The sequence below is a fragment of the Mycobacterium sp. DL99 genome (assembly GCF_004762045.1).
Classification (GTDB): Bacteria; Actinomycetota; Actinomycetes; order Mycobacteriales; family Mycobacteriaceae; genus Mycobacterium.
The window spans coordinates 2,468,998-2,525,942 of sequence record NZ_SJOM01000007.1 but is presented as its reverse complement, the minus strand read 5'-3'; the positions used below and the strand labels follow the sequence as shown (position 1 = coordinate 2,525,942).

Sequence of the window (56,945 nt, the reverse complement as noted above, 5' to 3'; positions counted from 1 at the left end):
GAACTCGAGGTCTTCCTCGTCACCCTCGTCCTCGCCGTAGGTGAGATCGAAGGACTGCAGGAGTTCGCGGTCCTCGTCCTCGGGCGAGACGACCTGCACCTTGAAGTTCATCTCGCTGCCGAGCAGCTCCAGGGTGTCGTCACCGACCGACTGGGTCGCCGTGACCATCTCACCGAGGTTGAACAGCGCCTGGACCAGTGCGGCCGGGTTGGCGTCGATCTTCTCGGCGAAGTCGCTCAGCGATGCGCCGCGGGCCAGCCGGATGGTCTCGCCGTTGCCCTTGGGCAACCGCACGCCACCGACGACCGGCGCCTGCATGTTCTCGTATTCGGCGCGTTTCGCCCGCTTCGACTTACGGCCGCGCTTGGGGGCACCGCCGGGACGACCGAACGCACCGGCCGCGCCACCGCGCTGGCCGGGACGGCCACCGCCGCCACCACCACCGGGGCGACCGCGGAAACCACCGGCAGCCGCACCGCCTGCGCCGGCACCGCCGCCGGCGCCACCGCCGCGGTAGTTACCGCCGCCACCAGCACCACCGGGACGAGCACCCTGACCGGCACCGCCGGGACGGGGGCCACCGCCGGGACGCGGGCCGGGGCGTGGGCCACCACGACCCGGAGCACCGGCGCCTGCCGGTCGCGGCGGCATGTTGCCGGGCGACGGACGCGGGCCGCCGCCGGGACGCGGGGCACCGGGCCGCGGCTGCGGACGCGGGATGGGCCGCTCGACAGGCTGCTGCGAGGAGAACGGGTTGTTGCCGACGCGCGGAGCGCGCGGGGCAGGCTTCGGGGCGCCTGAAGCCGGGCCCGGACGCGGTCCGGGTGTGGCTCCGGGAGTGGGCCGCGGACCGGGCGTAGCACCCGGAGCCGGTGCTGCCGGGGCGCTGGGCGCCGCGGCGGCAGGTGCACTCGGTGCAGCCGGGGGCTGCGGAGCGGCGGGCTTGGGTGCTGCGGGCCGGGCCGGGGTGACCGGCGCGGCCTCAGCGGCCGGAGCCTGGGGTTCGACCGCCGGAGCCGCGGGCGCGGCGGGCTTGGCCGGAGCCGGCTTGGCCGCCGTCGCCGGGCTGGGAGCACCGGGCTTGGGTGCCGCGGGCGCGGCTCCGCCCTGCGGACGGGGCTTGTCTTCGGGCTTCTTACCGCCGGCCTTTGCGCCGAACGATTCGCGCAGCCGACGCGCGACCGGCGCCTCCACGGTGGAGGACGCCGACTTGACGAACTCGCCTTGCTCCTTGAGCTTGGCTAAGAGGTCCTTACTGGTGACACCGAGTTCCTTTGCCAACTCGTGTACACGGGCCTTACCTGCTGCCACTACATCTCCTCGTCTGGAGGCAACAGCGGTGGTAGGCGCCGCGCCTCGGGTTTAGCTATGACGCATGGTCATCGGGACTTCACGGTGTGCTCATGTTCTTCGCTACCTGTTCTGTTGCCGGGGCGTCGAGCCTGTCGAGATCTCCTCGACGTACTCGATCACCGCGGATGTATCCGGTGAACCGGTGAGTCGCAACGCTCGGACGAAGGCTCGCCGCTTCACTGCTACCTGCAGGCACTGCTGGTCGGGATGCAGCCACGCACCACGTCCTGGCAGGCTTGCCGCGGTATCAACGGTTACGGAACGCGTCCCATTCCCGTCGGTTACCGCGACCACTCGGAGCAACTCGGCGGCCAACTCTCGCTTCCGGCATCCGATGCAGGTCCGCACTGGTCCGACAGAGGTGTCGGAGGTGCTTCGATGCGTCAGAGCCGGAGTCTCGCGCTGGATCACGGCTGAGTCTACCGCCCCGAGGGCTGTGGTCCGAAACGCCGGTCACTACTGTCAATCGTGTACCGCCCCGGGCCGGACGTCATGGTCTGGCTGCGGCGCCGCATCGCTGCGGATATCGATCCGCCAACCGGTGAGGCGGGCCGCCAACCTGGCGTTTTGCCCTTCCTTGCCGATCGCCAGGGAAAGCTGGAAGTCCGGGACGATCACCCGCGCCGCCCTCGCGGCCTCGTCGATCACCGACACGGACACCACCTTGGCAGGCGACAGGGCGTTGGCGACGAAACGCGCGGGGTCCTCGTCGTAGTCGATGATGTCGATCTTCTCGCCCGACAATTCGCTCATCACATTGCGCACCCGCTGGCCCATCGGGCCGATACACGCCCCCTTGGCGTTCAGCCCGGGCACCCGCGAGGCCACCGCGATCTTGGACCGGTGCCCGGCCTCGCGGGCCACCGCGACAATCTCCACGGACCCGTCGGCGATCTCGGGCACTTCCAGGGAGAACAGTTTGCGAACCAGGTTCGGATGAGTGCGGGACAGCGTGATCAACGGCTCACGCGCCCCCCGGGTGACGCCGACGACGTAGCAACGCAGCCGGTCGCCATGTTCGTAGCGCTCCCCCGGCACCTGCTCGGCGCTGGGGATCACCCCTTCGGACCCCTTGGTCTCGCTGCCCATCCGTACGACGACCAGTCCGCGGGCATTGGCCCGGGCATCGCGCTGGATCACCCCGGCGACGATGTCGCCCTCGTGCGCCGCGAACTCCCCGTAGGTCTTCTCGTTCTCCGCATCGCGCAACCGCTGCAAGATCACCTGCCGGGCGGTGGTCGCCGCGATCCTGCCGAATCCCTCTGGCGTGTCATCCCATTCATGCAGGACGTTGCCGTCGGCATCGGTCTGACGGGCGATCACCTTGACCACACCGGTCTTGCGATCGATGTCGATGCGCGCGTCGGGCTCATGCCCTTCGGTGTGTCGATACGCGGTGAGCAATGCCGATTTGATGGTCTCGACGACCACGTCGACGGTGATGCCCTTGTCCGCTTCGATGGCATGCAGCGCCGCCATGTCGATGTTCATTCCCCGGCCCCCTTTCCGGTTTCTCCCGACAGTTCCAGTTCACGTCGGTTTGGAGGTGAAAACTCCACTTGCACAACAGCTTTGGCGATATCAGTAAGAGCGAGCTCGCGGACGGTCAGATCCCGCCCTTCTGGCACCACGACTTTCAGCACTGTGCCGTCGGTTTCCCCGAGCCTGCCGGTGAATACCGTGCCATCGGCCAGAGTCAACTCAGCCTTGCGCCCACGGGCGCGCCGGAAATGCTTGGCCTGCGTCAGCGGCCGGTCCACACCCGGCGAGGTGACGTCGAGCACATACGGCGTGTCGCCCTGCGCGAGCTGGTCGAGCAGCTCCGCGGCCGTCCGCGACAGCGCAGCCAGGGAATCGAGATCGAGGCCATCGTCGCCGTCGGCGATCACGGTGATGCGGGCTGGACGAGCCGATGCGTCGACCACGACATCGTCGATTTCGTAACCGGCGCGCGCGAACTCGCCACCTAGTAGCTCGATCACCTGCGTCTGCGACGGCAAATCCGCAGACCGCAACTTTGGATCCGGTGCCACGGCGAGCTCCTCATCTTGAATTGTCTCCGACACAAATCCCAGGGCCAGCCACCTGGATCGGCCCTGGAATCGCCTATTCACGATACGCCAGGCGCGCCGCAGCAACCGCCAATCGAAATCTGGTGCGTGGCGAATGTGGTCGCACCGGCGCCGGCCGACCGCTCGGCGCCGCGTCAGGCCGGTTCCCGAGCAATGGCAGGATGTTCACGTGCCGAGCGCCCATGCAGACATCAGCCGGCGGCGCGTACTGCTCTCGGCCGCGGCCCTTGCCCTGCTGGGCGCCACCGCCGCCGCCTGCGGTACGACGACGCCTCAGCCCGAAGTGGACGACCTGACCGAGCAGTGGGACCGCGCGCGCGCCGACAGTGCACTGGCTGCCGATGTGGCAGCCGCCCAGTCTCCGCAGGCAGCGGTGACCCGGGCCCTGAACGCCGTGGCGAATGACCGCACCGCGCATGCCAAGGCGTTGTCCGACGAGTTGATCAGGATGACGGGCGTCGCCCCCACGAGCACCGCTGCCGGCACCACCGGCAGCACGGCCAAGGCCAGCCCGAGTACCAGAGGCGATACGTCCGCACCCGGGGTCGACGACGTCCTCAACGCGCTCAAGGAGTCCGCGGACAGCGCCGCGGGCCTGGCTCGCACGCTCTCCGGTTACCGCGCCGGCCTACTCGGATCCATCGCCGCCTCGTGTACGGCCGCCTACACCGTCGCGCTGGGAGGTGCACAGTGACCTCACCCGGACCACGATCGACCACCTCGCCCAGCCGTCCGACCACCGCCGCCGATGCCGCCCTCTTCGATGCCGTCGCCGTCGAGCACGGGGCCATCTACGGCTACGGGCTGGTATCGGCCCATTCGACGGCCGAGGACAACGCCCTGGTGGCCACGGCGATGGCTGAACACCGGGCACGTCGCGAATCGGCCATGGTCATGCTCGAAGCCCGCTCGGTCACCCCGCCGCTACCCGCGGCCGGCTATCAGTTGCCCGCACCGGTGAACGATCCGACCGATGCCGCCAACCTCGCGATACGCATGGAGGAGGACTCCTCGGTGGCCTGGCGGGCGCTGCTCGAACAGGCCACCAGCGCCGAGGACCGCACTTTCGCGCTGACAGCGCTGTCGCAGACGGCCGTCACCGCCGCCAGGTGGCGCGCGATCGTGAACGCCTGGCCGGTGACGGTCGCCTTCCCCGGCGGGGGCGAATAGCCCTCGCAGGCGATCTCCGGATCCCCTTTGATTGCACCCGGTAATTGATCCCGCGGTGCCCATTGCAACGTCCGCTCGCCGAGCGAAAGGTAGAGGTCGGACCGGTGGCGCCACCGGGGCGCCGCCCCGAATAAAGGGGGTGGATCGTGTACGCACGCTCTACCACTGTCCAGGCGCAACCCGAGTCGATCGATGCCGGTATCGCGCATGTTCGCGACGAGGTCATGCCCGCGCTGCAGGCGATGGACGGCTGCGTCGGAATCTCGTTGTTGGTCGATCGCGAATCCGGCCGGTGCATTGCCACCAGCGCGTGGGAGACCGAAGATGCGATGCACGCGAGCGCCGAGCGGGCAGCACCGCTGCGGGAAGGGGCGGTGGAAGCATTCGGGGGCACCGCAACCGTCGAAGAGTGGGAGATCGCCGTCCTGCACCGCGACCATCGCACCCACGAGGGCGCGTGTGTCCGGGCGACATGGGCCAAGCTGGAGCCGGGCCAGATCGACGGAGGCATCGAGCACTACAAGGCGTCCGTGCTGCCCGCGATGGAGGACCTCGACGGGTTCTGCAGCGCCAGCCTGATGGTCGACCGCGCATCCGGGCGGGGCGTGTCGTCGGCGTCGTTCGACAGCCGCGAAGCGATGGAACGGAGCAAGGAGCAGGCCAGCGCGCTGAAGACTTCGTCGATCCGCGAAGTCGGCGCCGAGGAACTGAACGAATGCGAGTTCGAGTTGGCCCTCGCCCACCTGCGGGTGCCCGAGTTGGCGTGAGCCCGAGCGTTCCGGTGCGCTGACCGGCTGTCAGCGCACCGGCATCGTCATTACCTCCGAGCCGTCACGCTCAGCCGGCGGTGAGTACCGCCGAGATCTCGGCTGCCGCATCATCCACGGCGATCTCGCGGTTCTCGCCGGTGAACCGGTTACGCAGCTCCACCACACCATCGGAGAAACCGCGGCCGACCACCACGATCCACGGCATGCCCAGCAGCTCGGCATCTTTGAACTTCACGCCGGGTGAGGCCTTGCGATCGTCGAACAACACCTCGTGGCCGAGCCGGTCCAGGGCGGCGACGAGCTCGGTCGCTCCGCTCCGGGCGACGTCGTCCTTGTTCGCCACGACCACGTGCACGTCGAACGGCGCGACGGCGCTCGGCCAGCGCAGGCCCAGATCGTCGTGCTGCTGCTCGGCGATCACCGCGACCATGCGGGACACGCCGATGCCGTACGAACCCATCGTGAGCCGCACCGGCTTGCCGTCTTCGCCGAGCACGTCGGCGGTGAAGGCATCGGCGTACTTGCGGCCCAGCTGGAAGATGTGACCGATCTCGATGCCGCGCGCCGAACTCAGCACGCCGGCACCATCGGGTGACGGGTCGCCGTCGCGGACCTCGGCGGCCTCGATCGTGCCGTCGGGAGTGAAGTCACGACCGGCGACCAGGCCGACCACGTGCCTGTTGGGCGCATCGGCACCGGTGATCCACGCCGTGCCGTCCACCACGCGCGGATCGACAAGGTAGCGAACCTCGTTGTCCAACAACGCCTTCGGTCCGACGTAACCCTTGACCAGGAACGGGTTCCTGGCGAAGTCGGCGTCATCGAGCAGAGCGAACTCGGCCGGTTCCAGCGCAGCGCCCAAGCGCTTCTCGTCGACCTCACGGTCGCCGGGCACGCCGACCGCCAGCAGCTCCCAATCGCCGCCGGGCTCGCGGGTCTTGAGCAGGACGTTCTTCAGGGTGTCGGCGGCGGTGACCTCGCGACCCGAGAACTGGGCCAGGTCAGCCGAATTGGCCCAGTCGACCAGCGTCGCGATGGTCGGGGTGTCCGGGGTGTCGTGCACCTGCGCCGCGGGCTGCCCGTCGATGGGCAGTGGCGCCGGCGCCCGGGTGATCACCGCTTCGACGTTGGCGGCGTACCCGGAGTCCAGGCAGCGCACAAAGGTGTCCTCGCCGACCTCGCTCTCGGCCAGGAACTCCTCCGAGGCGCTGCCGCCCATCGCACCCGAGACCGCCGACACGATCACGTAGCGCACGCCCAGGCGTCCGAAGATCTTCTGGTACGCCTCGCGGTGGGCGTGGTAGGCGTTCTTGAGGCCGTCGTCGTCCACGTCGAACGAGTACGAGTCCTTCATCACGAACTCGCGGCCCCGCAGGATGCCTGCGCGCGGTCGCGCCTCGTCGCGGTATTTGGTCTGGACCTGGTACAGGATCGCCGGGAAGTCCTTGTAGGAGGAGTACTCCCCCTTGACGGTCAGCGTGAAGATCTCCTCGTGCGTCGGCCCGAGCAGATAGTCGTTGCCCCGCCGGTCCTGCAGCCGGAACAGGGTGTCGCCGTATTCGGTCCACCTGTTGGTGGTCTCGTACGGGCCACGCGGCAGCAGTGCGGGCAGCAGGATCTCCTGGCCGCCGATCGCGTTCATCTCTTCCCGCACGATGTTCTCGATCCGGCGCAGGACCCGCAGGCCCAGCGGCAGCCAGCTGTAGATGCCGGGGCCGACCGGACGGACATAGCCGGCCCGGATCAGCAGCTTGTGGCTGGGGACTTCGGCATCAGCGGGGTCGTCACGCAGGGTTCGCAGGAACAGCTCGGACATGCGGGTGATCACAGGCGACAACCTTAAGGCGTGTCGTCAGTCACGGCCCTGCCAGGTACAGATGCAGACCTCATTGCCCTCCGCGTCGGCCAGTACCCAGAAGGCTGGTGCGCGGCGGTCGCTGAGCAAGCGGCCGCCGGCCGCCAGGGCCGCGGCGACGCGAGCCTGCGCCGCCTCGTGCGTGACGTCGATGTCGAGGTGGATCCGATTTCTCTGCGGCCGAGGCGCATCCATCTGCTGAAACCAGATCGCCGGGCCGCGGCCGAAGGGATCGACGAGCCCGGCGTTCAGATCGGAGGAGCCTGGCTCGGCCGAGGGTTCATCGATATAGCCCGTGACCGCCTTCCAGAACGGGCGAACCGCACCGATGTCGAGGGCGTCGATGGCGACCTCGACCGCCTGGATCGCTCCGGTTCCGGCGGTCAGCTCGAAACCGTGTACGGCGAGGGTCTGGGACACCGCGCGAGCCAGTTCCAGGTCCCGCTCGGTCACCGCACCTGCATCACGCGTTCGCAGGCGCAGCACTGCCCGATCGGATCGGATGTCGATCGAAAGGTGTCGTGGCGCGTCGGCGCCGGCCGCGTGCACCGCGCGAGTGGCCGCGGCCGCCGCGTCGGCCATCGACGGCACCAGCACCTCGGTGTAGATGGCTCCCAGCACCAGACGCCAGCCCAGCGGGCCGACGGCCTCGGAGATCTCCCGGCGGTTCATCGGCATCGACCTGGCAAGCCGTCAGTCGAGCTCGAGCTCTCCGGAATCGATGGCGTCCTTCACCTCTTGGGCTTGGGCCACCTGTTCGGAGGTGTAGCCGATGAACAACGCCGCAATGCCGACCAGAACCGCGACCGCGGCCACCCACAGCAGCCCGTACGTGTAACCCGCGTCCAGTGCGGCCAGTTGCGGGCCGTCCATGTTCTTGACCGGTCCGGTGATCCCACCCAGATAAAGGGTGCGCGAGGTGATGACGGCCTGGATGATGGCCAGCACCAGCGGGCCGCCCAGGCTCTGCAGCATCAGCGCGATGGCCGAGGCCGGGCCGATCTGATCGAAGCCGACACCGGCGATGGCCGACAGAGTCAGCGGCACCACGATCATCCCGATGCCGATACCGCCGATGGTGATGGGCAGCACCAGGTTCGGGAAGTACGGGATGCCGGCATGCAACGTCGACCCGTAGAGCATGGCGCCGAGCACCAGGATGCCGCCGGCGATGACCACGATGCGCGGCTGGAAGAACCGCACGATCTGCGAGGACGCCCCGAGGCCGATTCCCATACCGATCACGAACGGGATGAAGCCGATACCGGCGCGCAGGGCGCTGTAGCCCAGGATGTCCTGCACGTACAGGCCGATCAGCACGGTGAGGGTGAACAGCACACCGCCGGCCAGGAAGACGGCCGCGAACGTGGCGACCCGGTTGCGCTCGTGGAACAGGTCGAACGGCACCACCGGGTTCTCGGCGCTGCGTTCGGCGATCAGAAACGCGATACCGAAGACCGCCGCGGCTCCCCCGGAGGCCAGGGTGATCGGCGCCAACCAGCCACTCTCGGGTCCCTGGGTGAAGGCGAACACCGCGGCCGTGCAGGCCAGGGTCGCCAGCAGGGCGCCGGCGGCGTCGAGCTTCATCCGCTCACGGTTGGTCTCGCGCAGTGCGGTGCGGGCCAGATAGAGCATCATCAGCCCGATCGGGACGTTGACCAGGAAGGCCCACCGCCACGACACCTCGGTCAGGGCACCGCCGACGACCAGACCCATCACAGAACCGATCGCGGTCATGGCGCCGAACACGGCGGTGGCCGCGTTGCGGGCCGGCCCCTTCGGGAACGTGGTGGCGATGAGCGCGAGCCCCGTGGGCGAGGCGATCGCCGCGCCGACACCCTGCAGCAGTCGCGCGATCACCAGCGTCGCTTCGTTCCAGGCGATACCGCACAGGATCGAGGCGATGGTGAACAACGCGACACCGACGATGAAGGTGCGCTTGCGGCCGATGGTGTCGCCGAGCCGTCCACCGAGCAGCATCAGCCCGCCGAAGGTCAGCACATAGGCCGTGATGACCCAGCTACGTCCAGCGTCGGACAGGCCGAGCTCGTCCTGGATCTTGGGCAGCGCGACGATCGCGACCGTGCTGTCCATCGTGGCCAGCAGCTGCATGCCGCCGATCGCGATGACCGCGGAAAGGAAGCCCCAGGACGGGAACCAGGACGGGAGCCGGGCCGCAAGACCCTCGCGCTCGGCGTCGTTGAGAGCCGTCATAACGGGTCACCTTACCGGAATCTTAAGAATCCTTTAACCGCCGAAGGCAGCCACAGGTCCGATCACGATGATCGCCGGAGGTCGAATGCCGTCCGCACGAATCCTCTCGGGCGCGTCGCCGAGCGTGGCCCGCAGGGTGCGCTGGGCGACAGTGGTGCCGTGCTGCACCACCAGGACCGGCGTATCCGCAGGTCGGCCGCCATCCAGGAGCGCCTTGGTGAACAGCTCGATGCGTTCGACGGCCATCAGCAGCACGATCGTGCCGGTCATCGCCGCCAGCGCATCCCAATTCACTAACGATTCGGGGTGGCCGGGCGCAACATGACCGCTTACGACCACGAACTCGTGGGTCATGCCTCGGTGGGTGACCGGAACCCCGGCCAATGCGGGTACCGATATGGCACTTGTCACACCCGGAACCACGGTGACCGGGATGCCGGCCTCGGTGCACGCGAGGACCTCTTCGTAGCCGCGGGCGAAGACGAACGGATCGCCTCCCTTGAGACGGACGACGAACTTTCCGGCACGGGCCCGGTCCACCAGAACCTGGTTGATCGCCTCCTGCGCCATCGCCCGCCCGTAGGGGATCTTGGCCGCGTCGATCACCTCGACATGGGGCCCGAGTTCGGCCAGCAACTCCTGGGGGGCCAACCGGTCGGCGACCACGACGTCTGCGCGGGCCAGCAGGCGCCGTCCCCGCACGGTGATCAGCTCTGGATCACCCGGACCGCCGCCGACGAGGGCCACCCCCGTGGGCGCCTCCCCCGGCTCCCCACCGGAGTCCGCGGCGAGTAGGCCACGCTGCAGGGCTTCGTGGATGGCGGTGCGGATGGCTGCCGAACGGCGGTGCTCGCCGCCGGCGAGGACGCCCACCGAGAGGCCGTCGGAGTCGAATGTCGCCGGGGTCACCGCGGATCCGTCGCGGGCGACATCGGCGCGAACGCAGAAGATGCGCCGCTCATCGGCTTCGGCGGCGATGGCGGCGTTGACCTCGGAGTCGTCGGTGGCCGCGAGCACATACCAGGCACCGTCGAGATCCCCGGCGCGGAAGTCGCGCAGCTGCAGGGTGATCCCCGGTTCGTCGTGCGACAGCGCCTCCACCGCGGGGCTGGCCGCCCGCGCGATCACGTGTACGTCGGCGCCGTGGGCGATCAGCAGGGGCAGCCGACGTTGCGCGACGGTTCCGCCGCCGACAACGACGACCTTCTTGCCCGACAGGCGCAGGCCGACGAGGTAGGCATTCTCTGAAGTCACATTCCTCCTCGCGTGCGGATCACCCGCCGAGCTTAGAGGTTGCTGCTGTGGTCACGAAGCGGGTGATGGCCTCGGGGTGTGCCGCGGGGTGGGTATGCAGGTACCCCGCGTGCACGCCGCGCTGCACCGCGCCGTCCCGCCGAGCCGCCTGCCCGGGGCCGGCAAAGGCCCAGGCCGGTGGCAGATCGTCGCCGAATTCCACTGCGGTCCGGTGGAATTCATGACCGGTGACGCGATCGCCTGCCGCATGCATGCAGGAATCGGCTACCGCGACCGCGTCGCGGTAGCCCAGCGTGAGGCGCTCGGTGAACCGTGCCGAACCGGCCAGCACACCGCACATCGGTGCCCCGTCGAGATCATCGACCAGATAGGTCAGGCCGGCGCACTCGGCGTGCACGGGGGCACCGCGGGTGGCCAGGTCCCTGATCTGCTGGCGGACAAGATCGTTGGCCGACAGTTCGGTGGTGAACTGTTCGGGGAACCCGCCGGGCAGCACCAGCGCGTCGGCGCCGGCGGGCAGGGGTTCGGACAGCGGGTCGAACTCGGCGACGTGTGCGCCCGCCCCGCGCAAAAGCTCGGCGTGCTCGGCATAGCTGAAGCTGAACGCCTTACCCGCGGCCAGCGCCACCGTGACATTGGTCACCGATTCAGCCACCGGACTCCACGGCTCGGCGGTCACGTGGGCAGCCGAGGCGGCGACGATGGTCGCCAGGTCGACGTGGCGGCCCACCAGGGCGGTCATCGCAGCCACCGCGTCGCGCGCCTGCCGGCCGTGCTCGACGGCGGTGATGAGACCGAGATGCCTTGACGGGACGGATAGTTCATCGGCTCGCGGAATGGCACCGAGCACCGTCACGCCGGCATGTTCACAGGCCTGGCGCAACACCGCCTCGTGCCGGTCGGAGCCCACCCGGTTGAGGATCACCCCGGCGATCCGCACGGCCGGGTCGAAGGTGACGAAGCCGTGCAGCAGCGCGGCGATGCTGTGGCTCTGCCCGCGGGCGTCGACCACCAGCACCACCGGGGCCCCCAACAGACCTGCGACCTGGGCCGCCGAACCCCGCGGGATGCCGGTCATCTGCCCCTCGATACGACCGTCGAACAGGCCCATGACGCCCTCGACGACCGCGATGTCGGCACCGGCACACCCATGCCGGTAGAGCGGGCCGATCAATCCCTCGCCGACGAGCACCGGGTCCAGGTTGCGACCCGGACGGCCGGCGGCCAGGGCGTGGTAGCCGGGGTCGATGAAGTCCGGGCCGACCTTGAACGGCGCCACCGAGTGACCCGCCTGGCGCAGCGCACCGACCAAACCCGTTGCCACCGTGGTCTTCCCACTGCCCGATGCCGGTGCGGCGATCACCACCGCCGGGGTGGTCACCAGCGCACCGCGCTCACCACTCGATGCCCTTCTGGCCCTTACGGCCGGCATCCATCGGATGCTTGATCTTGGTCATCTCCGTCACCAGATCCGCGGCATCGATCAGCGCCTGCGGGGCGTCTCGACCGGTGATCACCACGTGCTGGGTGCCCGGACGCGTGCGGAGCACCTCGACTACTTCTTCCACGGCAACCCAGCCCCACTTGAGCGGATAGGTGAACTCGTCGAGTACGTAGAAGTCGTGGCGCTCTTCGGCCAGGCGGCGTTTGATCTCGTCCCAGCCGTCGGCGGCCGCCGCCGCGTGGTCGACGTCGCTGCCGTGCTTGCGCGTCCAGGACCAACCCGAGCCCATCTTGTGCCACTCCACCGGCCCGCCGGCACCGTGCTCATCGTGCAGCCGGCCGAGTTGACCGAATACGGCCTCCTCCCCGACCTTCCACTTCGCGCTCTTGACGAACTGGAACACCGCCACCGAGAAGCCCTGGTTCCACGCCCGCAGCGCCATCCCGAAGGCCGCGGTCGACTTTCCCTTCCCCGGCCCGGTGTGCACCGCGAGCAGCGGCGCATTGCGGCGGGCCTTGGTGGTCAGGCCGTCGTCGGGAACGGTCAGCGGCTGTCCCTGTGGCATGGTCGGGTCCTTCCTGCTCAGAGTCTCGGGCCGGCTAGGCGGCGGTCTGGTGCTGCACGAGCCGGGTCAGTTCGGCCGCACGCAACTGCTCGAGCCGTACCGCAGGTGATCCCAGCTGTTCGGCCAGTTGCCCGGCCAATCCGAGTCGCACGAACGATGTTTCACAATCGACCACCACGGCGGCGGCACCCTCGGCCACCAACGCGGCCGCCGCTTGTCTGGTACGGCCCAACGGATCGGGGCCCCCGGTGGCGCGGCCGTCGGTGAGCACCACCACCAGGCTGCGCCGGGCGCGGTCACGGGCTTTCTCCCGGACGACGAGATCGCGGGCGGCCAGCAGGCCCTGTGCCAGCGGGGTCTTGCCCCCGGTGTCGAACCGGGCCAGCCGGCGGCTCGCGATGTGCACCGACGTCGTGGGCGGGAGCAGCACGCGGGCATCCTGCTGCCGGAACGTGATCACCGCGACCTTGTCCCGACGCTGGTAGGCATCACGCAGCAGCGACATCGTTGCTCCGGTGACGGCTGACATCCGATCGCGGGCGGCCATGGACCCGGAGGCATCGACGACGAAGATCACCAGATTGCCTTCGCGGCCTTCACGTACCGCGCGCCGGATGTCTTCGGGGCGGGGTCGCGGCAGGCCCGCCCCCTGTTGGCGGCCCGCGGTGGCGAGCAGGGTGGCGAACATGTGCAACCCGTGCCCACTGCCGGGTTCGGCGGTGGCCGCGATCGGCGTGCCGGTGCGGTTGCGGGCCCGCGAACGGCGACCGGGGGCACCTTCGCCGACCCCGGGCACCACCAGCGCCCTGGTCCGGAACACCGCCGACGGCGGGGCACTCGGACGGGTGGCTGATTTCGAATTACCCTGCGGCGCGGCACTTTCGGAACCCGCATCGGCCCCACCCCGGGGCGGGTCGAAGTCGGGGTCGAAGTCCGGATCAGACGGCTCGGCGTCGTGACCCGACTGCTCGGCGGACTCCCCCGCCCGCTGCATGGCTTCTTCGAGTCGCTCGGGATCCAGGCCCGGATCGTCGAACGGATCGCGGCGGCGCCGGTGCGGCAGTGCCAGCTCGGCAGCCACCCGGATGTCCTCTTCGGCAACCGTGGTGGCGCCGCGCCAGGCGGCATGGGCGACGGCGGTGCGCGCGACCACCAGATCGGCGCGCATCCCGTCGACGTCGAATGCCGCGCACAGGGCGGCGATACGGCGCAGTTCGGCGTCGGGCAGTACCACCGAGCCAATCGCGGCCCGGGCCGCGATAATCCGATCGGCCAACTCGGCGTCGGCAGCCGCATGACGATCGACGAACGCCCGCGGGTCGGCCTCGAACGCCATCCTGGCCCGGATCACCTCGACACGTACGTCGACGTCACGCGAGGCGGCCACGTCCACGGTGAGCCCGAATCGGTCCAGCAACTGCGGACGCAACTCGCCTTCCTCGGGATTCATGGTGCCGATCAGAACGAAGCGGGACTCGTGCGAGTGCGAAATCCCTTCGCGCTCAACATGTACGCGACCCATCGCAGCGGCATCGAGCAGCACGTCGACCAGATGGTCGTGCAGCAGGTTGACCTCGTCGACGTAGAGCACGCCGCCGTGGGCGCGGGCCAGCAGGCCGGGCGAGAAGGCATGCTCGCCGTCACGGAGCACCTTCTGCAGGTCCAGTGAACCGACCACCCGGTCCTCGGTGGCACCGATCGGCAGTTCGACCAGGCGGGCGTCGTCGTCGACCGCGGACAGCACCGCGGCCAGGCCGCGTACCGCCGTGGATTTCGCCGTCCCCTTCTCGCCGCGGATCAGCACCCCGCCGATCTCCGGATGGACTGCGCACAGCAGCAAGGCCAGGCGTAGCCGGTCCTGCCCGACCAGAGCGCTGAACGGATACGTGTGGGTCTCCACCGTCATCTCAGGGCCGCCATCGGGAAGATTCGCTCTCTCGTCACATCGGCTCCTCGCGCAAGCGCTCGTCGGGTCGGGCCCCGGGACGCACCATCGGCACATGCGGGATTCCGTCATCAAGGAATTCGTCGCCGTCGCGGACGAATCCGTGCCGACCGTACATGTCGACCAGGTAGGTCTGGGCATTGATGTGGCACGGGTAGTCGCCGACCTCGGCCAGTGCCGCCTGCATGAGCCGGGTGGTGTGCCCACTGCCCCGAGCACTGCGTTTGGTGCACACCCGGCCGATCCGGAACGCCTTCTCCCCGCCGGGATGCTCTTCCATCAGCCGCAACGTCGAAATGACTTCTCCGGCGGGGCTTTCCAACCAGAAGTGACGGGTCTCGGCAAGCAGATCCCGGCCGTCGAGCTCAGGGTAGGGAGTCGCCTGCTCCACCACGAACACCTCGACACGGAGCTTGAGCAGCTCGTAAAGCGTTGGCACGTCGAGGTCTTTGGCCCAACTGCGGCGTAATGCGACCGTCATCCGCCCGCTCCGGTCACGCGGTCACAGGATCGTCCAGCTTGAGCGCCTTGGTACCCCACGCCCAGACTTCGTCGAACAGGCCAGGTTCGTTCGACAGCTTGGTACCGAGTGACGGGACCATCTCCTTGAGCTTGGGCAACCAGCTCTGGTAGCGATCGGTGAAGCAGCGCTCCAGCACGTCGAGCATGGCCGGCACCGCGGTGGACGCGCCGGGCGAGGCGCCCAGCAGACCGGCGATGCTGCCGTCGGCCGCCGTGAGCACGGTGGTGCCGAATTCCAGCACACCGCCCGCGCCGTTGCGCCGGATGACCTGCACACGCTGCCCGGCAATGTCCAGCTCCCAGTCGGAATCGACTGCGCTGGGCGCGAATTCACGCAGGGTGTCAACTCGCGCGGCCTCACTCAGCAGCAGCTGGCCGACCAGGTAGTTGACCAGCCCCATCTCCGTGAGTCCGACACCGAGCATGGACATGATGTTGTTGGGCTTGACCGACAACGGCAGGTCGGTGAACTTGCCCTGCTTGAGGAACTTCGGCGTCCAGCCGGCGAACGGACCGAACAGCAGCCACGACTTGCCGTTGATCACGCGGGTGTCCAGGTGCGGCACCGACATCGGCGGGGCCCCCAGCGGCGGCAGTCCGTACACCTTGGCCTGGTGGCCCGCGGTCAGCACCTGGTTGTTGGTCCGCAGGAACGCGCCGCCGACCGGGAAACCGCCGAAGCCCTTGGCCTCCGGGATGCCCGACTTCTGCAGCAACGGCAGTGCACCGCCGCCGGCGCCGACGAACACGAACTTGGCATTGAACTTGCGCTTGAGGCCGGTGCGCCGGTTGGTCACCTTGAGCGTCCAGGTTCCGTCCGACTCCTTGTGCAGGTTGCGCACCTCGTGGCCGAACAGGGTGTCCATTCCGCGCTGCGCGGTGAAACCGATCAGCTGGCGCGACAACGCACCGAAGTCGACGTCGGTGCCGTTCTGCGACCAGTTCAGACCGACCGGATCGGAGAAATCACGCTTGGCGGCCATGAAGGGCAGCCGGCGGGCGAATTCGTCCTTGTCGTCGATGAATTCCATCGTGGCGAACAGCGGATTGCCGACGAGTGCCTCGTGACGGCGCTTGAGGTAATCGACGTTGCCCGCGCCGTGCACGAAACTGACGTGCGGGATCGGGTTGAGGAAGCCGCGTACGTCGGGCAGCACGCCGTTCTCGGCGGCGTAGGCCCAGAACTGCCGTGACACCTGGAACTGCTCGTTGACGTTGATGGCCTTGGTGGTGTCGATGGAGCCATCGGAGCGCTCGGGGGTGTAGTTCAGCTCACACAGCGCCGAGTGCCCGGTGCCTGCGTTATTCCACGGATCGCTGCTCTCCGCAGCGGCACCGTCGAGCCGCTCGATCATGGTGATGGACCAGTCCGGCTCCAGCAGCCGGATCAGCGCGCCAAGGGTTGCGCTCATGATGCCGGCCCCAACCAGCACGACGTCTGTCTTCACGGTCGTACCCACGTTTGCCTCAGACACCCTGATCGCTCGTCCTTTGTATTGCGCGGCCCGTCGACGTCGACGGCTTTCTGTGATTCCAAGGTTATCGCGCGACGAATCCCGGTTGGCCAGGCATGGTAGTGCTATCCGTCACCCGCTGCCCGTCGATGAGCAGCCGAACCAGTCGGATGCGCTGGTTCTCGCCTCCGATCTGGTTGCTGGCCGACCCAGGCGATCCAGGCTGCCAACCACCCAAGCCGCGCCCGGGCCACCTCGTCGACCAAGATCGAGACACCGTCCCGGGCGAACGGCAGCGGTGAGAAGTGGCTGGTGGTCGCGGGGCGGCATCGACCCGTAACCGTCGCGGACCGGCGTTGGACACCGGCCTGCTCATCGATCCTCTCGGCCCACCCCGACAACCGGAGACTGCGTCCACTTATTTACCGGAGGATATTTACCGGAGGCAGTCTCCGGCTTCTGTCCGCAGCATTTGCACTCCCGGCCTCGTCACGGCGCTGATTTTCGGGGCGCGGTTAGGGTGGAACCGTGACGTCACGGGAGCCCGCCTGGGAGCCGGATGTATTGCCGGGGTTCTGGCAACAGACCATCGATGCAGGACCTGATCCCGACGGCGAAGGCGACCTGGTCGCCACGCTGGTACGCCGGGGTCCGGGCGCGGCGGCACCAGACGGGCAGGGCGGGTCTGGCCACGCCGTACTGGCATTGCACGGCTACACCGACTACTTCTTCCACACCGAACTCGCCGATCGATTCGCCGATCGTGGCTTCTCGTTCTACGCGTTGGACCTGCCCAAGTGCGGACGCTCCCGCCACGGCGGCCAGACCCCGCACTTCACCACGGATCTGGCGCGCTACGACACCGAACTCGAGCGGGCCCTGGCGGTCATCGCCGCCGACACCGGCAACGCCACGGTGTGCCTGTACGGGCATTCGGCGGGCGGGCTGATCCTGACGTTGTTCGCCGACCGGCTGCGCCGAAGCGGCCGATTGGCCACTCATCACGTCGGTGGACTGGTCCTCAACAGCCCGTTCTTCGATCTGCACGGACCGGCGATCCTGCGCACCGCGCCCACGTCGGCCGCCCTGATCGCCCTGGCCCGGCTACGCAAGCTGTCGGTGATCCGAAAACCCACCGAAGGCGGTTACGGCACCACACTGCACCGCGAGTACGGCGGCGAGTTCGACTACAACCTGGACTGGAAACCGTTGGGGGGCTTCCCTGTCACCCTCGGGTGGATCAACGCGATCCGCCGCGGACAGGCCCGCCTGCACCGCGGCCTGGACGTCGGCGTCCCGAATCTGATCCTGCGTTCGGACCGCAGCGTCACTGAATCCTCCGATCCGGCGGCGATGCAGCGCGGCGACGCCGTGCTCGACGTCCGTCAGATCGCGCGGTGGTCGGGTTGCGTGGGTAACCACACCACAGTGGCTCCGATCACCGACGCCAAGCACGACGTCTTCCTGTCAGTGGCCGACGCCCGCGCGGATGCCTACCGCGAGCTCGACCGTTGGCTGGACTACTACCTGAGCCTGCAAACCCGGCCGAGCACAACACCTTCCGGATAGGGAGCGCACATGGAGCATTACGACCTCACGATCATCGGCACCGGCTCGGGCAACAGCATTCTCGACGAGCGCTACGCCGGCAAGAAAGTCGCGATCTGCGAGCAGGGCACGTTCGGCGGCACCTGCCTGAACGTCGGCTGCATCCCGACCAAGATGTTCGTCTACGCCGCCGACGTGGCGGACACGATCCGTGCCAGCGCCAAATACGGCATCGATTCCCACATCGACAAGGTGCGCTGGCCCGACATCGTCGCGCGGGTCTTCGGCCGGATCGACCCGATCGCCGCCGGTGGCGAGGACTACCGCCGCAACGACCAGCACATCACGGTGTACGCCAGCCACACCCGGTTCGGACCCAAGACCGCCGACGGTCGCTACACGCTGCGCACCGAGGCCGGTGACGAATTCAGCAGCGATCAGGTGGTGATCGCTGCCGGATCCCGCGCCTACGTCCCGCCGGCCATCCTGGATTGCGGCGTCACGTACTACACCAGCGACGACATCATGCGTATCCCCGAACTGCCCGAACACCTGGTGATCGTCGGCGGCGGGTTCGTCGCTGCCGAGTTCGCCCATGTGTTCTCGGCGTTGGGCGTGCGGGTCACCATCGTGGTGCGTGGTGACTGTCTGCTCAGCCATTGCGACGAGACGATCTGCCGGCAGTTCACCGCGCTGGCCGCCGAGAAGTGGGACGTACGGACCCATGAGAACGTGATCGGGTCACACCACGAGGGCGACCAGATCGTTCTGGACCTCGACGACGGCAAGACGCTGCCCGCCGACATGCTGCTGGTGGCCACCGGCCGGGTCCCCAACGGGGATCTGCTCGACGCCGAGCTCGCCGGGGTGGAGGTCGACGAGGACGGTCTGGTCATCGTCGACGAATACCAACGCACCACGGCGCGTGGCGTTTTCGCCCTCGGCGACGTGTCCTCGGAGTATCAGCTCAAGCATGTGGCCAACCACGAGTCACGGGTGGTCAAGGAGAACCTCCTGCACGACTGGGACGACACCGACGCGATGATGCGCAGCGATCACCGCTTCGTGCCGTCGGCCGTGTTCACCGAACCGCAGATCGCCATGGTCGGGTTGACCGAGGAGCAGGCCCGCGACGAGGGCTACGACTTCGTCACCAAGATCCAGGCCTACGGCGACACCGCCTACGGCTGGGCGATGGAGGACACCACCGGCATCGTCAAGCTGATCGGCGATCGCGACACCGGCAGGATTCTCGGCGCCCACATCATGGGCTACCAGGCCTCCTCGATCATCCAGCCGTTGATCCAGGCGATGAGCTTCGGGCAGACCGCCGAAGAAGTTGCCCGCGGCCAGTACTGGATCCACCCGGCACTGGCCGAGGTGATCGAGAACGCGCTATTGGGCCTGACCGACTAGGCCCGCGCGGCCCACCGCTCCTCGATCCGGCCGAACCGCCAGATCCCCAGGGCCACAATCCAGCTCAATACAAAAAGCCCGACGATCGCGAATCCGACGAACTCCAGGTCCGCCGAACCGATGAATGCCAGCGGACCCGTGGTGATGCCCAGTCGCTCGACCAGCAGGCCGGCGAGGACGATGACGCCGATCACCAGCGCCACGATGACCGACAACACGGTGACCGTCAGGTTGTAATAGACCTTCCGGACCGGCTGCAGGAATGCCCAGCCGTAGGCCCGCGACATGAAGATTCCGTCCACGGTGTCGAACAGACTCATCCCCGCCGCGAAGAGCACCGGGAGCACGAGGATGGCGTACCAGGGCAACGTGAAGGCTGCCGCACCCGCGGCCAGCACCAGCAGTGCCACCTGCGTGGCGGTGTCGAAGCCCAGGCCCATCAGAAAGCCGACCGGGTACAGGTGCCACGGCTTGCTCACCCGCCGCATGAACCGGCCGAGCAGACGGGCCAGGAAGCCCCGCTGTTGAAGTTGACGTTCGAGCTCGGCCTCGTCGAACTGTCCACCACGCATGGCGCGGAAGATCTTGGCGATCCCGACGACGGCGAACAGATTCGTCAGGCCGATCAGAATGAGGAACGTCCCGGCCACCACCGACCCGATCAGCCCGAGGGTCTCCAACATCGGCGAATCCTCATTCTGCACCGGCCCGGCCAGCGCATGAACTCCGAACGCCAGCAGCAGGGCCAGCCCGAACACCACGCTGGAATGCCCCAGCGAGAACCAGAATCCCGCCGAGAGCGATCGCGTGCCCTCACCGACGAGTTTGCGGGTGGTGTTGTCGATGACGGCGATGTGGTCGGCGTCGAAGGCGTGCCGCACGCCCAACAGGTAGGCGGTGACACCGAGTCCGACCCCGAACACCCCGGCCGATCCCAGCGTGATGTGTTGCGGCGCAACCCCGAAAATCAGCACGCCCCAACCGAATACGTGCAACAGCAACACGACCGCGGCGACCATCGCGATCGAAGTCCAATCGGCGCGGTCGAATGGCTGCGGCTTCGTCGTAGTCACGTCGGGAACCGCGCCGGTGGTCATTTATCGAGCCTAAGACTGCGCCATATATCTGTCCAGATGAACAGATGAACACGGTTTCAGCCGTGCCGCGCTCCGATCCAGTGCAGCAGGTCATGCACCGTCTCATCGTCGAGGCGGTAATTCACGGTGCGGCCGACCCGGGTTGAGGTGACCCAGCCCTGATCCCGAAGTACCCGCAACGCCTGGGACACCGCGTTCTCCGAACGGCCCAGGGCCGTGGCCAGATCGCTGACACAGATACCCGGCGCCCGGTGCAGACCGAGCAGGATCTCCAGCCGGTGCGGGTCGGACAGCAGATCGAAGCGCTGCGCCCACCCCGAGGTGTCGACATCGGCCAGGGCCGACGACGCGCGCTCGACCTGGACCTCTTTACCGTGCTGGCCCACGGTACGAATCTAATCCAGAAAGCCGTGCAGCAAGGCCGACGATCCCCCGACATGGGCCAGCATGGCCGCGGCGGCCCGCTCACTGTCACCGGCCAGGATCGCCATCACGATCGCCTCGTGCTGTTCGTCGGAGTGGGCGATGTTGCGCGGCAGCAGCGGGATCTGATCCAGCAGGGCGTTGAGCCGCATCCGGTTCTCGGCGACCAGGGGCACCAGGGACGGGGACCCCGCCGCCTCGGCGATGGCCAGGTGCAACCGCGAATCCAGCCGGCGGTAATCGTCGGGTTCGGCGGCGCGGACGTCGGCCAGTCGCGACCAGAGCCCGTCGCGCTCGGCCGCGCTCAGGGTGCGTCCGGCCGCCATCCGCGCCGCTCCGACCTCCAGGATCTCGCGCAACCGCAACGCGTCATCGATCTCCTCGCGCGTCGGCCTCGGCCCGTCGGCGGTATGCCGGGGAAGTTCCTCGGCCAGGAAGGTGCCGCCGTACCGCCCCCGTTTGGACACCAGGTAACCGGCGTCGGCCAGCGATTTGATCGCCTCCCGAACCGTGTCGCGGCTGACCCCCAGCCGGGCGGCCAGCTCACGCTCGGGCGGCAACGACTCCCCGGGCCCCAGGACCCCCAGCCGAATCGTCTCCAACAATCGGCCGACGGTGTCCTCGAAGGCGTTGCCCAGCCGGACCGGGCGCAGCAGTGCACCCGCGGCCGCCTCCGCGGCGAGCCGCGAATCAGGCCCCGCGGCGGTCGGCTGCTGTGGATCCGGTTCAGCTGTCATGGCGAGCTATCAGGGTGTCACAGCGGTGTCACGTACGCGGAGCTGATCCCGCCGTCGACCAGGAAAGTCGAACCTGTGATGAACGACGAGTCGTCACTGGCCAGGAACGCCACCGCGGCGGCCAACTCCTCGGGCTCGGCGAAACGGCCCAACGGGATGTGCACCAGCCGTCGCGCGGCACGCTCGGGATCCTTGGCGAACAATTCCTGCAGCAACGGGGTGTTCACCGGGCCGGGGCACAGGGCATTGACCCGGATTCCCTGCCGGGCGTACTGCACCCCGAGTTCGCGCGACATCGCCAGCACGCCGCCTTTGGAGGCGGTGTAGGAGATCTGGGAGGTGGCCGAACCCATCACCGCCACGAACGACGCGGTGTTGATGATCGAGCCCTTGCCCGCGGGCACCATGTGGCGCAGCGCCGCCCGGCAGGACAGGTAAACCGATTTCAGGTTGATGTCCTGCACCCGCTGCCACGCCGGCAGCTCGGTGGTCTCGATCAGATCATCTTCGGGGGGCGAGATCCCGGCGTTGTTGAACGCGATATCGACCGAACCGAATGTCGCTGCCGCAGTGTCGAAGAGCTGATCGACAGCATCCTGGTCGGACACATCAACGCCGACGAACAATCCGTCGAGTTCCTCGGCGGCGGCCTCGCCCGCGACGGGGTCGATATCGCCCACCACGATCGTGGCGCCCTCGGCACGCAGCCGCCGTCCGGTGGCCAGGCCGATGCCGCTGGCACCACCGGTGATGACGGCAACCTTGCCGGCCAGTCGCTGGGTCAGATCCATTAAATGGACTCCTCTGCTCGATCTTCAATGGCGAAGAAGACATTCTTGGTTTCGGTGAAAGACAGTGGTGCGTCGGGTCCCAACTCGCGCCCCAATCCGGACTGCTTGAAACCCCCGAACGGCGTGTTGTAGCGCACTGACGAGTGCGAATTGACGCTGAGATTGCCCGCTTCCACCGCCCGCGACACCCGAAGTGCGCGCGAGAGATTGTCGGTCCAGATCGAGCCCGACAAACCATAGGGCGTGTCGTTGGCCAACGCGATGGCATCGGCCTCGTCGTCGAAGGGCAGCACGGTCACCACGGGGCCGAAAATCTCGTCGGTCACGGTGCGGTCGGTGCGCTGCGGCGTCAACACCGTTGGCGGGAACCAGAACCCGGGACCGTCCGGGGCGGAACCCCGGAACGCCACCGGGGCATCGTCGGGAACGTAGGACGACACCGACTGCCAGTGCGGACGTGACACCAACGGCCCCATCTCGGTGCCGCGGACGGTGGGGTCCCCCACGGCGACGCCCTTGACCGCCGGCTCCAGCAGCTCCATGAAACGGTCGTAGACACTGCGCTGCACCAGGATCCGGCTACGCGCACAGCAGTCCTGCCCGGCGTTGTCGAACACGCCGTACGGAGCGGTGGCCGCGGCCTTCTCCAGATCGCAGTCGTCGAACACGATGTTGGCGCTCTTGCCACCCAACTCCAGCGTCACCCGTTTGACCTGAGCCGCCGCCCCGGCCATCACCCGCATCCCCACCTCTGTGGATCCGGTGAACACCACCTTGCGGACGCCGGGGTGGGTGACGAACCGTTCCCCCACCACCGAACCCTTGCCCGGCAGCACCTGGAACAGCCCGGCCGGCAAACCCGATTCGATGGCCAGCTCACCGAGCCGGATCGTGGTCAGCGGGGTCCACTCGGCGGGCTTGAGCACCACCGCGTTCCCGGCCGCCAGCGCCGGGGCGAAGCCCCACGCGGCGATGGTCATCGGGAAATTCCACGGCGTGATGACCCCGACGACGCCGAGAGGCTCGTTGAACGTGACGTCCAAGCCACCGGCCACCGGGATCTGCTTGCCGCTCAATCGTTCCGGAGTGGCCGAGTAGAACTGCAGGACGTCCCGGACGTGCCCGGCCTCCCACTCGGCCTGCCCGATCGGGTGCCCGGAATTGGCCACCTCCAGGGCGGCGAGGTCTTCGATGTGGGCGTCGACGACGGCGGCGAACGCGCGTAGCGCGGCGGCCCGCTCAGCCGGGGCCAGCCGGGCCCATGCCCGTTGCGCCACGGCGGCACGCGCCACGGCGTCATCGACGGCACCCACGTCCAGGAGGTCGACGGTGGTCAGCACCTCCTCGGTAGCCGGGTTGACGACGTGGCTGGATGTCATGAGACCCTCTCAGTCGCATAGGTTCTGGCCGCGTCCACCACGGCGGTGAACAGGCGTAGGTCATCGAGGTTTTCTTCGGGGTGCCATTGAACGCCCAGCACGAATGCATCACCGGGTAGTGCCGGGTCACGTTCGACGGCTTCGATCACGCCGTCGGCGTCGCTGGCGCTGACCACCAGGCCCTCACCGAGCCGGTCGATCGCCTGGTGGTGATAGCACTGCGCGTCGGACGTCGCGCCGATCAGATCGGCCAGTCTGGTGTCGGGCACGGTGCGTACGGCCGAGGTGCCGAAGACCGCGTTGCCCTTCTGATGATGGGTGTGCCCGATCACGTCGGGCAGGTGCTGGTGCAGGGTGCCGCCCAGCGCGGTGTTGAGCACCTGCGCGCCCCGGCACACGCCGAGCACCGGGATATCGCGCCGCAGTGCGGCTTCCAGCAGCGCGAACTCCCAGGCGTCACGCTCGGCGGCCGGCTCGTTGGTGGCCGGATGTGACTGCTGTCCGTAGCGCTGCGGATCCACATCCGGGCCGCCGGTGATCACCAGACCGTCGACGCGGTCGAGCACCCGGTCGGCGATGTCGACGTCCACCGGCTGCGGCGGCAACAGCAGCGCAATACCACCGGCACGGGTGACGCCTTCGAAGTAGACCTGCGGCAGGAAGCTCGCCTGCACATCCCACACCCCGGTCTGCGCCTGCTGCAGATAGGTCGTCATGCCGATGATCGGACGCGCCCCCATATCAGAGCCGCTCAAAGCCACGCACCCTTTCCCAGTCGGTCACCGCGGAATTGAAGGCGGCCAACTCGATCCGCGCATTGTTCAGGTAATGCTCGACGACGTCGTCCCCGAACGCCGTGCGCGCCACCTCGGACTTCGCGAACAGCTCTGCCGCCTCGGCCAGAGTGGTCGGCAGCCGTTGCGCCCCACTGGCATAGGCATTCCCCGGCAGCGGGTCGGGAAGTTCCAGCTCGTGATCGATGCCGTACAGGCCGCCCGCGATCAGCGCCGACACGGCCAGGTACTGGTTGACGTCGCCGCCGGGCGCCCGGCATTCCACCCGCATACCGGACCCATGACCGACCACGCGCAACGCGCAGGTTCGGTTGTCCATGCCCCAGGCGATGGCGGTGGGGGCGAAGCTGCCGTCAGCAAACCTCTTGTAGGAGTTGATGTTCGGTGCGTAGAGCAGAGTCAGCTCGCGCAGCGTGGCCAGCTGGCCGGCGATGAAGCTGCGGAACATGGGCGACATCCCGTGCGGGCCGGACTCGTCGGCGAAGACCGGTGACCCGTCCTCACCACGCAACGAGATATGGATGTGACAGCTGTTGCCCTCGCGTTCATCGAATTTCGCCATGAACGTCAGGCTCTTGCCGTGCTGGTCGGCGATCTCCTTGGCACCGTTCTTGTAGATGGTGTGGTTGTCGCAGGTGGCGCGGGCATGGTCGTAGCGGAACGCGATCTCCTGCTGGCCCAGGTTGCACTCCCCCTTGACGCCCTCGCAGTACAAGCCGGCGCCCGCCATGCCCAGACGGATGTCGCGCAGTAACGGCTCCATCCGAGTGGACGCCATCATGGCGTAGTCGACGTTGTAGTCGGTGGCTGGTGTCAGGTTGCGGTAGCCCGCGGCCCAGGCCTCGCGGAATGTGTTGTCGAACACCATGAATTCGAGCTCGGTGCCAACATAGGGCACGAGCTTCCGCTCGGTCAGCCGGTCGATCTGGCGGTTGAGGATGCTGCGCGGCGCCTGCTCGACCGGGCGACCGTCCAGCCACGACAGATCCGCCATCACCAGCGCGGTGCCGGGCAGCCACGGAATCAACCGCAAGGTGCTGAAGTCGGCCGTCATCACCATGTCTCCATAGCCGGTGTCCCAGCTCGACATCGAGTAGCCGCCGACGGTGTTCATGTCGACGTCGACCGCGAGCAAATAGTTGCAACACTCCGCACCGTGGGCGGCGACCTCTTCGATGAACAACCGGCCGGAAACCCGCTTGCCGGTCAGCCGGCCCTGCATGTCGCAGAAGGCGACGATCACGGTGTCGATCTCACCCGCCGCCACCATTTGCTCCAGGTCGGCTCGTGCCAGCATGCCGGGGTTCTGGCTCATTGCGCACCCTCCTGCCCGTGTGGGACTCGGTGGCCAACCTGACGTCCAGCCGACCATTGCCTCGCCGATGACGTCATGATCGTGCACCGAATTAGCATGATTGTCACGCCCGAAAGGTAGGACAGCAGACCAATAACGTTCTATTGTCCGTGTGCAGACCGCCCACCGCCCTGCACACGAGGAGCCGCCATGCCCGAGGGGCACGAAGAACTCACCGAACACCTCAGTGACGACGAACAACATCTCGCCAAGCTCGGTTACGTCCAGGAACTGCAGCGGTCCTGGTCGGGATTCTCCAACTTCGCCATTTCGTTCTCGATCATCTCGATCCTGGCCGGTTGCTTCACCTCATTCGGGCTGGGCTGGAACAACGGCGGCCCGGCCGCCATCGCCTGGGGTTGGCCGATTGTCTCGGTCTTCATCCTGATCATCGGATTCTGTCTGGCCGAACTCGTCTCCGCGTATCCCACCTCAGGCGGAATCTATTGGTGGGCTTCGAAACTCGGCGGCCCCAAGGCCGGCTTCTACACCGGCTGGCTCAACCTGATCGGCCTGATCGCGATCCTGGCGTCGGTGTCCTACGGCAGCGCGACATTCCTGGACCTCACCCTGGGAACGTTCAGTGAATCCTGGCTGGCCGGCTACAGCCTGACCCGGGTGTTCATCATGTTCCTGATCATTCTGGCGGTCTCGGCTGTGATCAACATCTTCTCGTCACACCTGCTGGCCGTCATCAACAACGTCTCGGTGTGGTGGCACGTCGCGGGCGCCACCGCGGTGATCGCCATCCTGTGGCTGCTCCCGGACCAACACGCCAGCGCCTCCGACGTTTTCGCCAAGACCATCAACAACTCCGGGATCTTCTCCGGCTCCACCTCCGGTTGGGGCTTCCTGCTGTTCGTGCTGCCGATCTCGGCAATCCTGACGCAGTACACGATCACCGGATATGACGCGTCGGCGCATCTGTCCGAAGAGACCAAGAGCGCGGCCAATGCCGCCGCGAAGGGGATCTGGCAGTCGATCTTCTACTCGGCGATCGGCGGCTGGATCCTGTTGCTGTCATTCCTGTTTGCCGTGCAGAACTCCGACGAGGTGTCGGCCAACGGTGGAGCGGTGGCGACCATCTTCACCCAGGCGCTCGGATCGAAGTGGGCGGGCGTCGTGCTGCTGATCGCCACCGCGGGTCAGCTGTTCTGCACCACCGCCTGCCAGACCAGCGCCTCACGCATGCTGTTCGCATTCAGCCGGGACCGCGCGGTCCCCGGGCACCAGCTGTGGTCGAAGGTCAGCGCCAGCCGGGTGCCCGCCAACGCCGTCATCATCACCGCGGTGATCGCGGCGATCATCACCCTGCCGGCCATCGTGCCGGTGAAGATTCCGGTCAACGGTGTGGACGTGCCCTCACCGGTCGCGTTCTATGCCGTCGTCTCGATCGGCGTGGTCGGGCTGTACCTGTGCTTCGCGGTGCCGATCTACTACCGGTGGAAGACCGGCGACTCCTTCGAGCAGGGCCGGTGGAACATCGGCAGCAAGTACAAGTGGATGGCGCCGGTGGCGATCGTCGAGATCATCGTCACCTCGATCATCGCGATGTTCCCGACCTCGCTCGGCGGTATGCCGTGGGACCCGAGTTTCCAGTGGAAGTTCGTGAACTACACCCCGCTGCTGGTCGGCGGCGTGTTGGTGCTGCTGTTCATCTACTGGCACGTGTCGGTGAAGCACTGGTTCACCGGTCCGATCAAGCAGGTCGACGCCCCGACCGCCGAACTGCCGGGCTGATCATCCGAGCAGTTCGCGGATGTCGGACGCGGAGATGGTCGAGCCGAACAGATCCCCGTCATCGACCACCGCGGCGAACAGTGCCCGCTTGCGGTCCTGCAACGCGACCACCTTCTCCTCGATGGTGTTCTCCGCGACCAGTCGGTAGACGCTGACCGGCCGGGTCTGCCCGATACGGTGGGCCCGGTCGACGGCCTGAGCCTCAGCGGCCGGGCTCCACCACGGGTCGCACAGAAAGCAGTAGTCGGCGGCGGTGAGGTTCAGCCCGAATCCGCCCGCTTTCAGGCTGATCAGGAACACCTGCTTGGTGCCCGTACCGAATTCCTCGATGGCTCTGGCCCTTCCGTCGGAGTCGACCGAACCGTCCAGGTAGCTGTAGGCGATACCCGCGGAATCCAGGTGCGCCCGCACGATGGCGAGGAATCCGGTGAACTGGCTGAACACCAGCGCGCTGTGCCCCTCGGCGACCAGCTGATCGAGCTGTTCGACGAGGAAGTCGATCTTGGCCGAGCCCACCGCGCGAGCGGAGTCGTCGACCAAACCCGGGTGCAGGCTGAGCTGGCGCAGCAAGGTCAGCGACCGGAAGATCTGGAACCGGTTCTTCTCCCAGTCCCCCAGCAGCCCCAGCACCTTCTGCCGTTCCCGGGCCAGCCGCGTGTCGTAGATCTTGCGATGTTTGGCGCCCAGTCCGATGGTGAGCACCTGTTCGCTCTTCGGCGGCAGCTCGCTGACCACCTGACTTTTCGTGCGCCGCAGCAGTACCGGCTTGATCCGCCTGCGCAACACCGGCAGCAGATCATCGGCGGCACCCGATTCGATCGGCTTGCGGAAATACGTCTCGAACACCTTCGGCGACGGGAACAGCCCGGGCACCGTGATCGACAGCAGTGACCACAGCTCCATCAGGTTGTTCTCCATCGGGGTGCCGGTGATGGCCAACTTGAACGGCACGTCGAGCAGCCGCGCGGCCTGATGGGTCTTGCTGTGGTGGTTCTTCACGAACTGCGCTTCGTCGAGAACCATTCCGGCCCACTGGATTTGTGAGTACGCGGCAATATCCATGCGCAGCAGCGTGTAGGAGGTGACCACGATATCCGCCTCGGCCACCTGTTCGGCCAGTCCGACGGCTGCCCGTGCATTGGTCGAGGTGACCACCACCGCGTTCAGTCCCGGGGTGAACTTGCGGCATTCGGCCACCCAGTTGCGCGCCACGCTGGTCGGCGCCACGACCAGGAACCTGCCTGCGCCGCCGGCCACGGCACGCTCGATGAGCGCCAACGTCTGCACGGTCTTTCCCAGGCCCATGTCGTCGGCGAGCACCCCGCCGATCCCGTTGTCCCACAGGAACGAAAGCCAGTCCAGTCCATCTCGCTGGTAGTCGCGCAATTCGGCGTCGAGCCCCGCGGGCGGGTCGACGGGCACCGGAGGACGCGCCGCTGCCAGACGCGCCAGGTTGGCCCGCCACCGGGCGAGCTGCTCGTCGACGACACCGAGCTCGAGCAGTTCGTCCCACAGCGTGATGTTCATCGACGCGGCATTGACCCGGTCCCCGTCGATCTCGCCGAGCGCACGCGCCTCGTCGAGCAAGGCTCTCAACTGCGCCAGCTCGGGCGTGTCCAGCCGGAAGTACATGCCGGAAGGCAACAGCATGTGCGTTGCACCAGTGCTCAATTCGCGGATGAGCTCGGGCAGCGCCACTGTCTCGCCGTCCACGCTCACCGTGATGTTCAGGTTGAACCAGTCCCCCGGAACCGAGGTGTCACCCGAGAACGACAGCACCGGATCGGCGCCGGCGGCCCGGTACCGGTCATCAGCGTCGACCGTCAGGTCCGCGAAACAGTCCAGCTGCGGCAGGGTCTGATCACACAGCACCGCGGCCTCCACGAGGGTGAGAGTCACCCCGCCCAGCAATGTGCGCTGCGACGCCACCGCGACCGCGTCCAGGGCGCTCTGGGCATTGACGATGGCTCGCAACTCATGGACGGCGTCGGTGTCGAGCGTCGTGGTTATCCGGCGGTTGACATGTTGCGCCGCTTGATGTTTCCAGTCCTGCGCGGCGGCTGCGACCGCCTGCAACGCGGGCAGCACCCGCGGCCAGAGCGCCTGTTCGGCAGCGGCGTCACGGTATCCGATCAACCCGGCCGAAGACATCGGGTCGAAGTCGTGATGCTGATCGTTGACCTGGTAGCGCGTACTCCAGAACACCCGCGCGCCGCCGTCGACGGCCTTGACCGTCAGCGCGGGCATCGGGCCCGTGATGGCCGGCGGGACGAACAGGCCGTCGGCGACCTCCATGTCCACGCTGCTGGCCAGGCGCGGCAGGATGTCGACCGCGAGTTCGCGCGCCATGTCGGCCGGGATATGCACCTGCTCGTGATGGCCCAGCATCTCGGCCATAGTGCGTCCCGGCACCGGGTCGAAGGCGCCCAGGCGCAGCACCGAATCGGCGACCTGAAACATCCCGTGCGGAGCCGGCATCCCGATCAGCGCGACGCCGTCGGGGTCGCTGTCCTGCCCGTCGACGATCAGTGCCACCGACATCACGGCACCACCGCCCTCGGCCGCGAAGTCCAGCCGGAGGTGAACGTTCTTGACCAACTCGACCGCCCGGATGCCACTCGCGGTGTCGGCCAAGATGGTCACTCCCGCATCCAGCACCTCGTCGAGCCGGGACCACAGCGTGGCAGGCATTCCGTTGAGCACCATCCCCTCGCTGCCGTGCGGCGGGGAGTACCGCACGACCTCCGACAGCAGCGCCCGCACGGCCCGGTACTGGTCGCGGTCGAACTCGCCCGGGTCCGGGTAGTCCACGAGGCGCCGCCAGGTCAGTGCCCGGCCGATCCAGGTGCCCCGTTTCCCCAGGGACAGCGGGCGCAGCATCAGCAGGGCGCCCGGGCGGTAGCGGGTCGGGGCACCGACCGAGAATTCCAGCGCGATCGGTTTGCCGCCGCCGTCGGGAACGGCGACCTCGTCGAGCACTTTGTCGAGCACATAGCGCCATCGCTCCACCGGCGAGTGGGCCGGGTCCGGGGGTGCGGCCGTCAGAACCAGGGCGACCGCATGTTTGCAGAACGACCCCACGGGGCACGAACACAATGCCCACTCGACGACAGCCCGGCTTCCCGGCGACAGGCCGACCTCAAGGACGTACAGCTGACCATGCGAACCGACACACCGTCCGCGAAGCAGACGCTCGCCGTCATCGAACTCGATGTCACGGATCCGACCCTCGGCGGCATAGCGTTCACCCCGCACGGTCGACTGCGCGCCGAAATCACGAATCAGCTCGTCACGGGCTATCCCGAAGCCGAATCCAGGCCTCATGTGAGGAGAATAGGGCCACGCTCCGACATGTCCCGGTCACACCCCCGACACACCGCGGGTAGCGCGCCGCCGCCGGATCCTGTGTAGGGTCGAACTGATGTGTGGAGCCGCCGGGGAGGTGCGTCTCGATGGCCGGACACCGGATATTTCAGCGGTGTCGGCCATGGCAGACGCGATGGCACCCAGGGGTCCGGACGCGGCCGGTGTTTGGTCGCAAGGCCGGGTCGCACTGGGTCACCGCCGCCTGAAAATCATTGACCTGACCGAAGCGGGCGCCCAGCCCATGGTCGATCCCGAACTCGGGTTGACCGTTTGCTGGAACGGCTGCATCTACAACTACCAGGAGCTGCGCCGGGAACTGTCCGGACACGGTTACCGGTTCTTCTCCCACAGCGATACCGAGGTGTTGCTGAAGGCCTATCACCACTGGGGCGACCGGTTCGTCGAGCACCTGATGGGGATGTTCGCCTTCGCGATCGTCGAGCGCGACACCGGCCGGGTGCTGCTGGGCCGCGATCGGCTGGGCGTCAAGCCGCTCTACATCACCGAGGACACCCACCGGATCCGGTTCGCGTCATCGCTGCCCGCCCTGCTGGCCGCCGGTGGCGTCGACACCCGGATCGATCCGATCGCGCTGCACCACTACCTGACGTTCCATTCGGTGGTGCCGCCCCCGTTGACCATCCTGCAGGGCATCAAGAAGGTGCCGCCCGCGTCGGTGGTCGCGATCGAACCGGACGGCAGCCGGCACACCACGGTCTACTGGTCGCCGGACTTCACCCGGCACGCCGACCGGGCCGACTGGTCGGAAAAGGATTGGGAGGACGCGGTACTGGAGTCGCTGCGGCGCGCGGTCGAGCGCCGGCTGGTGGCTGACGTGCCCGTCGGATGCCTGCTGTCCGGCGGCGTCGATTCCAGTCTGATCGTCGGACTGCTCGCCGAGGCCGGCCAGCACGGCCTGTCCACCTTCTCGATCGGTTTCGAGTCCGTCGGCGGGGTGGCCGGTGACGAGTTCAAGTACTCCGACATCATCGCCGAGCATTTCGAAACCGACCATCACCAGATCCGCATCGGCACCGACCGCATGCTGCCCGCCCTCGACGGTGCGATCGCGGCGATGAGCGAACCGATGGTCAGCCATGACTGCGTGGCCTTCTACCTGCTGAGCCAGGAAGTGGCCAAGCACGTCAAGGTGGTCCAGTCCGGCCAGGGCGCCGACGAGGTTTTCGCCGGGTATCACTGGTATCCGCCGATGGCCGAACCGGGCGCGGCCGACCTCCACGGCGCTGTGGCCAGCTACCGCGGCGCGTTCTTCGACCGTGACAGCACCGGGGTGAGCGCGCTGATCAGCGACGGTTACCGGGCCGACGGCGATCCCAGCGGGGTATTCGTCAGCGATCATTTCGCCGCGGCGGGCGCACAGACCGGCGTGGACCGGGCGTTGCGCCTGGATACCACCGTGATGCTGGTCGACGATCCGGTCAAGCGGGTCGACAACATGACCATGGCGTGGGGCCTGGAAGGCCGGGTGCCGTTCCTCGACCACGAACTCGTCGAGTTGGCCGCCACCTGTCCGCCGGGCCTGAAGACCGCGCATGGGGGCAAAGGTGTGCTCAAACAGGCTGCGCGCCGGGTGATTCCGGCGGCGGTGATCGATCGCCCGAAGGGCTACTTCCCCGTCCCGGCACTGACCCACCTCGAGGGGCCGTACCTGGATATGGTCCGCGACGCGCTGTATGCACCGGAAGCCAAGGAGCGCGGTCTGTTTCGCCCCGAGGCCGTCGACCGTCTACTCGCCGACCCGAACGGCAGGCTGACCCCGCTGCGCGGCAATGAGTTGTGGCAGATCGCGCTGCTCGAGTTGTGGTTGCAGCGCCACGGGGTGACGGGGGCTGCGGCGTGACCGCCACTGACCATGACTCGTCGGAAGCCTCATTGGGGTCCGACCACACCGAGGCGATCACGCTCGGCCTGCACGATGCCTCACCGCAGCACCTCATCGATGCCATGGCCGATGATGTGGTGCTCGAATTAGGCTGGGGCCGGCTGATTTTCGGACAGACCTTCGCCGATCCCGAGCAGCTTGCCGAGGTGTTGCAGCAGGAGGGGCCCGGCCGGCGGGACATCTGCATCTACGCCCGCGAATCGCACGTGCTGATCGCCCGCTCCCCCGCTGAGCTGTTCATCGATCCGAGCCACACCTACCGGCTGCGGTTCACCGACGAATTCACCGCCGCCGAACCCGTCGGGTTCACCGTGCGCACCCTGCAGACGCCGAGCGACGCCGACGCGATGAACCGCGTGTACGTCCGGTGCGGGATGGTGCCCGCACCCGTCGACGTCATCTGGCACAACCACACCCTGACCCCGGCGGTGGTCTACCTGGTTGCGGTACGCGACGACGACGGCAGCGTCGTGGGCACGGTCACCGGCGTCGACCACAACCGGTTGTTCGCCGACCCCGAGGACGGGTCGAGCCTGTGGAGCCTGGCCGTGGACCCGGCCGCCGGACTGCCCGGCGTCGGGGACGCGCTGACCCGGACCCTGGCCGGGTTCTTCCGCGAGCGGGGCCGAGCCTACCTGGATCTGTCTGTGGCCCATGACAATTCCGCCGCGATCGCGCTGTACGAGAAGCTGGGTTTCCAGCGCGTCCCGGTGCTGGCCGTCAAACGCAAGAACGCGATCAACGAGCCGCTGTTCACCCATCCTCCGGAAACGGTCGACGATCTGAACCCGTACGCGCGCATCATCGCCGACGAGGCGATGCGTCGCGGCATCCGGGTCGAGGTGCTCGATGCGGGCGCGGGCGAAATGCGGCTGTCCCACGGCGGGCGCACAGTCATCACCCGAGAGTCGCTGTCGGAGTTCACTTCTGCGGTGGCGATGGCCCGCTGCGATGACAAGCGGCAGACCCGTCGGATCGTTTCCGAGGCGGGCATCTCGGTGCCCAAGGGCAGGCTGGCCACCTTCGACCGCGAGGACCACGACTTCCTGTCCGAGGTCGGCGATGTGGTGGTCAAGCCCACCCGTGGCGAGCAGGGGAAGGGCATCACCGTCGGCGTGGACGGCAGCGATGAACTGGATGCCGCACTGCACCGGGCCCGCGAGCAGTACCCGGAGGTGCTGATCGAGCAGCGGGCCGCCGGCGACGATCTTCGTCTGGTGGTCATCGACGGCAAGGTGGTGGCCTCGGCGATCCGCAGGCCCGCCGAGATCGTCGGCACCGGTAAGCACACCGTGGGCGAGCTGATCGAGACGCAGTCGCGGCGCCGCGCGGCGGCTACCGGCGGCGAATCACGCATCCCGATCGACGACGTCACCGTGGGAACGGTCGCCGAGGCCGGCAGGTCGTTCGATGATGTGCTGCCCGAGGGGGTGCACCTGCGGGTACGGCGAACGGCCAATCTGCATCAGGGCGGGACGATTCACGATGTCACCGCGGAGGTGAATCCCGAATTGTGCCGGGTTGCGGTGACCGCGGCCGCGGCGATCGGTATCCCGGTGACGGGGATCGACCTGCTGGTGCCCGATGTCACGGGCCGCGAGTACGTCTTCATCGAGGCCAATGAACGCCCCGGGCTGGCCAATCATGAGCCGCAGCCCACGGCCGCGGCGTTCGTGGATTTCCTGTTCCCGCAGCAGCCGGGTTTGCCGCAAGCCTGGACGCCTTCGGAGGCGGCTGACTGAGCGCTCGCGCGAAGGCAGGCCTGGGCCGTCACCAACTGCTGGTGCGCAGCACGATCTCGGCCGCGAGCTGTGCGGTCGAGTCACCGGCGTTGCGTCGTCCCGCTATCTCCACGAGCCGGAAGTCGCCGTACACAAAGCGCTGGCTGGCCTTGGCGACGGCGCGGGCCGCGGGAGAGCTGACGAGCACGGTGGTGTTCATCTCGACCGGCGGGCATTCGTCGTCGCGGATCGTCCCCGTGGCGTCTGCGACGCGAGGGTGGCCACGATCCACCACCACCAGACCGATGAACTTGTCCAGCCGGGTCGCGGCCAGCTCCCAGGCGAGTTCTCCCCCGAGCCGGTCGCCGACCAACAACGCCCATTTGATGTTGAGCGAATCGAGAATGCCGACCACCGACTTGGCGGTCAGCCGTGGATCCGGACCGATGATCACCGTGCGCAGTGACGCGGTGTGCAGGCGCCGGCAGATCGGCTCGTATGCGGCCGGGCCGTGGTGGCCGGCGCTCAGCACTACCACGGTGGAACCCTTCTCGGGGCCCGAGACGTCGACGGGTGTGGTGAATCCGTCGATCGTCGCGACGGTGGTAAGCATTCGGCCAAACTACCGTCCAGTAGCGACGGGCGGGCCGGAATCAACATTGTCTTGACGCCCGCGTCAGTGAGAGGCAAGCCGCTCGGCCTGGGTACCGAAAACGTCCAGAAATGTCTGCGGCAATGCACCTTTGGCGACAATCGACGGATCCTGCGTGGGGAACGCAATTCCGAAAACAGCCCAGTTGCCGACATTTTCGAATGCGAAGAAGATGCTCTGTGCCCTACCGCCCAGCTGCATCGTCTGCTGATAAACCAACGCTGACGCACGCGGTGCGGTCAGCTTGGTGGTGGTCATCGGGATGCCCTTGTCCGCCGGATCGAAGTAGGTGGAGAACTGGGCGCATCGCTCTGCCGTGGCTGCCAACCTGTCCAGCGGCAGCGGCGAGGCCATCACGGTCAGCACCATCCGCGCCCCGTCGTAGGCGGCGATGATCTGCGCGGCGCTGCCCGGGCCCCGCTCGGCCGATTCGGCGATCACCCTCGTCAGCCCGTCGCTGCAGCCGACCGGGGTGGAAAGCATCGGTGGCGGGCCGCCCGGACCGCCCGGCCCTGTGCCATCGTCGGTGACGCGATCGACCTGCACGCCGGGCGGGAAGTCGGTGGGTGTCAGCAATACCTTCTCCAGGGTGGCGCCCGGCCAGGTGGGCGTGCCGACGATCACCGGCGCGCAGCCGGACACCACGAGCATGGCGAGCAGGCCGGCCGGAGCTGCCACCCATCGATGGCACCGAGTCATCTGCCCAGGTTACCGAGGTGGGCCGACGAGCGCAGTGCTCATAGTGGGCCGCGGTGGCGGCCCGTGCTCCACGAGGTCCATCACGGCACCGATGTCGAGATGGGCTGCCAGCAGGTCGGCCATCAGGTCAAGCTGCGCATCGCGGCGCCCCTGCACGTCGGTGTCTCCGGCAACCACGAACCCGCCACGGCCGGCGCTGTCAGCGATCTCGGTGAGCCAGGCCCTGCGCAACTGATCGTTGTCGAGCAGACCGTGCCAGTGGGTGCCGTAGACCGCGCCGTGGCGCAGCCCCACCCCGAGCCAGTCATCGGCCGCCGCGCGGGTCACCTGGCCGTGATGAATCTCGTAGCCCCACAAGGGCTTTTCCCAATGCCGGAGGGTCTTCTCGGCGGCGAACTCGATATCGGCGTCCAGCAGACCCAGGCCCTCGACGGATTCCAGGCTTGAGGATTCGACCGCGTCGTCGATGCGACGGCACAGCATCTGGAACCCACCACACACACCGAGCACGGGCCGGCCCTGCGCGGCGTGCGTGAGGATCGCCTCGGCCAGTCCGCGTTGGCGCAACCAGGCCAGATCGTTCACGGTGGCCTTGCTGCCGGGGATCACCACGAGGTCCGCGCCGGCGAGATCGGCGGCATCGGCGACCCACCGCACCAGGACTCCGGGTTCACATGCCAGTGCCTCGATGTCGGTGGAGTTGGAGATGCGGGGCAGTCTGATGGCAGCGACGGTGAGCGTCTGCGCGCCGCGGGGCGCTTGCGGGGTCCCCACCACGCCTCCCGGCCGGACCGACACGGAATCTTCTGTGTCGAGCCAGATTCCGTCGTCGAACGGGACCACCCCGTAGGTGGGGCGGCCGGTCAGATCCTGGAGCTGGCGCAATCCGGGTTCCAGCAGGGCGGGGTCACCGCGGAACTTGTTGACGATGAATCCCGCGATGAGCACCTGGTCCTCGGGCTCCAGGACGGCCACGGTGCCATGCAGGTGGGCCAGCAGGCCGCCGCGGTCGATGTCGCCCACCACGACCACCGGCAAGTCCGCGGCGCGGGCCAGCCCCATGTTGGCCAGGTCAGTGGCGCGCAGATTGATCTCGGCCGGCGAGCCCGCGCCCTCACAGATCACCACGTCGAATTCAGATCTCAGTGAGGCCAATTCCTCGGCGACGACCGTCGCGAGCCGGTCCCGGTGGGTGAAGTAGTCGCCCGCGGCGACGGTTCCCGCCACTTGTCCGCGGATCACCAGCTGCGAGGTTCGGTCCCCGCCCGGCTTGAGCAGGATCGGGTTGAACCGGGTGCTGGGCGCCAGCCCGGCGGCACGGGCCTGCATGGCCTGGGCGCGGCCGATCTCTCCGCCGTCGACGGTGACCGCCGAGTTGTTCGACATGTTCTGCGCCTTGAACGGCGCCACGGACAGGCCCTTGCGGGCAAGAAGCCGACACAGCCCCGCCACCACCATCGACTTACCGGCGTCCGAGGTCGTCCCGGCGACCAGCAGCGCTCCGCTCACGGTGCGTTGTTCACGGCAGCGTGAGGATGTCAGCGCCGTCCTCGGTGACCACGAGTGTGTGCTCGAACTGAGCGGTCCACTTGCGGTCTTTGGTCACCACGGTCCAGTCGTCGTCCCAGATCTCGTAGTCCAGCGACCCGAGATTGATCATCGGTTCGATGGTGAAGGTCATGCCCGGTTCCAGCACGGTCTCGACCGCGGGCTGATCGTAGTGCAGCACCACCAGCCCGTTGTGGAACGTGGTGCCGATGCCGTGGCCGGTGAAATCACGGACGACGTTGTAGCCGAACCGGTTTGCGTAGGCCTCGATGACCCGGCCCACGATCGACAGCGCGCGCCCGGGCTTGACCGCCTTGACGGCCCGCATGGTCGCCTCGTGGGTGCGCTCGACGAGCAACCGGTGTTCCTCGGAGACGTCGCCGGCCAGGAAGGTGGCGTTGGTGTCGCCGTGGACTCCGTCGATGTAGGCGGTGACGTCGATGTTCACGATGTCGCCGTCTTCGATCACGGTCGAGTCCGGGATGCCGTGGCAGATAACCTCATTCAGCGAGGTGCAGCAGGATTTGGGAAACCCCTTGTACCCCAGGGTCGATGGGTAGGCACCGTGATCGATCATGTACTCGTGGGCGATGCGGTCCAGTTCGTCAGTGGTGACGCCGGGGGCCACGGCCTTGCCCGCCTCGGCCAGAGCCGCCGCCGCGATCTGACCCGCGACGCGCATCTTCTCGATCACCTCAGGGGTCTGCACCCAAGGTTCGCTGCCCTCGTGCACAGTGGGCTGCCAGGCGTACTCCGGTCGTGGGATCGACTTGGGAACCATCAGGGTCGGTGAGAGCACGCCGGGGCTCAGGGCGGTACGAACTGGCATGTCGACAGCTTAATCGTCAGCCCACCGACAACGCCCCCAGCGCCGCGCGCACCCGCTGCGGCAGCGATCCGCCATGTTGCAGCCAGTCGTCCAGGGCGATGCGCACCGACGCCATCGCCAGCGCGCCGATGAGCCGCGGCCGGGCGTCGTTCGGGGTCAGGTCGGCGAATCTGGGGGCCACCAGCTCGGCGATCGCCGTCTCGTAGCCTACGTAGATCTGCAGTGTCCACGCGTTCAGCGCCGGCGATGACCGGGTCAGAATGGCCAGCTCACGCACCTGATCGCTGATGGCGTCGAAACCGTCGCCGAGGTCACGGAACGCGGCCACCACGGCGTCGCGCGCCGACAATCCGCTGGGCTGGGCTGCCAGTTGCGCGGTGATGACATCCAGCCAGTGCCTGGTCATCCCGTCGGCGACGGCGTCCTCCTTGGAGGAGAAGTACCGGAAGAAGGTGGCCCGGCCGACCTCGGCCTCGGCGGCGATCCGCTCCACCGTGGTTGCGGCCAGCCCGTCGGCTGCCACGAGCGTCGCGGCGCATGCGGCGATCCGGTCGCGGGTGGCCCGGCGCTTGCGGATGTTCAGGGGAATCGGTTCGGCCATTTCCCGTATGAGACTACGTCTCATTTGAGATTGTGTCTCGCATGAGCGAAGAGCGCGCCCCAAAAACTCTCGAAGCCTGGCAGTTCGTCCAGAAAATGCTCGGCGACATCACCGAGATCGTGAGAGCCGATGCCCGCGATGAGCGTGAACTGCTCGACGGGCTGCGGGTGGTCTCCCGGGTGACGGCACTGTGCTCGGAGCTGTCCGTGGAGGCCGACCCGGAACTGCCGTGGTTCTTCCACATGTGCTCGCCCACCAGGATGGTCGGCGGCCCAAATCCCGACGGCCGCTACCTGCTCGCGATGATCCGTGGCGACCGCACCTACCAGATCACCGGAACCCGGGGCTCCAGCGCCTATCTGGGTTTCCAGGTGCTCGCCGGCACCGGCATGACTCCGCGGCGGATGGCCGCCTACCTCAGCGACACCGAGCTGAAGCTCGACGACGACACCTTCACGGTCATCGTGTCGGCCGAGCGCCCGGCCGGACTCGACGGCGCGCAATGGCTGCAGATCCCCGCCGACGCCGCCTCGATCGTGGTGCGTGAGTACATCGGTGACGCGGCCACCGAATCGCCGGCGACCCTGCACATCGAGACCCTTGACGCCGGTCCCCCAAGGGCGCCGACCGACGCCGAGGTGGCCGAGCAGTTCACCGCGATGGCCTGGACGCTGATGAAGCTGACGACGCTGCACCGCACCATCAAGCCGGAACTGCTGACCCGGCCCAACGAGCTCGTCACCGCCGAAGCCGCCGCGCTGGGGTCCGCGGACACCACACCCGACAACCTCTACATGATCGGCACGTTCGACCTCGCCGATGACGAGACACTGCACCTGGAATTCACCCCGCCGGACACCCGCTACTGGAACGTCACGCTCGAGAACATCTGGCACGAGTGCATCGAACCGCGACGCAGACACAGTTCGGTGACCGACAAAGGCGTCTCTCCCGGCACGGACGGAAAAGTCCGAATTGCCATCGGCAGCAAGCACTCCGGCAACGGTCACTGGCTGGATACCGGTGGCCGCCGCCGCGGGTTCGTGGTGTTGCGCTGGCTGGACAATCCGGCCGCGCCCGAGGTGAAGGTGACGGTGCGATGACCGACCGCTTCGACCCCGACGCCCTGATCGCGCAAGCCTGCGAGATCGCAGGCAGCGACGACTTCGGGGAGCCCGGCGGGTGGCGCGAGGATCTCACGCGGCTGGCCGACGGGCTGGCGACCGAAGCCCAACTGAACGGCCTGGGCGTTGAGATCGCCGTGATGGACATCGTCAACCCACTCGTGCACCGACTTCGAATCATGCAGTGGCGCACGGACAATCACGCCGTAGCGGCCACACCAGTCGAGCGGCCCATCTTTATCGTCGGCCAGCCGCGCACCGGCACCACGATCCTGTTCGACCTGCTGGCCCAGGATCCCGCCCTACGCCCACCTCTGACCTGGGAGGTGGATGCGCCCTGGCCGTTACCGCAGCCGGATACCTACACCACGGATCCGCGTATCGCCCAGATCCAGGCGAGTATCGAGATGTCCGAACAGCTGGTACCCGGTCTGCTGGCGCATCATCCGATGGGTGCGCTGGTCGGGCAGGAGTGCGTTCGGATGTCGGCCGGACAGTTCTGCAGCATGATCTTCTCAACCCAGTACCGACTGCCCACCTACTACCGCTGGCTCTTGCATGACGCCGACCACCGCAACGCCTACCGCTACCACCGGATGTTCCTGCAACACTTGCAATCCGGAGTGCCCGGACCAGGTACCACACCGCAGTGGCTGTTGAAATCGCCCGCACACCTGTGGCAGCTGGACGCACTGGTCGCCGAGTATCCGGACGCGCTGATCGTGCAGACCCACCGCGATCCGCTCAACGTCATCTCCTCGATCGCCGCACTCACTACGCACCTGCGTCGACTGGCCTCCGATCACAGCGACATCACCGAGTGTGCCCAGCAGTCGCGTGAGGAGATCGTCGTCGGACTGGAGAACTCGATGAAGGCCCGCGACTCCGGGGTGCTGGCGCCCGGCCAGATCGTCGATGTCCAATTCGCCGACTTCATCCGTGATCCGTTCGCGACGATCCGCGGCATCTACGGGGCACTGGACCGCGAGTTCACCCCCGTCGCCGAAGGGCGCATGCGCGACTTCCTGGCCGCCCACCCCGGGGACAACGGCGGTGCGCGATACACCTGGAGCAACACCGGTCTCGACGCCGGGGAGGTCCGGGCCCAGGTCACCGGCTATCAGGAACGCTTCGGCGTACCTACAGAGGCACTGCGGTGACACCGCGGGAGAGCGGCCCTCTCAGGAAGCGGTAATGGTGTTACCGTACGGGGATGATTGAGGTACGGCGATGACCGAAACCGTTCATGTCCTGCAGCTGCTGGATTACCGCGAGGTGGAGTCGACCTCCGACCGACTGGTGTTGGAGATGGACAACCGGCCGGACCTCGCCAACGTCCGCGGCGCCCTTCAAGGCGGTCTGGTGGCCACCCTGATCGATATCGCGGCAGGCATGCTGGCCGGCAATGCCGGCGGCGTCGGTTACGACGTGACGACCGCCGACCTCAACATCCACTTCCTGGCACCGATCATGGGCACGGCCCGCGCGGAGGCGAAGATCGTGCGGGCGGGCAAACGCCTCATCGTGACGTCGGTCGATGTCACCGACATCACGCGCGATCGGCTCGCCGCCCGCGCGACACTGACGTTCGCGGTGCTCGAGCCGCGTTGAGCGCACGTCAGGACCGGCGCAGCGTCAGCTTCCAGTTCCGGCGCGGCCCACGGATGTCCACCGAGCCGCACACCACCTTGCCGGTGAGGATGATGTGCGGGGCGCCCTCAGCAGGGGCGTCGCGGCGGTGATCGTCGGCGCTGCCCACGATCACCTCGACGTCATCGATCGACGCACTGGCCCCTTCGGGCAACCGGATCTCCACCGACCCGAACTTCATGTCCAGCTCGATGACCACCATCGGCCCGGCGAACCGGGCCCGGGTCAGGTCCAGCTCCACCGACCCCATCCGGCGCACCAACGCCAGCCGGGTCGGGACCGTCCATTCACCCTGGCGTTTCAGCGAGCCCAGCACCCCGCGCAACTCGACCCGGTCGGTGGCGGTGGTGACGATCGCCCCGGGCCCGGGCAGGTCACCCACCAACGCATCGAGGTCCGAATGCAGACGGGCGTGCGACACCATCGCCGAGCGCTCCTCGAACTCGGCGATGTCGATGAGTCCGAGAGCGACGGCATTGTGCAGTCGCCGCAACGTGCCGTTGCGATCGGCATCGGAGACGCGCAGGTCCACGGATTGTTCGTTGATCCCTGTCATGGCAGGTTCAACGGTACCGCCGTTCAGGCCAGATAGGCCGGGGGCAGCCCGTCGAACATGGTCTTGCACATGCGCACCGCGTACTCCGAACTGCCGCCGCCGACGATGAGCGCGGCAAATGCCATGTCCCCGCGGTAGCCGGCGAACCAGGAATGGGAGCCGCCCATGAACTCGGCCTCCCCGGTCTTCCCGCGCACATCGCCGAGCCCGTTGAGATCCTTGGCCGTGCCGTTGGTGACCACCAGTCGCATCATCGGCCGCAACCCGTCGACCATCTTCGGGCTGATCGGGGCGCCCGCGCGGTCGACCATCGTCTGGCGTCCCTCGATGAGTTGCGGTACCGGCGTCTTGCCGGCCGCCACGGTCGCGGCGGCCAGTGCCATACCGAAGGGGCTGACCAGGACCTTGCCCTGACCGAAGCCGTCCTCGGTGCGCTCGGCCAGATCGACCGTCGGCGGCACCGAACCGGTCAGCGTGGAGATTCCGTCCACCTGATAGTCGGTGCCGATGCCGTAACGCGCAGCGGCCTGGGTGAGGCCGCGCGGTGGCATCCGGCTGGCGAGCTCGCCGAAGGTGGTGTTGCACGAATTGGCGAACGCCCGCGACAACGGCACCGTGCCGAGATCGAACGTGTCGTAGTTGGTGACGGTCCGATGGCCGATGTCGAGCGTGCCGGGGCACCCCAAAAGCGTGTTGGGCGTTGCCATGTCGCGCTCGATGGCGGCCCCAGCGGTAACCATCTTGAAAGTCGAGCCCGGCGGGAACTGGCCCATCGTTGCGAGCGGGCCGATGGCATCGGCAGCCGCGTTCTGCGCGACAGCCAGGATCTCACCGGTGGACGGTTTGATCGCGACGATCATCGCCTGCTTGCCCGTGGTGTTGACCGCGTTCTGCGCGGCATTCTGCACGGCGCGGTCCAGGCTGATGGTGATCGACGGTGCCGGATCGCCCACCACCTCGTTGAGCACATCGACGTCGACGCCGTTCTGGTTGACGGTGACCACCCGCCAGCCCGGCTGACCATCGAGTTGGTCAGCCACCGATCGCTTGACCTCGTTGACGATCGCCGGGGCGAAAGTCTCGTCGGTCGGCAACATTTCGGGCTGCGGGGTGAGCACGACTCCGGGGAGCCGACCGATGGCCGGCGCGATCCGGTCGTTGTCGGATTGGCGCAGCGTGATCAGGCTCATCGGCTGTGCCGATGCGCTGGCTTGTTCAGCAAGTAGCTGAGGATCACCCAGGGCTGGATCGAAGCCCCGCAGCGCGTCGGCGACCGCCCGCGCCGTCGGCATCAACGCAGCGCCGGCCGACCTGGCATCCAGTGCGTAGTGATAGATGTAGCCGGGCACCAGCACATCGGTACCGCCGCGCTCGTTGACCGAGGCCCGCCGCGGCGCGTCGGCGCGCAGCGCAAAGGTCTGGTGCTCCCCGAGTTTCGGGTGCAGCCCGGTCGCGCTCCAGCGCACCTCCCAGCGACCCTCCTCGCGGACCATGTTGAGCTGCCCGTCGTAGGTCCAGGTGCGGTCCTTCGGCAGGTGCCAGGTGTAGCGGTAGGCGACGCTGCCGGTGTCCTCGGCGTACTTCGAACCCAGGATCTGCGCGTCGAGCCGGGTGGCCTGCAAGCCGTTCCACGCTTCGCTGAGAGCGGTCTTGGCATCCTCGGGCCGGTCGGCCAGCGCAGCGGCGGCCGCGGTGTCACCAGTGGCCAGTGCCGCGAAGAACTGCTCGGCGGCAGGTTCGGGCCCGTTGGGCCTCGGGGTGCAGGCGCTCAGCCCGGAAGCCCCAAGGACCACGACGACCGCGAACAGGCCTGCGGTTCGTGTGACTGATGATGTTTGAGTTGCCATTGAGGCTGATGTTAGAAACGTAGACGCTGGTTTCGTCGGAGGCGCACCGATACCGAACCGAGACTGTCGCGAGACCGACAAGTAGCCCCGCCGGCTTCACAGGTCCAGAGCACGCAACAGGATTTCGAGACCGCGCCGGAATTCCTCATCTGGCTGGATGCCGTGCGCCACTGCCGCGGTCTCCGACAACAGCGGATATTCGTCAGCAGACAAACCTGCCAGCGTTCGAGTTCCCGGTCCGGTCAGACTTCCCAGCATCTCGATCTCGATGGCGCCGAAAATGTAGGCCAGCACCGCCCGGAACGCATACACCCGGCGCTTGCCGCCGTAGCCGGCGGCGGTGAGCACACCGAGCACCATTTCTCCCCAGCGCAAGGACGCCGGCGAGCGGTGCCGGTGCGTCAGCAGCAAGGGCACCACCGCGGGATGCTGTGCGGCGGCAACATGCACACGCTGAGCGAGCTCGACGAGCTGGCGGCGCGCCGAGCCTTGTGGCAGTCCGGGATCCATCTCGCCGAGTACGAGGTCAACCACGAGCGCTTCGAGTTCGTCGCGATCGGCGACGTACCGGTACAGCGACATGGTGCCCAGGCCCAGCCGCCGGGCGACGGTCCGCATCGACAGGCCCCCCAGCCCATCGGCGTCAACGACCGCCAACGCAGCTGCGGCGAGCTGAGTTTGGCTGATCGAACGTGGGCGCGGCATGACGATTGACAGCGTACACCGTACGCCTATAGCCTGCAATCTATAGGCGTACACCGCACGCTAACGAGGAGGAGCCGTGCCCCCACCCGATCCGCCCACGACGGTTCCCTGCCGCCAGTTACTCAGTGTCACAGGCGAACACATCCCGGTACCCGATCCGCACGGCCTGGTACACCTGCAATTCAGACGGTTCGCGGGTTGTCCGATCTGCAATCTGCATCTGCAGTCGTTCGTGGCCCGGCACGCGGAGATCAGCGCCGCCGGTATCCGCGAGGTGGTCTTCTTTCACTCCCCCGCAGCCGAATTGGCCGAGCACACATCGGATCTGCCGTTTGCCACCATCGCCGATCCGGAGAAGGAGATCTACCGGCAGTTCGGCGTCGAATCCGGTCCCCGGGCGCTGCTCGATCCCCGCAGCTGGCCGGCGATCATCCACGGCGGCCTGCTGACACTGCGCGGGCGGTTCCGCGCCCCGGCCGGCAGGCAGGTGGGTGGCCGGCTCGGGCTACCCGCGGATTTCCTCATCGCCCCGGACGGCGTGGTGCTCGCCGCCAAATACGGCTCGCATGCCGATGACCAATGGTCGGTCGATGACCTGCTGCTACGGGCCACCGCCGCACGGCGGTGACGCTCACTCCGGCAGCACTCAGTCCAGCAACACCGTGGCGAAGGTGCCGACCTGTTCGAACCCGATGCGGGCGTACGTCGCCCGCGCCACGGTGTTGTAGCTGTTGACGTACAGGCTCGCGATCCGGCCCGAGCCCACCACCGCGGCCGCCAGCGCCGCTGTCCCTGCGGTGCCCAATCCGTGGCCGCGCCACTCGGGATGCACCCACACTCCCTGGATCTGGCCGACTGCGGGCGACTGCGACCCGATCTCGGCCTTGAACACCACCTCGCCGCGCTCGAACCGGGCCCACGCCCGTCCCGCGGCGATCAGGCCGGCGATACGGCGGCGGTAGCCACGGCCACCGTCACCGAGCCGCGGGTCGACACCGACCTCGCCGATGAACATGTCGACCGCCGCCACCAGATAGGCGTCGAGTTCCTCCATGCGTACCGGGCGGACCGCCGGATCGATCACGCAGTGCGGCATCGAGTTCAGTGCCATCAACGGCTGTTGCTCACGGACGTCACGGGCAGTACCCCACACCGATTCGAGCCGCCGCCACATTGGCAGTACCAGCTCGGCCCGGCCGACGAGCGAGGAGCAGCGACGCGCGGTACTCATCGCCTTGTCCGAGAACGCCTTGAGATCCTCGGAATCCCCACGCAACGGGATCAGGTTGGGACCGGCGTAACACAGTGACTCCGTGACACCGCGCCTCGTCCACAGCTCCCCGCCGATCGCGCCGTGTTCGACCCCGAACTCGGCGACGCGGGCGGCCACCATGCACGACCCCACCGGGTCCTCGTCGAACACCTGCAGGCAAGGGGTGGCGTCACGCACCACGGATACTCGGCGCTCGTCGACGAGGCGGAACAGTGGCGGAGCCGACATGGACGATTCTCTCTGTTGAAGCCGAGGCTGGGTGACCCCGCTCACAGGGTCGCTATCAGCTTACGGTCACCACAGGCGAACCGGTGGCATCATCTGAACCGGCCGATTCCGCCAGGCGCATTGCCTCTTCGATCAAGGTCTCGACGATCTGCGCCTCGGGGACGGTCTTGATCACCTCACCCTTGACGAAGATCTGGCCCTTGCCGTTGCCGGAGGCCACCCCGAGATCAGCCTCGCGGGCCTCCCCTGGACCGTTGACCACACAACCCATCACCGCGACCCGCAGCGGTACATCGAGCCCGTCCAGGCCCGCACTGACCGCGTTCGCCAGGGTGTACACGTCGACCTGGGCCCGCCCACACGACGGGCACGACACGATCTCCAGACCGCGGGGCCGCAGGTTCAGCGACTCCAGGATCTGATTTCCGACCTTGACCTCTTCGGCCGGCGGCGCCGACAGAGACACCCGGATCGTGTCGCCGATGCCCTTGGACAGCAACGCGCCGAACGCCACCGCGGACTTGATCGTGCCCTGGAACGCCGGGCCCGCTTCGGTGACACCGAGATGCAGCGGGTAGTCGCACTGCGCGGCAAGCTGTGTGTAGGCCTCGACCATGATCACCGGGTCGTTGTGCTTGACGCTGATCTTGATATCGCCGAAGCCGTGCTCCTCGAACAGCGAGGCCTCCCACAGCGCGGACTCGACCAGCGCCTCGGGGGTGGCCTTGCCGTACTTCTTCATCAGCCGGGGGTCCAGCGAGCCGGCGTTGACGCCGATGCGAATCGGGATACCCGCATCGCCCGCGGCCTTCGCGACCTCTTTGACCCGGCCGTCGAATTCCTTGATGTTGCCGGGGTTGACGCGCACGGCCGCGCAGCCGGCGTCGATCGCGGCGAAGATGTACTTGGGCTGGAAGTGGATGTCGGCGATCACCGGGATCTGGCTGTGCCGGGCGATCTCGGCGAGCGCATCCGCGTCCTCCTGGCGAGGGCAGGCCACCCGCACGATGTCGCAGCCGGAAGCGGTCAGCTCGGCGATCTGCTGCAGCGTCGAATTGACGTCGTGAGTCTTTGTGGTGCACATGGACTGCACCGCGATCGGGTGCTCGCTGCCGATGCCGACACCACCCACCATGAGCTGTCGGGTCTTACGCCGCGGCGCCAGGGTCGGCGCCGGGGGTGCGGGCATTCCCAAACCGATGGACGCTGTCATGTGGGATCTCCTACTGGAAGATGCTGAGTGGGTTGACCAGGTCTGCGGTCACGGTCAGCAGCATGTAGCTGACCACTACCAGCAACACCACGTACGTGGCGGGCATGAGCTTGAGGTAGTTGACGGGGCCTGCGGCGACTTTGCCGCGGGCCGCCCGGATCATGTTGCGGATCTTCTCGTACGTCGCGACCGCGATATGACCGCCGTCGAACGGCAACAGCGGCACCAGGTTGATCGCACCGAGCACAAAGTTCAACTGCGCCAGGAAGAACCAGAACGCCACCCACAGCCCGGCCTCGACCGTCTCGCCGCCGATGATGCTCGCGCCGACCACACTGATCGGGGTTTCCTTGTCGCGTTCACCGCCGCCGATCGCATGAACCAGGGCGCCGATCTTGGTGGGAATCTTGGCCAGCGACTTACCCAACTCGATGGTCAGGTCACCGGTGAACGCGAACGTCGCGGGCACCGCGGCGATCGGGCTGTACGGGGTGGGCGGCTTCACTTCGACCGCGCTGACACCGATCGCGCCGACCGTGGCGGGCGCCTTCGCGTCTGCGCTGGTGAACCGCTGCGTCTGGGTCACATCGACGACCTTGGTCATGGTCTGACCGTCGCGCTTGAGTTCGATGGTCACCGGGCCGTTCAGTTTGCGGATCGCGGCGGCCATCTGGCTGAAATCGGAGACCTTGGTGTCGCCGACCTTGACGACCTCGTCGCCGGCCTGGATGCCAGCCAATGCCGCGGGGCCGGGCCCCGTGCACTCACCCATCTTGTCCAGGCTCACTTGTGCTGCAACACAACCTGTTTCACCGACAATCGCGGTGGTGGGCGCAGTGATGTTGGGTAGGCCCCACATGACCGCCACCGCGTAGAGAAGCACCAGTCCGATGATGAAGTTCATCGCCGGGCCGGCGAACAGCACCGCGACGCGCTTCCACACCTTCTGCTTGTACATCGCATAGGGCCGGTCTTCGGGCGCGATCTCATCGACGGACGTCATGCCGGCGATGTCGCAGAACCCGCCCAGCGGAATGGCCTTGAGGCCGTATTCGGTCTCACCGAGGCGGTTGGGACGCCGCGTCGACCACAGTGTCGGACCGAAGCCCACGAAGTAGCGACGCACCTTCATGCCGGTGGCACGCGCCACCCACATGTGCCCGCATTCGTGCAGGGCCACCGATACCAGGATGGCCAGCGCGAACAGCGCGATGCCGATGACGAACATCATTTGGTGACGAGCCCTTTTCTGACGGATTTCTGCTCGAAGTGCATGTCGATGGCCCGTCGTGCCGTTTCTCTGGCCCACCGCTGCGCATCGAGTACGTCTTCCACGGTAGCGGGTTCGGCGGCCCACTGGTCGCCGGCATGCAACACGTCACCAACGGTTTGCACGATCGCCGGGAACGGGATCCGGCCCGCGAGGAACGCCTCGGCGGCCTCCTCGTTTGCGGCGTTGTACACCGCGGTCAGGCAGCCGCCGCGGGTTCCGGCCTGGCGAGCCAGATCCACCGCGGGGAACACCTCGTTGTCCAGCGGGAGGAATTCCCAGGTGGAGGCGGTGGTGAAGTCGCAGGCCAGGGCCGCGCCGGGAACCCGCGCCGGCCAGCCAAGCGCCAGCGCGATCGGCAGCTTCATATCCGGTGGGCTGGCCTGCGCCAGTGTCGAGCCGTCGGTGAAGGTCGCCATCGAGTGCACGATCGACTGTGGGTGCACCACGACCTCGATGCGGTCGTAGTCGATGCCGAACAGCAGATGGGTCTCGATCAGCTCCAGGCCCTTGTTGACCAGGGTCGCCGAGTTCAGCGTGTTCATCGGGCCCATTGACCAGGTCGGGTGCTTTCCGGCCTGCTCCGGGGTGACCGATTCCAGGTCCGCGGCCGACCATCCCAGGAACGGACCGCCGGACGCGGTGAGCACGATCTTGGCCACCTCGTCGGCGGTGCCGCCGCGCAGACATTGGGCCATCGCGGAATGCTCGGAGTCCACGGGAACGATCTGCCCCGGTGCGGCCGCCTTGAGCACCAGCGGGCCGCCCGCGACCAGCGACTCCTTGTTGGCCAGGGCCAAGCGCGCGCCGGTGGCCAGGGCGGCCAGCGTCGGCGCCAGCCCCAATGCCCCGACCAGTGCGTTGAGCACCACGTCGGCCTCAGTGTTCTCGACCAGACGGGTGACGGCGTCGGGCCCGGCATACGTCACGTCGCCGATCTGGTCGGCGGCCCGCTGGTCGGCGACCGCAATGTTGCTGACGCCGGTCGCGGCGCGCTGGGCGGCGAGCAGATCGGGGTTACCGCCGCCGGCGGCGAGGCCGACGACCTCGAACCGGTCAGGGTTGGCCGCGATGACCTCGAGCGCCTGGGTGCCGATCGATCCGGTACTTCCGAGTATCAGCACGCGCGTTGTGTCGCTCACCGTTACATTGTGCCGCGTGCCGGGACCGATGGCGCCGACGGTCACCGCATCCGGGCCGCCGGGTCCGCGGTGGCCTCGATCTTCATCACCAGGCCGTCCCGGATGGTCAGCGTGACGACCGCGAACAGCCGGCGATGGTCGTAGGCGAGGAGAACCGGCTCGCCGGCTGCCCCGCACACCAGCGTCGCTCCCGGCCCCAGGTAGCGCAGCAAGTTGGTCGCGACGACGTCGGGGCCGTGGTTGATCTGTGGGGGCGGCGCCGGATCGGCGAGGACCGTACCGACGCCCCACACGGTCGGGTCGAGCACCGAGGTCAACGCCCGCACGTCACCAGAGGCGCACGCGGAGATGAACTTCTCCATCACCTGACGGTGTTCGACGGCGCGGACATCGACCGGCCGGTGCGCCTCGGCGGTGAACTTCTCCCTGGCCCGGCGCGCCAACTGCCGACAGGTGCCCACCGGTCTGCCGACCGTCTCGGCGATTTCGTCGAACGGCACCGCGAAGACGTCGTGCAGCACGAACGCCACGCGTTCGCCGGGACTGAGGCGGTTCAGCACCTCGAACAAGGCGGCGCGCACCTCGTCGTCGAGCGTGACCCGGTCGGCAGGGTCCAGGTCGGCCGCCGCCTTCGACGCCAGGACCACACCCGGATCGGGACGCTCGAGCCGGGAACGGGCCGAGCGAACGTGATCGAGGCAGAGCCGCCCGGTCACCACCGTGAGCCAGGCGCGTACGTCGTCGAGGTGCTCATGGTCGGTGCGGGCGAGCCGCAGGAATGCCTCCTGGGCGACGTCCTCGGCGTCGCCGATGTCGCCCACCATCTGATAGGCGAGATTGACCAGGTACGGGTGGTGCTCCCGCCAGGCCGACTCGATACCCACTGATCCGTTCATATGCTTACGACGAATCCGGGAGCCGGAAAGTTACAGGATTTCCGATCTCTCTTTCGCTGTAACTTTTCGGACGGCTGCTCCGTCCTTGATCGCATGAACACAATTCTCGTCACGGGCGCAACCGGCAATGTCGGCCGCCCGCTTGTCAGCGAACTCGTCCGTGCCGGTGCACAGGTGCGCGCCGTCACCCGCAGTCCCGAAACCGCCGGGTTTCCGCCCGGTGTCGAACTGTTCCGATCCGCCGCCGACGGCGTGCCGGGCGCCTCGGCGGTATTCCTCAACTCCCGTGCGCTGGGACAGGAATTGGCGCCGACAGTCGAGCTGGCCCGGGCCGCAGGCGTGAAACGTCTGGTCGCGTTGTCGGCGATCAACGCCGACGACGACGACTCCCGGCAGCCGTCGCGCGTGCGCGGGGACCGCAACCGCGAAGTCGAACAGCTGGCCGTGGCCTCCGGCCTGGAGTGGGTCAGCCTGCGCCCCACGGTGTTCGCCTCGAATTTCGCGGGCATGTGGTCGGCACAGATCCGGTCCGGCGATGTGGTGAGCGGCCCGTACGCCGGTGCATCCACAGCGGTGATCGTCGACGCCGACATCTCCGCCGTGGCCGCGGTGGCGCTCCTGACCGACGACCTTGTGGGACAGCGCATCCCGCTGACGGGACCGCAGGCGCTGACCAACACCGAACTGGTGGACACCATCGGGCGGGTGCTGCGGCGGCCGCTGCACTACCGCGAGGTTCCCACCGACGTGGTGCGGCAGCGGTTCGTCGGGCTGGGCTTTCCGGCCGCGTTCGCCGACGCGTACATGGGCCTGTTGGCCGACACCGTCGAGCGGCCGGCACTGGTCACCCATGAGGTCGACAAGATTCTCGGACGACCCGCCACGGCATTCGGCGAATGGGTCGATGAACATCGCGGGTTGTTTACCAATAGTTGAGGAGGACAAGACATGTCAGAGCAGAGGACCGAGCCGCAGCCACCACGCTGGCTCAAGCCGATGAACAAGGTGATGATGGCGGTGCAGCGCCTCGGACTCCCCACCGGGCCGGCGATGGTGCTGACCGTCCCGGGGCGCAAGACCGGCAAGCTCCGCAGCACTCCGATGACGCCGTTCGACCACGACGGCGGCCTGTACACCGTGGCGGGCTATCCCGGCTCGGACTGGGCGGCCAATGCCCGGGCCGCCGGAACCGGGACACTGACCCGGGGCCGGCGGTCCCGGCCGGTGCGAATCGTCGAACTCACGCCGGACCAGTCGCGTCCGGTGCTGCGCGCGTTCGCGGTCAAGGTGCCGGTCGGTGTCGGCTTCGCCAAACGCAGCGGCCTCGTCATCGATGGCACACCAGAGGAATTCGAGAAGCTGGCCGGACGCTTGACGGTGTTCCGGTTCGATCCCGCCTAGGAGGCGGCCGACGTGACGGCGCGGCGGATCGAGATGTCTCCCGAGCCAGTGCGGGCGTGCACCATGAACGTCTCGTCGCCGTCGGCCGGCCCCTCGGAGGCCTGCAAACCGTTGTCGACGGTGCCCGAGTGGGTCTTGAGCTCGAGCCGCGCCGCGGTGCCCTCCGGAATGCCGACTTCGACTTCACCGCTACCGGTCTGGGCGCTCAGGGCACCGCTGATCCCGACCCCGACGGTGACAGAACCCGACGCGGCCTGATGCTTGAGGTGCCCACGCAACGTCCCGACCGCCAGGCTGCCGCTGGCCGCCTGGAACTTGACGTCTCCGTCGATGCGATCGATCGACGCATCACCGGACGCCGTGGCGATCTGAGCGTTGCCCGCGACATCGCCAATCGAGATATCGCCGGATGCGCTGTCCGCCTTGATGTTCCCGGTAATGGTCGCCACCCGTACCGCACCACTGGCAGAGGCACAGCGGCAGTCCGAGTAGACGCCGTCCGCGTCGATGTCGGCCGACGCGGAGGACAGGTTCAGTCGAGAGCCTGTCGGCAGGGCGATGTCGACGCGGACCGCTCCCCCGCGTCCCAATGACAGGACCTTTCTGCCTGCGGTCACCACGAGGGTGCCGTTGTGAAAATCGACGCGGGCCTGTTCGGCCGCACGCACATCGGAGGCGCGCTCGGGATCCCGCGGCGCGATGTCGACGACGGTGTCGTCACGGTCGGTGGCTGCCAGGTGCACCGCACCGGCAACGACTTCGACGACGGCCGTGATGGGTTCGGCTGTGTGGAACGTGGTCATCGGATTCTCCTTCGGTCAGATTCAGCGGACCCAGCCACTGAAGTTCTTGTCGCTGCCACGGCTCGGACGTCCGGCCCCACCGAGGGCCGCCGCAGCGGAACGTACGAGCCAGGCGTTCACCGACACACCGTCGCGGCGGGCGGCGCCCTCCACCCCGGCGCGCAGGCTCTCCGGGAGTCGCAACGACACCCGCCAGGTGCCGCCGCCGTCATCGTCGGGGACGTCCACCACCGGTGCCGGGGCGGGAACGTCGGCCTCGGCGGGCTCGACAGTGAACTCGGGGTCACGGCCGTTGAGCCGGACGTGCACGGATCCGGGCGCGAGTTCACGCGTGATCTGCTCGGCCGCCTCGGACAGCGCTTCCAGCAGCGTGAGCCGCAACGCCGATTCCAGCGGCGCGGTCAGCCGCTGTGCCAACGCCTCCGCCTCGGCGCCTCCCGCCGCCGCGGCGACGCCGAGCTCGTGCCGGACGGTCTCGACATACGGCTGCAAGTCCATGATGTCATGGTGACATCATTTTGATGTCACCGCAAGCGTCAGCCCGCGCGGAGTTACTTCAGCTTCGCGATGAAGGTCTCCGCGAAGCGCTCGATGGGACCGCGGAACCGGTCGGCGCCGGTGGCACCGTTGGGCGCTGTCAGCCAGGGCGCGCACATCACCGCGGTGATGCCGAGGTCCTCGGCCCGCCTGTACAGATCCGGCGAGGGCGGATCGAGGAGGGCCAGGATGATGTCGAACGGCTCGTGTTGCCGCCCGTATTCACGGCGCAGTTCGGCCAGCCGGGTGGCGTAGGGGGTCGCCTGTTCGAGGGTGTAGGCGTAGCCGATCCAGCCGTCACAGGATCGGGCCGCGCGCCGCAGCGCCGCCTCGGATTCACCACCACACAGGATCGGCACCGGCTCGGGCGGGTGAGGTTCGATCATCAGCTCGGGAACCGAGTAGTAGCGCCCCTCGTACGAGACCCAACCGCCACGCCAGATCTCGCGCAGTGCCGGGATCATCTCGTCGAGCCGCTTACCGCGGGTGTCGAAATCCTGGCCCATGAGCTCGAATTCCTCCCGCATCCAGCCGACGCCGACACCGAGGGCCACCCGTCCACCCGAGATCACCGCGGCCGTCGCGACCTGCTTGGCAACCTCGAGCAGCGGTCTCGCCGGCGCCACGTAGACGGCATTGGAGAAACGCAGCCGACGCGTGAGCGCCGCCATCGCCCCGATCAGTACCCAGGAGTCCGGCCAGCTGGTCTCGGGTGCCCACGGGGGCTTACCGGTCGGGGAATCCGGATAGGGCGAGGACAGTTCGCGCGGGTAGATCATGTGGTCCGAGCACACCATGCCGTGGAAGCCGGCCTCGTCGAGCAACGGCGCCACCGTCAGCGCGTCGGCGACATCCATGAATGCCGTACCGCTCCAGAACTCCATCTACCAACCCCTTCGTGTTTTCCGGTGTGTTCATAGGCAGCATGGACACATGCCCACACTCCTGTGGTTTCGGCGAGACCTGCGCTGCTTCGACCATCCCGCCCTGCTGGAGGCCGCACAAACCGACGGCGAGGTACTGGCCTGCTATGTGCTCGATCCGCGATTGGAGGCATCCTCGGGTCCGCGTCGCCTGGCATATCTGCATCGGGCGTTGCGCGAGCTGTCCGACAACCTCGAGGGAAATCTGCTGGTGACCCGCGGCCAACCCGAGCAGCGGATTCCGGCGCTGACTCGGGCCATCAGCGCTACCTCGGTGCACATCTCGCAGGACTACTCGCCGTTCGGGTGCCGCCGCGACGACGCGGTCCGGGCGGCTCTCGGCGAGATCCCCCTGTGCGCAACGGGATCGGGTTACCTGGTGTCGCCCGGCCGGATAACCAAACCGGATGGAGCGCCGTACCGGGTGTTCACACCGTTCTTCCGCGCCTGGCGCCGGCATGGCTGGCGTGCTCCTGCGGATACCGGACCCGATTCGGCGCGCTGGATCGACCCCACCGACACGCCGGCAGGCACCTCCGATCGCATCGAAATTCCTTCTGCGACAGAGGCTTCGATGTTCAGCGCGGGTGAGCGCGCGGCAAGGTCGCAGTGGCGGGAATTCGTGGATCAAGGACTCACCGACTACCCGGCCCGGCGCGACCGCCCCGACCTCGACGCCACCAGTCGGATGTCGGCCCACCTCAAGTTCGGCACCATCCACCCTCGGACGATGGCGGTTGACCTCGGCTCCGGCGATGATTCCTACCTCCGCGAGCTGGCGTTCCGAGATTTCTATGCGGCGGTGCTCTATCACTGGCCCGACAGCGCGTGGCAGAACTGGAACCACGACTTCGACGCGATCGAACTGGATGACGATGAGGCGGCCCTGCGGGCATTCGAGGCGTGGAAGGACGGCCGGACCGGATTCCCGATCGTCGACGCCGGAATGCGCCAATTGGCCGCCACCGGGTTCATGCACAACCGGGTGCGCATGATCGTGGCTTCGTTCCTGGTCAAGGACCTGCATCTGCCCTGGCAATGGGGTGCGCGCTGGTTTCTCGACCAGCTGATCGACGGCGATCTGGCCAACAACCAACACGGATGGCAGTGGGCAGCCGGCTGCGGCACCGACGCCGCGCCGTACTTCCGCGTTTTCAATCCGGACCTGCAGGGCGCGAAGTTCGACCCAGACGGCGACTACATCCGACGCTGGGTCCCGGAGTTGGCCGGCGTCATCAACGTGCACAAACTGGGGACCGACCGGCCGACGTCGTATCCGGAACCGATCGCCGATCACGCCAAGGAGCGACTGGAGGCGCTGCGGAGGTACCGAAGCCTGGGTTGACCCCCCACGGCCGGCATACGACACAGCGTCGTATGCCAGAATGTCCGCAAGCCAAGCCAGAAGGCAGTTCGATCCGGAGGAGCAAAAGTGGTCAGCACCGAGGTGGAGCGCAGCAACGGCGTCGACGTCGAGGAAGTGCCCTCGGCAGCGTGGGGCTGGTCGGATCTGAACATCAAGGTGATCCACCTCGGCGGCATCCTGTCCGCGCTCTTCCTGCTGGTCATGATGATCGGCAATCACGTGGGCCACGTCGAGGACTGGTTCCTGATCTCCTTCGCGGCGTTCCTCCTGCTTGCGGTGGGCCGCAACATCTGGCTGCGTCGCCGCGGCTGGATTCGCTAGCCGCACATCGCGCATGCCGGCTCTACAACCGAGCCGGCACGTCGATCGAGGTATCCACCGGTCGCATCGGGCGGATCAGCCCCTCCTGGGCGAACGAAGCCAACAGCTCGCCGTCCTCGGTGTGTACCTGACCGCGAACATACGACATCCCCTGTCCGGCTGCGGTGCTCTCGTGGCTGTAGAGCAGCCAGCCATCCCATTCCACGGGTTCGTGGAAGCTGACCGAAGTCGACATCAATGCTGTCGACACCGTCGCGTGCGCCTGCGCTGTGCCGACCCCAGGATGGGGCCGCATCGTGGTCGAGATGCCGAGTTGCCCGGTGAAATACGCCAGCAGTGCCTTGGCCAGATCGTCCCGTTCGGGGACCGGGTCATAGCGCAACCAGGCATAGAGTTCGGGTGGCCCCACCTCGTCGGGACTGTTGACATCGACCACGTCCACCAGGCGCAGCTCGTGGCCGAGCATGGCCCGCC

The 56,945-nt window shown here is 67.5% G+C and carries 54 protein-coding genes (2 of these 54 only partly in view); 16 read left to right on the top strand and 38 right to left on the bottom strand.

The features are described 5' to 3' along the window. From infB to rimP, 4 genes are all read right to left on the bottom strand, one after another. A protein-coding gene (infB, locus tag EYZ64_RS12650) for a translation initiation factor IF-2 (protein ID WP_135453741.1) crosses the window boundary here: on the bottom strand, window positions 1-1,311 show its beginning. Its footprint begins 1,515 nt before the window's first position; 1,311 of the gene's 2,826 nt are visible here — the first part of the coding sequence; it begins with the start codon at window positions 1,309-1,311; its stop codon lies off the left edge, out of view. Between the two features lie 102 nt (window positions 1,312-1,413). Continuing rightward, window positions 1,414-1,647, bottom strand: a complete 234-nt coding sequence (locus EYZ64_RS12645; RefSeq protein ID WP_286175279.1) for a YlxR family protein — start codon at window positions 1,645-1,647, stop codon at window positions 1,414-1,416. Between the two features lie 168 nt (window positions 1,648-1,815). After that, window positions 1,816-2,844, bottom strand: a complete 1,029-nt coding sequence (gene nusA / locus EYZ64_RS12640) for a transcription termination factor NusA (protein ID WP_135453739.1) — start codon at window positions 2,842-2,844, stop codon at window positions 1,816-1,818. Next, the gene (gene rimP, locus EYZ64_RS12635; protein ID WP_135459973.1) at window positions 2,841-3,386 is read right to left on the bottom strand and encodes a ribosome maturation factor RimP; all 546 of its coding nucleotides are present in this window, start codon (window positions 3,384-3,386) and stop codon (window positions 2,841-2,843) included. Before rimP ends, nusA begins: the two co-directional genes overlap by 4 nt. A gap of 208 nt (window positions 3,387-3,594) precedes the next feature. Here rimP and EYZ64_RS12630 point away from each other — a divergent pair, with 208 nt between their 5' ends. The 3 genes from EYZ64_RS12630 to EYZ64_RS12620 all read left to right on the top strand — a co-directional run bounded on the left by EYZ64_RS12630 (window position 3,595) and on the right by EYZ64_RS12620 (window position 5,362). Next, on the top strand, window positions 3,595-4,119 hold the full coding sequence (locus EYZ64_RS12630; protein ID WP_135453738.1) for a hypothetical protein: 525 nt from the start codon (window positions 3,595-3,597) through the stop codon (window positions 4,117-4,119). Next, window positions 4,116-4,595, top strand: coding sequence for a ferritin-like domain-containing protein (locus EYZ64_RS12625; protein WP_135453737.1), 480 nt, complete (start codon window positions 4,116-4,118; stop codon window positions 4,593-4,595). The genes EYZ64_RS12630 and EYZ64_RS12625 overlap by 4 nt, the downstream gene beginning before the upstream one ends. Window positions 4,596-4,741: 146 nt before the next feature. Beyond that, entirely contained in the window at window positions 4,742-5,362 is a 621-nt protein-coding gene (locus tag EYZ64_RS12620; RefSeq protein ID WP_135453736.1) for an antibiotic biosynthesis monooxygenase, read from the top strand. A gap of 70 nt (window positions 5,363-5,432) precedes the next feature. On the opposite strand, the gene EYZ64_RS12615 is transcribed toward EYZ64_RS12620, so the two are convergent. Genes EYZ64_RS12615 through mqo form a run of 9 tightly spaced genes read right to left on the bottom strand, consistent with a single transcriptional unit; the run spans window position 5,433 to window position 16,576 of the window. Next, complete coding sequence (locus EYZ64_RS12615; RefSeq protein WP_135453735.1) at window positions 5,433-7,193, bottom strand: proline--tRNA ligase; 1,761 nt, start codon at window positions 7,191-7,193, stop codon at window positions 5,433-5,435. A gap of 24 nt (window positions 7,194-7,217) precedes the next feature. Beyond that, window positions 7,218-7,892, bottom strand: coding sequence for a 4a-hydroxytetrahydrobiopterin dehydratase family protein (locus tag EYZ64_RS12610; RefSeq protein ID WP_135453734.1), 675 nt, complete (start codon window positions 7,890-7,892; stop codon window positions 7,218-7,220). 21 nt (window positions 7,893-7,913) lie between these two features. After that, window positions 7,914-9,434, bottom strand: a complete 1,521-nt coding sequence (locus EYZ64_RS12605; RefSeq protein WP_135453733.1) for an MFS transporter — start codon at window positions 9,432-9,434, stop codon at window positions 7,914-7,916. Between the two features lie 33 nt (window positions 9,435-9,467). Continuing rightward, window positions 9,468-10,688 (bottom strand): uroporphyrinogen-III C-methyltransferase, encoded by a 1,221-nt coding sequence (cobA, locus tag EYZ64_RS12600; RefSeq protein ID WP_135453732.1) that lies wholly within the window; start codon window positions 10,686-10,688, stop codon window positions 9,468-9,470. A gap of 19 nt (window positions 10,689-10,707) precedes the next feature. Then, entirely contained in the window at window positions 10,708-12,069 is a 1,362-nt protein-coding gene (locus EYZ64_RS12595; protein ID WP_167857809.1) for a cobyrinic acid a,c-diamide synthase CobB, read from the bottom strand. Between the two features lie 13 nt (window positions 12,070-12,082). After that, window positions 12,083-12,697 carry a cob(I)yrinic acid a,c-diamide adenosyltransferase gene (gene cobO, locus EYZ64_RS12590; protein WP_135453730.1) on the bottom strand — a complete coding sequence of 205 codons (615 nt, stop codon included), beginning with the start codon at window positions 12,695-12,697 and terminating at the stop codon, window positions 12,083-12,085. Between the two features lie 34 nt (window positions 12,698-12,731). Next, entirely contained in the window at window positions 12,732-14,603 is a 1,872-nt protein-coding gene (locus EYZ64_RS12585; RefSeq protein WP_167857808.1) for a magnesium chelatase subunit D family protein, read from the bottom strand. 34 nt (window positions 14,604-14,637) lie between these two features. Continuing rightward, on the bottom strand, window positions 14,638-15,123 hold the full coding sequence (locus EYZ64_RS12580) for a GNAT family N-acetyltransferase (RefSeq protein WP_135453729.1): 486 nt from the start codon (window positions 15,121-15,123) through the stop codon (window positions 14,638-14,640). Between the two features lie 13 nt (window positions 15,124-15,136). Further along, the gene (gene mqo / locus EYZ64_RS12575; protein ID WP_502703012.1) at window positions 15,137-16,576 is read right to left on the bottom strand and encodes a malate dehydrogenase (quinone); all 1,440 of its coding nucleotides are present in this window, start codon (window positions 16,574-16,576) and stop codon (window positions 15,137-15,139) included. A 570-nt stretch (window positions 16,577-17,146) separates the two neighbouring features. Between mqo and EYZ64_RS12570 the strand changes: the two genes are divergently transcribed. After that, complete coding sequence (locus tag EYZ64_RS12570) at window positions 17,147-18,187, top strand: alpha/beta hydrolase (RefSeq protein ID WP_135453727.1); 1,041 nt, start codon at window positions 17,147-17,149, stop codon at window positions 18,185-18,187. 9 nt (window positions 18,188-18,196) lie between these two features. After that, window positions 18,197-19,582, top strand: a complete 1,386-nt coding sequence (gene mtr / locus EYZ64_RS12565) for a mycothione reductase (protein WP_135453726.1) — start codon at window positions 18,197-18,199, stop codon at window positions 19,580-19,582. Here mtr and nicT read toward each other — a convergent pair. Genes nicT through EYZ64_RS12530 form a run of 7 tightly spaced genes read right to left on the bottom strand, consistent with a single transcriptional unit; the run spans window position 19,579 to window position 26,118 of the window. Then, window positions 19,579-20,679 (bottom strand): Nickel transporter NicT, encoded by a 1,101-nt coding sequence (nicT, locus tag EYZ64_RS12560; RefSeq protein WP_135453725.1) that lies wholly within the window; start codon window positions 20,677-20,679, stop codon window positions 19,579-19,581. The two genes, mtr and nicT, sit on opposite strands and share 4 nt — an antisense overlap. A 56-nt stretch (window positions 20,680-20,735) precedes the next feature. Next, window positions 20,736-21,065 (bottom strand): ArsR/SmtB family transcription factor, encoded by a 330-nt coding sequence (locus tag EYZ64_RS12555; protein ID WP_210115503.1) that lies wholly within the window; start codon window positions 21,063-21,065, stop codon window positions 20,736-20,738. A gap of 9 nt (window positions 21,066-21,074) precedes the next feature. Beyond that, complete coding sequence (locus EYZ64_RS12550; protein ID WP_135453723.1) at window positions 21,075-21,839, bottom strand: FadR/GntR family transcriptional regulator; 765 nt, start codon at window positions 21,837-21,839, stop codon at window positions 21,075-21,077. A gap of 17 nt (window positions 21,840-21,856) precedes the next feature. Further along, window positions 21,857-22,630 carry a 3-oxoacyl-ACP reductase gene (locus tag EYZ64_RS12545; protein WP_135453722.1) on the bottom strand — a complete coding sequence of 258 codons (774 nt, stop codon included), beginning with the start codon at window positions 22,628-22,630 and terminating at the stop codon, window positions 21,857-21,859. After that, entirely contained in the window at window positions 22,630-24,009 is a 1,380-nt protein-coding gene (locus tag EYZ64_RS12540) for an aldehyde dehydrogenase family protein (RefSeq protein ID WP_135453721.1), read from the bottom strand. Before EYZ64_RS12540 ends, EYZ64_RS12545 begins: the two co-directional genes overlap by 1 nt. Further along, window positions 24,006-24,749 carry a gamma-glutamyl-gamma-aminobutyrate hydrolase family protein gene (locus EYZ64_RS12535; RefSeq protein WP_210115648.1) on the bottom strand — a complete coding sequence of 248 codons (744 nt, stop codon included), beginning with the start codon at window positions 24,747-24,749 and terminating at the stop codon, window positions 24,006-24,008. Before EYZ64_RS12535 ends, EYZ64_RS12540 begins: the two co-directional genes overlap by 4 nt. A gap of 1 nt (window position 24,750) precedes the next feature. Beyond that, window positions 24,751-26,118, bottom strand: coding sequence for a glutamine synthetase family protein (locus EYZ64_RS12530; protein WP_135453720.1), 1,368 nt, complete (start codon window positions 26,116-26,118; stop codon window positions 24,751-24,753). A 189-nt stretch (window positions 26,119-26,307) separates the two neighbouring features. On the opposite strand from EYZ64_RS12530, the gene EYZ64_RS12525 reads away from it, so the two are divergent. Then, window positions 26,308-27,897 (top strand): amino acid permease, encoded by a 1,590-nt coding sequence (locus EYZ64_RS12525; protein WP_135453719.1) that lies wholly within the window; start codon window positions 26,308-26,310, stop codon window positions 27,895-27,897. Here EYZ64_RS12525 and EYZ64_RS12520 read toward each other — a convergent pair whose 3' ends face one another. Continuing rightward, complete coding sequence (locus tag EYZ64_RS12520; protein WP_135453718.1) at window positions 27,898-31,221, bottom strand: DEAD/DEAH box helicase; 3,324 nt, start codon at window positions 31,219-31,221, stop codon at window positions 27,898-27,900. It abuts the gene before it with no gap. A gap of 97 nt (window positions 31,222-31,318) precedes the next feature. Between EYZ64_RS12520 and EYZ64_RS12515 the strand changes: the two genes are divergently transcribed. Together EYZ64_RS12515 and ngg are read left to right on the top strand one after the other, a co-directional pair. Beyond that, window positions 31,319-33,124 carry an N-acetylglutaminylglutamine amidotransferase gene (locus tag EYZ64_RS12515; protein WP_135453717.1) on the top strand — a complete coding sequence of 602 codons (1,806 nt, stop codon included), beginning with the start codon at window positions 31,319-31,321 and terminating at the stop codon, window positions 33,122-33,124. Further along, window positions 33,121-34,908: an N-acetylglutaminylglutamine synthetase gene (ngg, locus tag EYZ64_RS12510; protein WP_210115502.1), complete on the top strand. Its 1,788-nt coding sequence runs from the start codon at window positions 33,121-33,123 to the stop codon at window positions 34,906-34,908. The genes EYZ64_RS12515 and ngg overlap by 4 nt, the downstream gene beginning before the upstream one ends. Before the next feature lie 28 nt (window positions 34,909-34,936). Here the strand turns inward: ngg and EYZ64_RS12505 are convergent, their stop codons facing one another. The 5 genes from EYZ64_RS12505 to EYZ64_RS12485 all read right to left on the bottom strand — a co-directional run bounded on the left by EYZ64_RS12505 (window position 34,937) and on the right by EYZ64_RS12485 (window position 39,216). Further along, window positions 34,937-35,500: an alpha/beta fold hydrolase gene (locus EYZ64_RS12505; RefSeq protein WP_135453716.1), complete on the bottom strand. Its 564-nt coding sequence runs from the start codon at window positions 35,498-35,500 to the stop codon at window positions 34,937-34,939. Window positions 35,501-35,563: 63 nt separating this feature from the next. Then, window positions 35,564-36,238, bottom strand: coding sequence for a hypothetical protein (locus EYZ64_RS12500; RefSeq protein ID WP_167857807.1), 675 nt, complete (start codon window positions 36,236-36,238; stop codon window positions 35,564-35,566). Window positions 36,239-36,247: 9 nt separating this feature from the next. Continuing rightward, complete coding sequence (locus EYZ64_RS12495; RefSeq protein WP_135453715.1) at window positions 36,248-37,747, bottom strand: cobyric acid synthase; 1,500 nt, start codon at window positions 37,745-37,747, stop codon at window positions 36,248-36,250. Between the two features lie 10 nt (window positions 37,748-37,757). Then, a complete protein-coding gene (gene map, locus EYZ64_RS12490; RefSeq protein ID WP_135453714.1) occupies window positions 37,758-38,615 on the bottom strand; it encodes a type I methionyl aminopeptidase in 858 nt (285 codons plus the stop codon). A 16-nt stretch (window positions 38,616-38,631) separates the two neighbouring features. Beyond that, complete coding sequence (locus EYZ64_RS12485; RefSeq protein ID WP_135453713.1) at window positions 38,632-39,216, bottom strand: TetR family transcriptional regulator; 585 nt, start codon at window positions 39,214-39,216, stop codon at window positions 38,632-38,634. 41 nt (window positions 39,217-39,257) lie between these two features. On the opposite strand from EYZ64_RS12485, the gene EYZ64_RS12480 reads away from it, so the two are divergent. The 3 genes from EYZ64_RS12480 to EYZ64_RS12470 all read left to right on the top strand — a co-directional run bounded on the left by EYZ64_RS12480 (window position 39,258) and on the right by EYZ64_RS12470 (window position 41,951). Further along, window positions 39,258-40,319 (top strand): DUF1214 domain-containing protein, encoded by a 1,062-nt coding sequence (locus EYZ64_RS12480; protein WP_135453712.1) that lies wholly within the window; start codon window positions 39,258-39,260, stop codon window positions 40,317-40,319. After that, window positions 40,316-41,500, top strand: a complete 1,185-nt coding sequence (locus tag EYZ64_RS12475) for a sulfotransferase family protein (RefSeq protein ID WP_135453711.1) — start codon at window positions 40,316-40,318, stop codon at window positions 41,498-41,500. The genes EYZ64_RS12480 and EYZ64_RS12475 overlap by 4 nt, the downstream gene beginning before the upstream one ends. 70 nt (window positions 41,501-41,570) lie before the next feature. Further along, window positions 41,571-41,951 carry a PaaI family thioesterase gene (locus EYZ64_RS12470; RefSeq protein WP_135453710.1) on the top strand — a complete coding sequence of 127 codons (381 nt, stop codon included), beginning with the start codon at window positions 41,571-41,573 and terminating at the stop codon, window positions 41,949-41,951. A gap of 7 nt (window positions 41,952-41,958) precedes the next feature. Here the strand turns inward: EYZ64_RS12470 and EYZ64_RS12465 are convergent, their stop codons facing one another. The 3 genes from EYZ64_RS12465 to EYZ64_RS12455 form a co-directional block, all read right to left on the bottom strand. After that, window positions 41,959-42,546, bottom strand: coding sequence for a DUF1707 SHOCT-like domain-containing protein (locus EYZ64_RS12465; protein ID WP_135453709.1), 588 nt, complete (start codon window positions 42,544-42,546; stop codon window positions 41,959-41,961). A 23-nt stretch (window positions 42,547-42,569) separates the two neighbouring features. Further along, window positions 42,570-44,393, bottom strand: coding sequence for a penicillin-binding transpeptidase domain-containing protein (locus tag EYZ64_RS12460; RefSeq protein ID WP_135453708.1), 1,824 nt, complete (start codon window positions 44,391-44,393; stop codon window positions 42,570-42,572). Between the two features lie 96 nt (window positions 44,394-44,489). Then, complete coding sequence (locus EYZ64_RS12455) at window positions 44,490-45,098, bottom strand: TetR/AcrR family transcriptional regulator (RefSeq protein ID WP_135453707.1); 609 nt, start codon at window positions 45,096-45,098, stop codon at window positions 44,490-44,492. 76 nt (window positions 45,099-45,174) lie between these two features. On the opposite strand from EYZ64_RS12455, the gene EYZ64_RS12450 reads away from it, so the two are divergent. Next, a complete protein-coding gene (locus EYZ64_RS12450; RefSeq protein WP_135453706.1) occupies window positions 45,175-45,726 on the top strand; it encodes a peroxiredoxin-like family protein in 552 nt (183 codons plus the stop codon). Window positions 45,727-45,744: 18 nt separating this feature from the next. Here EYZ64_RS12450 and EYZ64_RS12445 read toward each other — a convergent pair whose 3' ends face one another. The 5 genes from EYZ64_RS12445 to sigI are packed head-to-tail and all read right to left on the bottom strand — an operon-like array spanning window position 45,745 to window position 51,120. Beyond that, the gene (locus tag EYZ64_RS12445) at window positions 45,745-46,599 is read right to left on the bottom strand and encodes a GNAT family N-acetyltransferase (RefSeq protein WP_135453705.1); all 855 of its coding nucleotides are present in this window, start codon (window positions 46,597-46,599) and stop codon (window positions 45,745-45,747) included. Between the two features lie 55 nt (window positions 46,600-46,654). Beyond that, window positions 46,655-47,812: a flavodoxin-dependent (E)-4-hydroxy-3-methylbut-2-enyl-diphosphate synthase gene (gene ispG, locus EYZ64_RS12440; RefSeq protein WP_210115501.1), complete on the bottom strand. Its 1,158-nt coding sequence runs from the start codon at window positions 47,810-47,812 to the stop codon at window positions 46,655-46,657. 10 nt (window positions 47,813-47,822) lie between these two features. Continuing rightward, window positions 47,823-49,043: a M50 family metallopeptidase gene (locus EYZ64_RS12435; RefSeq protein WP_135453704.1), complete on the bottom strand. Its 1,221-nt coding sequence runs from the start codon at window positions 49,041-49,043 to the stop codon at window positions 47,823-47,825. Beyond that, entirely contained in the window at window positions 49,040-50,224 is a 1,185-nt protein-coding gene (gene dxr / locus EYZ64_RS12430) for a 1-deoxy-D-xylulose-5-phosphate reductoisomerase (RefSeq protein WP_135453703.1), read from the bottom strand. Before dxr ends, EYZ64_RS12435 begins: the two co-directional genes overlap by 4 nt. Window positions 50,225-50,265: 41 nt before the next feature. Continuing rightward, window positions 50,266-51,120, bottom strand: a complete 855-nt coding sequence (gene sigI / locus EYZ64_RS12425) for an RNA polymerase sigma factor SigI (protein ID WP_135453702.1) — start codon at window positions 51,118-51,120, stop codon at window positions 50,266-50,268. A gap of 93 nt (window positions 51,121-51,213) precedes the next feature. Here sigI and EYZ64_RS12420 point away from each other — a divergent pair, with 93 nt between their 5' ends. Continuing rightward, window positions 51,214-52,056, top strand: a complete 843-nt coding sequence (locus EYZ64_RS12420) for an NmrA family NAD(P)-binding protein (protein WP_135453701.1) — start codon at window positions 51,214-51,216, stop codon at window positions 52,054-52,056. A gap of 12 nt (window positions 52,057-52,068) precedes the next feature. Next, window positions 52,069-52,521, top strand: coding sequence for a nitroreductase family deazaflavin-dependent oxidoreductase (locus EYZ64_RS12415; RefSeq protein WP_135453700.1), 453 nt, complete (start codon window positions 52,069-52,071; stop codon window positions 52,519-52,521). On the opposite strand, the gene EYZ64_RS12410 is transcribed toward EYZ64_RS12415, so the two are convergent. The 3 genes from EYZ64_RS12410 to EYZ64_RS12400 are packed head-to-tail and all read right to left on the bottom strand — an operon-like array spanning window position 52,518 to window position 54,745. After that, window positions 52,518-53,324, bottom strand: coding sequence for a DUF4097 family beta strand repeat-containing protein (locus EYZ64_RS12410; protein ID WP_135453699.1), 807 nt, complete (start codon window positions 53,322-53,324; stop codon window positions 52,518-52,520). The genes EYZ64_RS12415 and EYZ64_RS12410 overlap by 4 nt on opposite strands. 21 nt (window positions 53,325-53,345) lie before the next feature. Further along, window positions 53,346-53,822: a histidine kinase gene (locus tag EYZ64_RS12405; RefSeq protein WP_135453698.1), complete on the bottom strand. Its 477-nt coding sequence runs from the start codon at window positions 53,820-53,822 to the stop codon at window positions 53,346-53,348. A gap of 53 nt (window positions 53,823-53,875) precedes the next feature. Next, on the bottom strand, window positions 53,876-54,745 hold the full coding sequence (locus tag EYZ64_RS12400; protein ID WP_135453697.1) for a TIGR03619 family F420-dependent LLM class oxidoreductase: 870 nt from the start codon (window positions 54,743-54,745) through the stop codon (window positions 53,876-53,878). 49 nt (window positions 54,746-54,794) lie between these two features. Between EYZ64_RS12400 and EYZ64_RS12395 the strand changes: the two genes are divergently transcribed. Further along, window positions 54,795-56,129, top strand: coding sequence for a cryptochrome/photolyase family protein (locus EYZ64_RS12395; protein ID WP_135453696.1), 1,335 nt, complete (start codon window positions 54,795-54,797; stop codon window positions 56,127-56,129). Window positions 56,130-56,216: 87 nt separating this feature from the next. Continuing rightward, window positions 56,217-56,471, top strand: a complete 255-nt coding sequence (locus EYZ64_RS12390) for a DUF2631 domain-containing protein (protein WP_135453695.1) — start codon at window positions 56,217-56,219, stop codon at window positions 56,469-56,471. A gap of 22 nt (window positions 56,472-56,493) precedes the next feature. Here EYZ64_RS12390 and EYZ64_RS12385 read toward each other — a convergent pair whose 3' ends face one another. Then, window positions 56,494-56,945, bottom strand: partial view of an acyl-CoA thioesterase gene (locus tag EYZ64_RS12385; RefSeq protein ID WP_135453694.1) — the 3' portion only. The gene runs 415 nt beyond the window's last position; 452 of the gene's 867 nt are visible here — the last part of the coding sequence; its start codon lies off the right edge, out of view; the stop codon is at window positions 56,494-56,496.

Excerpts from the sequence above, each read along its gene's own strand:
- nusA (WP_135453739.1), bottom strand. The coding sequence starts at position 2,844 with ATGAACATCGACATGGCGGCGCTGCATGCCATCGAAGCGGACAAGGGC.
- EYZ64_RS12610 (WP_135453734.1), bottom strand. The coding sequence starts at position 7,892 with ATGAACCGCCGGGAGATCTCCGAGGCCGTCGGCCCGCTGGGCTGGCGT.
- EYZ64_RS12605 (WP_135453733.1), bottom strand. The coding sequence starts at position 9,434 with ATGACGGCTCTCAACGACGCCGAGCGCGAGGGTCTTGCGGCCCGGCTC.
- cobO (WP_135453730.1), bottom strand. The coding sequence starts at position 12,697 with ATGCCACAGGGACAGCCGCTGACCGTTCCCGACGACGGCCTGACCACC.
- EYZ64_RS12585 (WP_167857808.1), bottom strand. The coding sequence starts at position 14,603 with ATGACGGTGGAGACCCACACGTATCCGTTCAGCGCTCTGGTCGGGCAG.
- EYZ64_RS12580 (WP_135453729.1), bottom strand. The coding sequence starts at position 15,123 with ATGACGGTCGCATTACGCCGCAGTTGGGCCAAAGACCTCGACGTGCCA.
- mqo (WP_502703012.1), bottom strand. The coding sequence starts at position 16,576 with ATGAGCGCAACCCTTGGCGCGCTGATCCGGCTGCTGGAGCCGGACTGG.
- mtr (WP_135453726.1), top strand. The coding sequence starts at position 18,197 with ATGGAGCATTACGACCTCACGATCATCGGCACCGGCTCGGGCAACAGC.
- nicT (WP_135453725.1), bottom strand. The coding sequence starts at position 20,679 with ATGACCACCGGCGCGGTTCCCGACGTGACTACGACGAAGCCGCAGCCA.
- EYZ64_RS12550 (WP_135453723.1), bottom strand. The coding sequence starts at position 21,839 with ATGACAGCTGAACCGGATCCACAGCAGCCGACCGCCGCGGGGCCTGAT.
- EYZ64_RS12545 (WP_135453722.1), bottom strand. The coding sequence starts at position 22,630 with ATGGATCTGACCCAGCGACTGGCCGGCAAGGTTGCCGTCATCACCGGT.
- EYZ64_RS12540 (WP_135453721.1), bottom strand. The coding sequence starts at position 24,009 with ATGACATCCAGCCACGTCGTCAACCCGGCTACCGAGGAGGTGCTGACC.
- EYZ64_RS12535 (WP_210115648.1), bottom strand. The coding sequence starts at position 24,749 with ATGGGGGCGCGTCCGATCATCGGCATGACGACCTATCTGCAGCAGGCG.
- EYZ64_RS12530 (WP_135453720.1), bottom strand. The coding sequence starts at position 26,118 with ATGAGCCAGAACCCCGGCATGCTGGCACGAGCCGACCTGGAGCAAATG.
- EYZ64_RS12525 (WP_135453719.1), top strand. The coding sequence starts at position 26,308 with ATGCCCGAGGGGCACGAAGAACTCACCGAACACCTCAGTGACGACGAA.
- EYZ64_RS12520 (WP_135453718.1), bottom strand. The coding sequence starts at position 31,221 with ATGAGGCCTGGATTCGGCTTCGGGATAGCCCGTGACGAGCTGATTCGT.
- EYZ64_RS12515 (WP_135453717.1), top strand. The coding sequence starts at position 31,319 with ATGTGTGGAGCCGCCGGGGAGGTGCGTCTCGATGGCCGGACACCGGAT.
- EYZ64_RS12505 (WP_135453716.1), bottom strand. The coding sequence starts at position 35,500 with ATGCTTACCACCGTCGCGACGATCGACGGATTCACCACACCCGTCGAC.
- EYZ64_RS12500 (WP_167857807.1), bottom strand. The coding sequence starts at position 36,238 with ATGACTCGGTGCCATCGATGGGTGGCAGCTCCGGCCGGCCTGCTCGCC.
- map (WP_135453714.1), bottom strand. The coding sequence starts at position 38,615 with ATGCCAGTTCGTACCGCCCTGAGCCCCGGCGTGCTCTCACCGACCCTG.
- EYZ64_RS12485 (WP_135453713.1), bottom strand. The coding sequence starts at position 39,216 with ATGGCCGAACCGATTCCCCTGAACATCCGCAAGCGCCGGGCCACCCGC.
- EYZ64_RS12480 (WP_135453712.1), top strand. The coding sequence starts at position 39,258 with ATGAGCGAAGAGCGCGCCCCAAAAACTCTCGAAGCCTGGCAGTTCGTC.
- EYZ64_RS12475 (WP_135453711.1), top strand. The coding sequence starts at position 40,316 with ATGACCGACCGCTTCGACCCCGACGCCCTGATCGCGCAAGCCTGCGAG.
- EYZ64_RS12470 (WP_135453710.1), top strand. The coding sequence starts at position 41,571 with ATGACCGAAACCGTTCATGTCCTGCAGCTGCTGGATTACCGCGAGGTG.
- EYZ64_RS12465 (WP_135453709.1), bottom strand. The coding sequence starts at position 42,546 with ATGACAGGGATCAACGAACAATCCGTGGACCTGCGCGTCTCCGATGCC.
- EYZ64_RS12460 (WP_135453708.1), bottom strand. The coding sequence starts at position 44,393 with ATGGCAACTCAAACATCATCAGTCACACGAACCGCAGGCCTGTTCGCG.
- EYZ64_RS12455 (WP_135453707.1), bottom strand. The coding sequence starts at position 45,098 with ATGCCGCGCCCACGTTCGATCAGCCAAACTCAGCTCGCCGCAGCTGCG.
- EYZ64_RS12445 (WP_135453705.1), bottom strand. The coding sequence starts at position 46,599 with ATGTCGGCTCCGCCACTGTTCCGCCTCGTCGACGAGCGCCGAGTATCC.
- ispG (WP_210115501.1), bottom strand. The coding sequence starts at position 47,812 with ATGACAGCGTCCATCGGTTTGGGAATGCCCGCACCCCCGGCGCCGACC.
- EYZ64_RS12435 (WP_135453704.1), bottom strand. The coding sequence starts at position 49,043 with ATGATGTTCGTCATCGGCATCGCGCTGTTCGCGCTGGCCATCCTGGTA.
- sigI (WP_135453702.1), bottom strand. The coding sequence starts at position 51,120 with ATGAACGGATCAGTGGGTATCGAGTCGGCCTGGCGGGAGCACCACCCG.
- EYZ64_RS12420 (WP_135453701.1), top strand. The coding sequence starts at position 51,214 with ATGAACACAATTCTCGTCACGGGCGCAACCGGCAATGTCGGCCGCCCG.
- EYZ64_RS12415 (WP_135453700.1), top strand. The coding sequence starts at position 52,069 with ATGTCAGAGCAGAGGACCGAGCCGCAGCCACCACGCTGGCTCAAGCCG.
- EYZ64_RS12410 (WP_135453699.1), bottom strand. The coding sequence starts at position 53,324 with ATGACCACGTTCCACACAGCCGAACCCATCACGGCCGTCGTCGAAGTC.
- EYZ64_RS12405 (WP_135453698.1), bottom strand. The coding sequence starts at position 53,822 with ATGGACTTGCAGCCGTATGTCGAGACCGTCCGGCACGAGCTCGGCGTC.
- EYZ64_RS12400 (WP_135453697.1), bottom strand. The coding sequence starts at position 54,745 with ATGGAGTTCTGGAGCGGTACGGCATTCATGGATGTCGCCGACGCGCTG.
- EYZ64_RS12395 (WP_135453696.1), top strand. The coding sequence starts at position 54,795 with ATGCCCACACTCCTGTGGTTTCGGCGAGACCTGCGCTGCTTCGACCAT.